Origin of the sequence: Bacillus sp. THAF10, from assembly GCF_009363695.1 — a bacterium.
GTDB lineage: Bacteria > Bacillota > Bacilli > Bacillales > Bacillaceae_I > Sutcliffiella_A.
This window is the reverse complement of sequence record NZ_CP045403.1, coordinates 2,855,085-2,912,755: the sequence shown is the minus strand read 5'-3', so window position 1 is coordinate 2,912,755 and position 57,671 is coordinate 2,855,085. Positions and strand designations below refer to the sequence as shown.

Sequence of the window (57,671 nt, the reverse complement as noted above, 5' to 3'; positions counted from 1 at the left end):
GAAAAAGCTTCAGAAGCAAGCTTTGATTCTATTCTTCAAGCACCAATACAGCTTCCTCAAACAGAATCAATGTAGCAAATAGGCAGGCCAAGTGAAGGTCTGCCTGTTGCATTTTCTGTCAAGCATTCCCTTTGCACTCTAGGGAGGAAAAAGGTAAAATTTTGACTACAAGTTTTTTTAATATCTTGATGAGACTAGTAAAAGCTAGTAAAACAGAAGTGCTGTTTAGTTTAATTAGACAGGGCAATCTAATTAAGATAGAATTGAACAAAGAAACATAATGGAAGAGCGTACGGGGGTGTTACGATGGCAACAAATAAGGAATATCATGTTCCATTATTGCCTTTACGAGGACTTATGGTATTTCCTACAATGGTGCTCCATTTAGACGTAGGAAGAGAAAAGTCCATAGAAGCATTAGAGCAAGCAATGCTTGGAGATAATATTGTCGTTCTTTCCACACAAAAGGAAGTCGGCACAGACAATCCAAAGAAAGATGACTTGTATGCATGGGGAACGCTGACAAAGGTTAAGCAAATGTTAAAGCTTCCAAATGGAACGGTCCGAGTTCTGGTAGAAGGACTAGAGCGTGCGAAAATAGAGGAGTTTGTAGAAAAAGAAACTCACTGGGAAGCGAAACTTCTTACATATCCAGATCCAGAGGAAAAGGATGCGGAAGACGAAGCACTAATGAGAACTTTGCTGGACTATTTCCATACATATACAAAGCTCTCGAAGAAAACGACGATTGAAACGTACCATACGGTTTCCGATATTACAGAGCCTGGCCGAATGGCTGACATCATCACGTCTCATTTGCCTATTAATATGAAGGAAAAACAGACAGTTCTAGAAACAAGAGATGTCAAAGACCGTCTTCATAAAGTAATACGACATGTAAACAATGAAAAAGAAGTGCTTCAGCTTGAAAAGAAAATCGGTCTTCGCGTTAAACGCTCTATGGAAAGAACGCAAAAGGAATATTACTTGCGTGAGCAGATGAAAGCGATACAAAAAGAACTAGGGGATAAAGAAGGAAAAGGCGGCGAAATTCAAGAGCTGAAAGAACGTGTGGAGAAAATCGGCATGCCCGAAAACGTCCAAAAAACAGCCTTAAAAGAAATCGATCGCTATGAGAAAATCCCTTCTAGCTCAGCAGAAAGCTCTGTTATCCGCAATTATATTGACTGGCTTTTAAATTTGCCATGGAAAGAAGCAACAGAAGATCAGCTTAATATCATCAGAGCGGAAGAAATTTTAAATGAAGACCATTTTGGCCTTGAAAAAGTCAAGGAGCGGGTGTTGGAGTATTTAGCTGTTCAACAGCTGACAAAGTCCTTAAAAGGTCCCATTCTGTGTCTAGCAGGACCTCCTGGAGTGGGGAAAACCTCCTTGGCGCGTTCCATCGCGAAATCCTTGGATCGAAAATTTGTCCGTGTTTCCTTAGGTGGAGTTCGGGATGAATCTGAAATCCGCGGTCATAGAAGAACGTATGTTGGTGCGATGCCAGGAAGAATCATTCAAGGAATGAAAAAAGCGGGCACGATTAACCCAGTCTTTCTTTTAGATGAAATCGATAAAATGTCCAATGATTTTCGAGGAGACCCATCCTCAGCTCTTTTAGAGGTGCTTGATCCGGAACAAAACCATAATTTTAGCGATCATTACATTGAAGAAAGCTATGACCTTTCCAACGTCATGTTCATCGCGACGGCTAACAATCTTGCTACCATCCCAGGACCTTTGCGTGATCGGATGGAAATTATTACAATAGCAGGTTATACAGAAATTGAAAAGCTGAATATAGGGAAAGATCATCTTCTTCCCCGCCAAGCAAAAGAGCATGGACTGGAGAAAAACCTGCTGCAAATTAGAGAAGACGCACTAATGGCAGTCATACGCTACCACACCAGAGAGGCTGGTGTCCGTAGCTTAGAAAGACAAATTGCTTCCATCTGCCGAAAAGCTGCGAAAATCATTGTTTCTGGTCAAAAGAAACGTGTGGTCATCACAGAAAAGAACTTGGCTGAATTTCTAGGAAAGCCTAAGTTTCGCTATGGACAAGCAGAGGTGGAAGACCAGGTTGGTGTGGCTACAGGGCTTGCATATACGACAGTAGGAGGAGACACCCTCTCCATTGAGGTTTCTGTTTCACCTGGTAAGGGCAAGCTGATGCTTACAGGAAAGCTTGGGGATGTCATGAAGGAATCTGCACATGCCGCATTCAGCTTTATTCGTTCCAGAGCGGATGAATTAAACATAGACCCTGACTTTAATGACAAGAACGATATTCATATTCACGTTCCAGAGGGAGCGGTACCTAAAGATGGGCCATCCGCTGGAATTACGATGGCAACAGCACTCATTTCCGCGCTAACAGGACGCCCTGTACGGAAAGATGTTGGAATGACTGGGGAGATTACTTTACGAGGACGAGTGTTACCAATTGGCGGCTTAAAGGAAAAATCGCTAAGTGCTCACCGTGCTGGCTTGAAAAAAGTAATATTACCTAAAGAAAATGAAAAAGACTTGGATGATATTCCAGAAAGTGTGCGAGAAGATTTAACGTTTGTATTAGTATCACATTTAGATCAAGTGTTAGAACACGCATTAGCAGGAGAGAAAAAATGAAAGTAACACAAGCAGACATTGTAATCAGTGCCGTAAAACCAGAACAATACCCAAGTGAGCTACTGCCAGAATTCGCTTTAGCAGGACGGTCAAACGTAGGGAAATCATCTTTTATCAATAAGATGATCAACAGAAAAAACCTAGCAAGAACCTCGTCAAAACCGGGTAAAACACAAACCCTAAACTTTTACTTAATCAATGAAATGATGCATTTTGTTGATGTTCCTGGCTACGGGTTTGCCAAAGTACCTAAATCCGAACGCGATGCTTGGGGAAGAATGATGGAGACCTACCTTACCTCAAGAAATCAGTTACGAGCGGTTCTGCAGATTGTAGACCTTCGTCATCCTCCATCCAAAGATGACGTGACAATGTATCACTACCTAAAGCATTACGATTTGCCAGTCATTGTCATTGCTACCAAAGCAGATAAAATTCCAAAAGGAAAATGGCAAAAGCACTTAAAGGTAGTAAGAGAAACGCTAGAGATGGAAAAAGAGGATGAAGTAATTCTCTTTTCTTCTGAAACAGGCCAAGGCAAAGATGAGGTCTGGGGTATTTTACAAAAAAGAATGAAATAAACATGGAAACTGTGCGCAGAAATGTGCGCAGTTTCTTTGAATTTGGAGGGAGAAACATGAAACTTTATTACGAAGATCCTTACATAAAAGATTTCACAGCAACCTTGGTGGAGCTTAAACAAGATGACGAAAACAGATGGTATGCAGTATTAGATAAAACTGCTTTTTATCCAGAAGGTGGGGGGCAGCCCTTTGATAAAGGGATGTTGAATGACGTTAAAGTAGTCGAGGTTCAAGAAAAAGAAGGGGAAATCCGTCAATGGCTGCGGTGGGACGCATCCTTCCTCTACTGGCGGTGTCGCCTCCTTGAAAATTTTAGACTGGGAGAAGCAAGGAAAGAAAACGAGAGTAACCTTTGTATGTGGCGGTAGAGTGCTGGAAAATCTACACGCCAAACAAATGGTAACCAAGGATTTATCGGTGCTATTGAATGCCCCTCAAGAAAAATTGTCTGAAGCTGTGGCAAGTTTACTGGAACAAAATAAAGCACAAGTAAAGTATTTGAAAGAAGCTCAACAAAAGCTGCTTTTACTGGAAGCATCTGAACTTGCTGGGCAAAAAGAGGTTATTCAAAACAAAGTGGTGATTCGGAAAATTTTCGCTAACCGCACGATGAGTGAGCTGCAAACAGTTGCTCGTGCTCTAGTTAGCATGGATGCTTCATTCAACATGGTATTAATCTCTGAAACGGACAACAAGCTTCAATTTGTTCTCGCGAGGGGAGCAGAGTCTCCATTGAATATGAAAGATATAGCTTCAGAAATTCTTCCAGCCATAAACGGCAAAGGAGGAGGAAATCCAAGCTTTGCACAAGGCGGGGGAGAAGGGTCTGCGAATGAGTTAATGGAGAAGATAGTGTCTCTATTATAATTCTCAACAATTTAAACTTGGAGACCAAGGGAAAAGTGATGTAGAGAAGGGCTCTCTCCATCAAAAAATCCAGTACCTCAAAAAAGTTAGCTAGAGTAGTACTGGTTACTTATCGAATTCTCCTGGTGATTAATCATATTTCCATCTTTATTAGAGGCTACCAGAATTTCTGGTAGCTTATTTTTTTACTGAAAATTCACAAATATTACGTTTCAAATACAAAAATGAAGGGAATAGGAACTATACAGAGGAATTCCGAGCATTTTTACGTTACATAGCAAGAGAGACAAACTAGAGTTAGAATTTACTGAATTATCATGAAAAATTCATTTTTAACTCATTTGTGGTAGTTTTCCGTAATTGTTAACATAAAAGGGAAACAAAAAAATTGGTCGACAAGGGGGATTTTGGAAAATTGAAAAAAAGGATATGGATTGTTACGTTATTAGTTATGTCTACCATTCTTGCTGCATGTGGCGGTGGAAAGGTCACCACAGATGAAGGATATGAACTGGTAGATGAAGGGAAATTCACGTTTGCTTCTTCAGGAGAATTTGCCCCGTTCAGTGTAACAGATGGAAACGGGAACATGACTGGGTTTGATATCGAGGTTGCTGAAGCTATTGCTGCCGAGCTCGGACTGGAGCCAGAACAGAATAAATACACATTTGCAAGTATTGTTGAAGGAGTAAAAAATGGCCGCTTTGATGCTGCGGTTGCCTCACACACGATTACAGAAGAACGATTAGAAGAAGTTGATTTTTCTACTCCCTACTACTATTCAGGAGCACAGATCTTTGTAAGACCAGACAGTGATATTGAAACATTAGAAGATTTAGAGGGCAAGGAGATTGCGGTATCGAGAGGGTCTACATATGCCGATTTAGTTGCAGATGTATCTGATAATATCAAGAACTATGACAGTGATGTTGTGGCATTAGAATCACTTAATAATGGCCGTCACGATGCAGTGGTGACTGACTTTGTTACTGGACGCGAAGCGATTGGTAAGGGAATGGAGCTTGAAGGACGCGAGTTGTTAGAGCGCAGTGAACAGGCGATCGCGGTTGCAAAAGGAAATGAGAAGTTATTGGAAGAAATCAACAAAGCCCTTGAAACCTTACGAGAAAATGGCAAACTAGCAGAAATAAGTGAAAAATACTTTGGAGAAGACATCACTTCAGACCCGGATGAGTAAGTAGTCAAAAGTCTAATAATGTCTATTCTCTGAAATGTGTGGTGCTCGTTCACCACACATTTTTTCATAATATTTATAAGGCTAATGCATATATATATAAATTTTCAGCTGTTGATTGGAGCGAAAGGCGGAGACTCCCGCGGGAATGAAGCGATAGACTAAAGACCCCGGAGGGCGAAGCCTGAGGAGGCTCCAGCATCGCCCCGCAGGACGCGGAGCCATTTGGCGGAAATCAACAGCGGTATTTAAACGGCTCAAAAAGTAGAAAAGGAGTGAGAGTATGCCCAGTTTAGCGCACTTTCTAGAAGTGTTTTTCGGCTCTTATGAAATGTTTTTAAAAGGCATGTGGAGTACCTTACAGGTTACAGCAGTATCCATTGCAATAGCACTTGTTATTGGGTTATTTTTCGCATTCTTAAAAATCTCCGACTTGAAAATTTTGAATTGGATTGCAAATTTTTATATTTACATAGTACGAGGAACACCACTGATTGCTCAAATTTTTATATTTTACTACGGATTAGTTGAACTTGGAATTTCAGCATTCTGGTCCGTGACTTTAGGTCTTGCTTTCCATAATGGTGCATATATAGCGGAAATATTCCGAGGCTCTATTCAATCCATTGATAAAGGGCAAATGGAGGCAGGACGATCCTTAGGGCTGACGAGCAGCTTAACGATGAGAAGAATTATTCTACCACAGGCATTCAGACGGGCATTACCTCCATTAGGAAATCAATTTATCATTTGTTTGAAAGACTCTTCCCTTGCAGCGTTTATAGGTTTCTACGAGCTATTCAATGTTGCTCAAACATTAGGCTCCACTACGTTTGATTACATGACGCATTTACTAGTTGTATCTGTTTATTATTTAGTTCTTGTCGGTGTGATTGGTTTAGTGGTCATTTTATTAGAACGAAAATTCTCTGCAAGTGACAGATAGGAGGGAAAACAATGAGCAACAAAATCGAAGTCAAGCAACTTAATAAATCGTTTGGAGATTTACATGTTTTAAAGGATATTTCCTTATCTCTAAAAAATAAAGAAGTGGTTTGTTTAATCGGAGCGAGCGGATCAGGAAAAAGTACCGTGCTACGCTGTCTGAATTTCCTTGAGATGAAAGACAGTGGGACGGTCATCATTGACGGAAAAGAAGTGGATGTAAAAAAAGATAATTTAAATAAAGTGCGCCAACGAGTGGGAATGGTGTTTCAGCACTTTCATCTTTTTCCACATATGACAGTGCTGCAAAATGTTATGGAGGCACCTGTTCAATTAAAGAAGGCAAAAAAGGAAGAGGCAAAACAAATTGCCTTGGACCTATTGGAAAAGGTAGGACTTTCGGATAAAGCCAATGTTTATCCTGAAAAGCTTTCAGGGGGGCAAAAGCAGCGCGTGGCCATTGCAAGGGCGCTGGCAATGAAACCCGAAGTAATGCTGTTTGATGAGCCAACCTCTGCTCTTGATCCGGAGCTTGTCGGGGAAGTACTTAAAACGATGAAAGAACTAGCTGAAGAGGGCATGACGATGATGGTCGTCACGCATGAAATGGGCTTTGCCCAAGAAGTAGCAGATAGGGTCATTTATATGCATGATGGGAAAATTGTAGAGGAAGGTCCTCCCCAAGAGCTCTTCAACAGCCCGCAAAATCAACGAACAAGAGATTTTCTAGAGGCAGTACTCTAGCAATAAGAAAGACCTGCAACGAAAAACTTGCAGGTCTTTGCTCTATTTCTTTTTAAATACTAAAAACGCACCAATAATAATTAACACAGCTGGCCAGTAGTTGTACAAGTTTTCTACACCAGTCTCCACCTTGCCAAGCATTCTCATAAAGCTGTCATAAAATAAAAAGAAGCTTGCTAGTATGCACAACAGCACACCTTCAAACATTCCGCCCTTTGTTTTTTGAGAACGGAGGATAAAACCTGCACCAAGAATTAAAATAATCACTGCAAAATGATCTGGCCAACCAGAAACAGAATCCTTTAATTGAAAATGAAGGCCAATACCTAGCAACACAAAGCCTGGTAGGATGTTTGGATAATCATTTTGTTTGTATGCTTGTAACAACAGTGCAACACCTGAAATAACAAGCAGAGTGGTCCAGGAAAACATGCCGTCCCAGAGTGAAATGTTTAATTGTTGTAACAGGAAATATAAGCCAAATAAAAGCAAAAGTAGTCCAGGTAAAAAGCTGTTCTTCTTCATATTTTCCTCCCTTAAATCGAGGCTGAAACCTTGATTCTACAATGAAAATCTGTTAATGTACAAGTTGGTGAATAAAAGAATTGTAATGATTGTAATATAGTAATAAGGTTTTTAAATGAAAACGGTGTATTTTTTAGTGAAATCCACCAATGGTATTTCGCTAGATGTTCACATTTTACCAAATGCATGAACATTTCGTCATGTTATAATTTTAGTAGATATTATTATTTTTTCTGGGGGTGTACGAACAAGTGCATATTATAGTAGTCGGTGTTAATTATAAAACGGCCCCTGTTGAAATTCGTGAAAAATTAACCTTTAACCCAGCTGATCTGGAAAAAGCAATGGTTAGCTTAAAGGATCAAAAGTCCGTGTTGGAGAATATCATTGTTTCCACTTGTAATCGAACGGAAGTATATGCAGTGGTGGATCAGTTGCATACTGGACGTTATTATATTAAAGCATTCCTTGCTGACTGGTTTGGGCTAGATAAGGAAGAATTTTCTCCTTACTTAAACATATACGAAAACGATGGTGCCATTGAGCATTTGTACCGTGTTTCCTGTGGACTAGATTCTATGGTGCTTGGGGAAACGCAAATCCTCGGTCAAATTCGCAACAGCTTTTTGACAGCACAAGAATTTCACACGGTTGGAACGATTTTCAATCAATTATTTAAACAAGCTATTACCCTTGCGAAGCGAGCGCATTCTGAAACAGATATCGGTTCTAACGCTGTTTCAGTCAGCTATGCAGCCGTAGAGCTTGCCAAGAAAATTTTCGGAGATCTAAAGAACAAGCATGTGTTAATTTTAGGTGCCGGGAAAATGGGAGAACTCGCTGTTCAAAACCTTCATGGCAATGGGGTAAAAAAGGTAACAGTTATTAACCGCTCAATGGAAAAAGCAGAGAGTTTGGCATATCGTTTTGATGGACAGGCTAAATCCATGCAAGAGCTTTCCTGTGCGTTGGTAGAAGCGGATATTCTTATCTCTTCTACCGGTGCCAAAGAGTTTGTTATCACAAAAGAAGATATGACCTATGTGGAGCGCATGAGAAAAGGACGTCCATTGTTTATGATTGATATTGCCGTTCCTCGTGATTTGGATCCCGAGCTTGAGAAGCTAGAAAGTGTATTCCTCTATGATATTGATGATCTTGAAGGAATTGTCAATGCCAATCTTGCAGAGCGAAAAAAGGCTGCCGAAGAAATTGAGCTTTTCATAGAACAGGAAATTGTGGACTTTAAGCATTGGTTGAATACTCTTGGTGTTGTGCCTGTTATTTCAGCGCTGCGCCAGAAGGCACTAGATATTCAGTCAGATACAATGCACAGCATTCAGCGTAAATTGCCACATTTAACAGAGCGTGAAATGAAAGTGTTGAATAAGCATACAAAGAGCATTATCAATCAAATGCTTCGTGACCCTATTCTGCGTGCGAAAGAGCTTTCAGCTGAACCTAATGCTCAGGAATCCTTAGAGCTATTCACCAAAATCTTTAACATCGAAGAAGCGGTTCAACAGGAAGTACAGACACAGTATTACTCGGTGAAAAAGGAAAAGAGTGCATCTGCTTCTGTAGGGATTCCGCTTCCTCATGCTGCGACATATCGGTCGTAAGAGAGGCTGTTTTATATGCTAGAGATGACTATCGCAAGGGTATATGAATTTACCGTTATTCTTTATGCCTTAAGTGTTCTCTTATATTTTATTGATTTTCTCCAACATAACCAGAAGGCTAATAAAACGGCCTTCTGGTTACTTGCAATTGTATGGGTTTTGCAGACAATCTTTATGATTTTAAGGATGATCGATACAGGCAGAATTCCGATTTTAACGCTTTATGAAGGGATGTACTTTTATACATGGGTGCTTATCACCTTCTCACTGGTGATCAATAGAGTTCTACGTGTGGATTTTATCGTATTTTTCACCAATGTTATCGGCTTCCTTGTGCTGGCGTTACACACCTTTACACCCTATCAGCATGATTCAACGGTGGTAGCACAGGCCTTAGTATCCGAATTGTTGATTATCCATATTACCATGGCCATTCTTTCGTACGGTGCATTTTCATTATCCTTTGTTTTTTCCCTTTTGTATGTGCTGCAATACCGGCTTTTAAAAGAGAAAAAATGGGGAAAACGATTGCTGCGAATCGAGGACTTGTCCAAACTTGACCACATGTCCTATGTATTAAATGTCATCGGTGTTCCAATGCTGTTACTATCGCTGATCCTTGGAAGCATTTGGGCTTCTGTAAAGCTCTCAGAGTTCCAATGGTACGATGCAAAGGTCATTGGGTCGTTCATTGTTATGGCTGCATATAGCTATTATTTTTATCAAAGGATTGGGAAAGGGATTAGCGGAAAGGCGATTGCCAACTGGAATATTGCTGCCTTTCTTGTTATATTAATCAACTTTTTCTTATTCGGTAGACTTTCCAATTTCCACTTTTGGATTTTATAGAATCCCAGTTGACTTGGGTAAGGAGGAAACATGAGAAAAATCATTGTAGGTTCTAGAAGAAGTAAGCTTGCTTTAACCCAGACCAACTGGGTCATAGATCAACTAAAGGCACTTGGTGCGCCATTTGACTTTGAAATAAAGGAAATTGTCACAAAGGGAGATCAAATCCTAGATGTCACCCTTTCTAAGGTCGGTGGGAAGGGCCTATTTGTAAAAGAAATAGAACAAGCAATGCTTGATAAAGAGATTGATATGGCGGTTCACAGCATGAAGGATATGCCTGCATTATTACCAGAAGGCTTAACTATTGGCTGCATTCCATTCCGTGAAGACCATCGTGATGCGTTTATCTCTAAAAACCATGTGAAATTTGCAGACCTACCTAGTGGTGCAATTGTCGGAACAAGCAGCCTGCGTCGCGGTGCACAGCTTCTTGCCAAGCGTCCTGATATTGAAATTAAATGGATTCGTGGCAATATTGATACGCGTCTTGCAAAGTTAGAAAATGAAGATTATGATGCGATTATTTTAGCAGCAGCAGGCTTAGCAAGAATGGGATGGTCACAAGATGTTGTGACAGAATTTCTTGATGAGGATATTTGCGTTCCTGCAGTGGGGCAAGGTGCACTTTCTATTGAATGCCGTGAAGAGGATAAGGAATTACTAGAAGTTCTTGCAATGTTCACAGACGCTGTAACACAAAGAGCTGTTACAGCTGAGCGTACGTTTCTTCATAAAATGGAAGGCGGGTGTCAGGTCCCAATTGCAGGTTATGCATTTGTTGGGCAGGATGAGCAGATTACGTTAACTGTGCTTGTAGGTGCACCAGACGGATCGGTATTATACACAGAAAGAATTACTGGAACTGATCCAGTGAAAATTGGTTTAGAAGCAGCAGAAAGCTTAACAAAACAAGGTGGAAAAACATTAATTGATAATGTGAAAAAGGAGCTTGATCAATAATGAATCGTCCGTTGCCGCTAGCGAATAAACGCATTCTTATCACAAGAAGCAAAGAGCAGGCATCGAACTTTTCTCGTTTTGTTCAAGATTTAGGAGGGACTGCAGTAGAAGTCCCTCTTATTCAATTTCAACCTCCACAGGATCAACAGAAACGCTCAAGAGAAATAAAAGAATCCCTTTCTGATTTTGAATGGCTCGTGTTTACGAGTGTGAATGGTGTGAAGTATTTCTTTGATTTATACAATGGCCCCATTTCTAACAAAATTGCCGCAGTTGGGAAAAGAACGAGGGCTGCGCTACTAGAGCTTGGGCTTGAGGTGAGCTTAATGCCAGAGAAGTTTTCAGCGGAAGATTTGCTAGACTCCTTTGCGCAACTTGAGGCAACCTCTGCGATTGTAGTTCAAGGTAATCTTGCACGCCCTCTATTACGTGATGAACTAAAAGATTTAGGGTACAATGTAAAGCAGATAGTTGTTTACGAAAACACCCCACATATCCTTACAGAACAGGAGCAAAGAGCTGTTAAGGAATTAAGAGTGGACCTTTATACGTTCACAAGTCCCTCTACCGTACATAATTTTTTGAAGCTTTTTGGAGCCCCGATAGGACCGGTTGCTGCCATTGGGCCAATTACGAAGCAAGCTCTAGAAGCAGAGGGAATCTCAGTAGATATATGTCCAGACGAATACACGATACCTGGATTGGTCCAGGAAATGGTGAAGTATTTTCATAGGGAGGAAAAGTAACATGAAAGACTTACAATTTAACCGCCACCGCAGATTGAGAAATTCTGGGAATATGCGCTCTTTAGTAAGAGAAACGCATCTTCATAAAGAGGATTTTATTTATCCGATTTTTGTGGTCGAAGGGGAAAATATTAAAAATGAAGTACCTTCCATGCCAGGTGTTTACCACCTTTCTCTCGATTTATTACAGGAAGAAATGGCAGAAGTAGTAGAGCTTGGCATCAAATCTGTTATCGTTTTTGGTGTGCCAAAGGAAAAAGACGAGGTTGGAACACAAGCTTATCACGATCATGGTATTGTCCAGCAAGCGATCACGCAAATAAAAGAAAGCTTTCCAGAGCTTGTCGTGATTGCTGATACGTGTCTTTGTCAATACACGAATCACGGTCACTGCGGTATCGTAGAAGAAGGAAAAATCTTAAATGACCCAACTCTTGACCTTTTAGCACGAACGGCCGTTAGCCAGGCTCGTGCTGGGGCAGATATCATTGCCCCATCTAACATGATGGACGGCTTTGTGGCAGCTATACGAGCAGGATTAGATGAGAACGGCTTTGAAGATGTGCCGATCATGTCCTATGCAGTGAAGTATTCCTCTGCTTTCTACGGACCGTTCCGTGATGCAGCACACAGTTCTCCACAATTTGGCGATCGCAAAACCTATCAAATGGATCCAGCAAACCGACTCGAAGCAATTCGAGAAGCAGAATCTGATGTCATGGAAGGTGCAGATTTCCTGATTGTTAAACCTGCCCTAGCTTATCTTGACATCATTCGTGACGTAAAAAACAACTTCAACGTTCCTGTTGTTGCTTATAACGTAAGTGGCGAATACTCGATGATAAAAGCAGCTGCTCTTAATGGTTGGATCAACGAAAAAGAAACGGTAATGGAAAAACTGATTGGAATGAAGCGTGCTGGTGTAGATTTGATTATTACCTATTACGCTAAAGACGCAGCTCGCTGGCTAGATGAAAAATAAGGAAAGGATGAGAAGGAATGAGAAGTTATGAAAAATCAAAACAAGCCTTTGCCGAAGCATCCAAATTAATGCCTGGTGGTGTGAATAGCCCCGTTCGTGCGTTTAAATCGGTCGACATGGATCCGATTTTTATTGAACGAGGAAAAGGCTCGAAAATCTATGATGTTGATGGTAATGAATACATCGACTACGTGCTTTCTTGGGGACCATTAATCCACGGTCACTCTAACGAAAGAGTGGTAGAAGCGATTAAAAAAGTGACAGAATCTGGGACAAGCTTTGGTGCACCGACATTGATTGAAAACGAGCTCGCTAAGCTTGTGATTGATCGCGTTCCATCTATAGAGGTCGTTCGTATGGTTAGCTCGGGAACAGAAGCTACGATGAGTGCTCTTCGTTTGGCTCGCGGTTACACTGGTCGTAATAAAATTGTAAAGTTCGAAGGCTGTTATCATGGACACGGTGATTCCTTATTAATCAAAGCAGGCTCTGGAGTAGCTACACTTGGTTTACCAGATAGCCCTGGTGTACCTGAGGGTATTGCCCAAAATACCATAACCGTCCCATACAATGATCTCGAAAGCATCCGTTATGCATTCCGAGAATTTGGCGACGATATTGCCGGTGTCATTGTGGAGCCAGTTGCCGGAAACATGGGTGTTGTTCCTCCACAGCCAGGCTTTTTAGAAGGTTTGCGTGAAATTACAACAGAATATGGCTCTGTGTTAATTTTTGATGAAGTAATGACAGGCTTCCGTGTAGATTACCATTGTGCACAAGGTTTTTACGGGGTGACTCCTGACTTAACTTGTTTAGGAAAAGTTATTGGCGGTGGATTACCTGTTGGAGCCTACGGTGGAAAAGCAGAAATCATGGCGCAAGTCGCACCTAGTGGACCAATATACCAAGCAGGCACCTTGTCTGGAAACCCTCTTGCCATGACAGCTGGCTTTGAAACGTTAGTACAGCTGACCCCAGAATCCTATCAAGAGTTTGGCAAAAAAGCTGATCGCTTAGAAGAAGGAATCATTGCATTAGGGCAGAAATATGATGTGCCAGTGAAAGTAAATCGTGCAGGTTCTATGATCGGCTTCTTCTTTCATTCTGAGGAAGTTGTTAACTATGATGTTGCGAAAAGCTCTGACCTGAAATTCTTCGGAAAGTTTTTCAAAGAGATGGCAGACAATGGTGTATTCCTGCCACCTTCTCAATTTGAAGGCTTATTCCTATCCACTGCTCATAGTGATGAGGATATCGAGAATACATTGGTCGCAATCGAAAAATCATTCGCTGCGATAAAAAAATAATTTGATGAGTATCCAGCTGTAGATTGGAGCAAAAGGGCGTAGACTCCTTGAAAATGCAAGCATTTTCTGCGAGCGATAGATCGCTGCCGAAGCCTTCCTTGTCCTGCGGGGATGAACGACGATTTTGAGATTCCGCAGGCAAAGCAAAGGAGCCTCAAGATCGCCCCGCGGAAAGCTTAGCCATTTGCGGAAATCTACAGCGTCTTTTAAAAGGTCAATTCTCATAACCGGCTATATCCCGTAACAGGATATAGCCGGTTTTTTTGTTGTTTTTCAATCATAATCCTCCCATTCTAAACATACATCTTTATTGATATAGTAAATTCTTTTAGGTTTGAAAGGAGGAACCCCTTTGTCTTCAGAACAACAATCGTGCTTACGGTTTTCAGTAGAAGAATCTATTTGGTTTCAAAAGGGACAGGAAGTAGCGGAACTGATTTCGATTGCACTAGATCCAGACATACAAATTTATGAGCAGGACCAATACGTTTCCATTCGGGGAGCTTTACAACTAACAGGGGAATACCAAGTACAATCAGAGGAGGACGGGGAGGACTACGAGCCTCAGTCACGAATCGTTCAAGAGGTGGAAGAAAGAGAAGGTGGAGTTTGTGCCATGCAGCACCGTTTTCCAGTGGACATAACCATCCCGATGAACAGAATTCAAAGCTTAGATGATATTTATGTTGCCATTGACTCCTTTGACTACAGTTTGGCGCAAAGGGGCTGCTTACAATTGGCTGCTGAGCTGTCCATTTCAGGAATCTATGGACATCAACAAAGTGCATCAATCGAGGAAGATTCACTTGAGGAACAGTACGAAGTGGAACCAAACAGAGACCATGAGGAGTATTATCAAAATCAACAAGAAGGATATGAGTATCAACAGGAAGAGCAGGAAGAACAAGAAGAACAGAATGAATTAGAAGAAGAAGAGCAAGAAGAAGCTGTTGAATACGAACCAATGTACAGAAACGCCAATTCTGGAAATGAATATGAAGAAGATGTATACCAATATTACACAGAAGATGATGAAGAGGAAGAAATTTTAAATCAACACGAAATTGATGCAAGTGTTCAATACAACTACAATGATGAGGGAGATTATACTCCTTTTCAGGTAGAGGCAAGAAAGCAGGCCACAGAAGAAGAGGCCCCTTATAATCCTGCTGATTATTTGTATCAAAACCAAGATGAAGAAGCCTATTCCTCTCTCTATTCTCTTCACAACCAAGGGAACCATAGCAGAGTGAATCAATATGCTGTAGAAGAAGTAGAAGAAGAGGTGTGTGAAAGCAAGTCCAATACACGAGACGAAAATTCCTTGTCATTAACGCAAATTTTCGCTGAAGATGAGGATCAGGAGTTTACGAAACTGAAAATATGCATTGTGCAGCAAGGAGAATCGATGGATCATATTGCAGATCGCTATGATGTATCCGTTCAACAGCTCATTCGCGTTAACAGATTGTCCACCGATGACAGCATTAATGAAGGACAGCTGCTATACATTCCAGTAAAAACTTCATCCAAAAGCTAGATCGCAGGCTTTCAATTTTGTAAAGAGCTTTCAAAATTGGTGAGGAAGGGGAACCTTTCTCACTTCTTTACTATCTAAAATAATGTAGAAAGCGAGTTTTCGATATGCAGGTGAATAATCAAAACGTCGAAGAGTTGATTTATCATTATGGCATGATACCTGAATTTATCGAGCAGCATGGCAGGGTTTGGCGAGTAGCTACCAAGAATGGAGCTTTTGCTTTAAAGCAAATAAAAAAAGAGCATGCCTATCCCTTGTTTCGGAATATCCACTCCCTTTTCCAGCGCGGACTTAAAACCGTAGTGCCAATTTATCAGACGAGGCAAGGACACTATTTTGTGGAAACGGTAACCGATGCCTATTATTTGATGCCTTGGGTGGAAGACCAAGAGGAAAGGGAAGTAGATTTTAAAGATAGCTTGATGTTTAAGGAGCTTGCCAAGCTGCACAGCATGACAGTGAAAGAAAAAGAGTATCAAGAAGAAGATATTACAAGCTTTTATAACAAGCTTTCTGAGGAATGGAAGAAAGAGCAGCAGGAGCTTGAACGGTTTGTTGATAATTGCGAGAAAAAGCTCTACATGTCTCCATTTGAGCTTCAGGTTTGTACGTATGCACATGAAATTTCTCTCGCTCAAAAGTTCTCGCTCGAAAAGTTAGAGAGTTGGCAAGAAGCAGTAACCGAAACCAAAAAACATAGAGTAGCGATGACACATGGTAGAGTGTCCTTTCATCATTTTGTGAAGGATACAGAGGGAAGAGGCTATTTTATTAGCTGGGAACGAGCAAAGCAGGCGCCACCCGCAAATGATATAATATCCTTCTATCAAAGATATTTACGAACCTACCCCCTTTTTTGTGATGACTGTGTGGATTGGTTCTATGACTACCAGAAAGGTTTTGGATTGCAGGACAGTGAGAAGTCGCTAACTCTAAGCTACCTATCTCATCCTGGCAATTTCATGCAATCAATCAGGAGATTCCAAACACAAAATGACCTACGCCAAAAGCTTTCCGAGCGGGAATTAGTGAAAAGCGTGCAGGGCAGCTACTGGCTTGCGAAAAACATTGAGTATGTTGCGGGTAGAATCAATCAATTGGAAGAACAAAGTAAAAATAAAGAAGCCCAGACCAGCTAAGTGGTTTGGGCTTTCGCATTGTTATTTAGTTTTTAACGGTTTTTTCTAACAGAGTTTCCGTAAGTGAAGTTAAGCTTTTGGTGGAAGAATTAATCTCCTTGAAAGAAGCAACGATGATATCCAAATCTGTTTTATTTTTATGGAAACGTTCTAAATAATTATCCATCTCCATCTTCACAGTAACAATGCCACCCTTTACTTGAACAATGTTTTGTTGGGAGTGTTCTGTGACCTTGTGCATGGAGCTCATCATGTTGGTTACATTGGAAATTTGCTGATCACTTTTATCAATTAACACCTTAATTTTGCTGCTGAGCTCTTTAGAGTTAACCGCAAGCTTGCGCACCTCACTCGCGACAACAGCAAAGCCACGGCCTTCCTCTCCTGCTCTTGCTGCCTCAATACTAGCATTTAAAGCGAGGAGGTTTGTTTGATCAGCAATATTATCGATCCCTTGTGTCATCGTGATGATATCTTCGGACACTGCTTTTAAAGCATGCATTTCCTCTAAGGATTTTCTTACCTCACTCATGACCTCTTCGAAATTACCAACCATTTTTTCCATCTGAAGGTCATTGTCATTGGTTAAATTTAATAGATTTTGACTGCTCTTTTGTGTTAAGTCTGTATCCTTTAACACTTCCTCTGCTTTTCTTGTCACGGTTTGCACTGTTTCTTCTGTGTCCGCTACTGTAACTGCCACCTCTTCACTAATTTTCGTGAGCTCAGCTTGTAGGGTGCGGTTTGCTTCGTTAGCCTGCTCCAATAAATCAATGCGCACATGGATATACTCATCCACTACAAGCTGAGAGTCCAGATTGATGATATGTGTGAGGGCAGTTAGTGTAGTCACCAGATCCTTAGGAGAGTCCTGCAAAAGCTCCACTACTTTAGGAAGCAATAGCGTTTGAATCGCAGAGTAGGTGGCCAAAAACCAAGTAACAGGAAGATGTACACCATTATGTGTTTGACCGATTCTTTTTCGTAATTTGAAAAAGTCATCATCAAGCTTGCCGCTTAACAAACTTTGAAAATATTGAACAAATACTGCTTTTAATCTTTCACGAGAGGAGTTGTTTGCTGCCACTCTTTTTAAAGGTGGCTGTTTATATAAATGCTCCAACACCTTTTCTAAAACATCATCTAACAATTCAAAAACCACAGGCTTCGCTTGTTGTAATGCCTGTAAGTGCTCATTGGTAAACCCCATATAATAAAGACGGCTTGCTAAATCTTCTTCAGGATGACGGACAATATGGTGCTTTTCAGGGAACGTTAAATCGGCTTGATAGCTTTCTTTTTTCTGTTTTTGCAAAAATGTAAGCATGGTAGGACCCCTTTTAAAATTGGTGGAAAATTCATATCAATATGTAGTATTATGGGCGAAATTAGGGATATAAGCTAGAATAAATGTGCAAATTGTCGAAATAAAAACTGGCTACCATAAACGAGTAGCCAGCAAGTTAAATGAGCTCAAGATGAAAGCAAATCGCAATAATAATGCATATAGCTAGAATCAAGACATCAAACGTTGTTGGCAAAAAGATGGTACGAATACCTTGAAATACACAGATAGGAATAATAAATTGAGCACAAAGTCCTCTCACCTGCCTCAACCAAGGGGGCAAGGTATAGGGATTGTATTTCCGCACGGAACGTACCTCCTTTACACGCATTTCCAATCTATCTATAATCAAGATATGAGCCCAAGTGGAAAATAGTGCCCAAACTTGCACATTTTTTTCTTTTTGTGCATATTCTAATAAAAATTTGGAGAAGCTTATTGACTATTAGCATATCCTTTATGTAACATAGTAAGGTAATAGCATGATCATACATACAAGGATAGGGAAGAGTACAATGTTGACGCCTTTAGAGAGAGAAGCCAACTGCTGAAAGGTTTCTTAGGAAGGTCAGATTGGAAGGTCGCCCTTGAGTAGTTTCAGTGAACATTTTCTAGTAGCTGAAGCCGGTGAAAAGCCGTTATCCGTTTTGAGTGTACAGGAGAGGTCTATTCTCTTTCTGTAAAAAAAGGTGGTACCGCGAAACTTAACTCCTTTCGTCCTTTTATTGGATGAAGGGAGTTTTTTATTTTTTTAAAAATAGGAGGAGAAAAGAATGGAAATGAATGAAGTGAATCTTCCCACAAAGTATGACCCGCAAGCCATTGAAAAAAATCGCTATCAATATTGGTTAGATGGCCGTTTCTTTGAAGCTACCAACGATCAAGAGAAAACACCTTACACAATCGTTATTCCGCCGCCAAACGTAACAGGAAGGCTGCACCTAGGTCACGCTTGGGATACAACCTTGCAAGACATCATCACACGAATGAAACGCATGCAGGGCTTTGATGTTCTTTGGTTACCAGGTATGGACCACGCAGGAATTGCCACTCAAGCAAAGGTAGATGAAAAGCTCCGCAATCAAGGCATCAACCGTTATGAGCTTGGTCGTGAAAAGTTTATGGAAGAAGCGTGGAAGTGGAAGGACGAATACGCGAAGCATATCCGCCAGCAATGGTCCAAGCTGGGACTTGGCCTTGACTACAGCCGTGAGCGCTTCACCCTTGATGAAGGGCTTTCCAAAGCAGTAAACGAAGTATTTGTTACGCTTTACAAAAAAGGCCTCATCTACCGCGGTGAGTATATCATCAACTGGGATCCAGCAACCAAAACAGCCCTATCTGATATTGAGGTTATCCACCAGGAAGTTCAAGGTGCTTTCTATCATATGAGATATCCGCTAACGGATGGAAGCGGCCATATCGAAATTGCCACTACCAGACCAGAAACAATGCTTGGAGATACTGCAGTTGCCGTTCACCCAGAGGATGAGCGTTATAAGGACCTTATTGGAAAAATGGTCACTCTTCCAATCACAGGACGTGAGATTCCCATTGTTGCCGATGACTATGTTGATATGGAATTTGGCTCTGGGGCGGTTAAAATTACACCAGCACATGACCCGAATGACTTTGAAATTGGAAACCGTCATCATCTTGAGCGCATCCTTGTCATGCACGAAGACGGCTCAATGAACGAAAAAGCTGGTAAATATGAAGGCATGGATCGTTTTGAGTGCCGTAAACAGCTTGTAAAAGACCTTCAGGAAGCTGGCGTTCTTTTCAAAATAGAAGAGCATATGCACTCCGTTGGTCACAGTGAGCGAAGCGGCGCAGTGGTCGAACCATACTTATCCACACAATGGTTCGTTAAAATGCAGCCGCTTGCGGACAAAGCGGTAGCCCTTCAATCCCAGGAAGACAAGGTGAATTTTGTTCCAAATCGCTTTGAGAATACCTATATGCGTTGGATGGAAAATATCCGTGACTGGTGTATCTCCCGTCAACTATGGTGGGGCCACCGAATTCCTGCTTGGTATCATAATGAAACAGGGGAGATTCATGTAGGTCACGAGCCACCAGCAGATCTAGAAAACTGGGAGCAAGACACAGATGTTCTTGATACATGGTTTAGTTCAGCACTATGGCCATTCTCGACAATGGGCTGGCCAGAAACAGAATCACCAGACTATCAACGCTTCTATCCAACAGACTGCTTAGTCACTGGTTACGACATTATTGCTTTCTGGGTTTCTCGTATGATTTTCCAAGGCTTGGAGTTCACTGGAGAGCGTCCATTTAAAGATGTTCTCATCCACGGACTCGTTCGTGATGAACAAGGCCGAAAAATGAGTAAATCCCTTGGTAATGGTGTTGACCCGATGGATGTTATTGAAAAATACGGAGCGGATTCCCTTCGTTACTTCTTATCAACAGGAAGCTCACCAGGTCAGGATTTGCGCTTCAGCTATGAAAAAGTGGAGTCCACTTGGAACTTTGCGAATAAGATTTGGAACGCCTCTCGTTTTGCACTCATGAATATGGGCGACATGAAATTTGAGGATATCGACTTAAGTGGAGAGAAATCCGTTGCGGACAAATGGATTCTAACACGATTGAATGAAACGATTGAAACGGTAACTAAGCTTGCAGAAAAATATGAGTTCGGTGAAGTAGGCCGTGCGCTTTATAACTTCATCTGGGATGACTTCTGTGACTGGTATATCGAAATGGCGAAGATTCCATTGTACGGGGAGGACGAAGCGGCGAAGGTGACAACTCGTTCTATTTTAGCCTACGTTCTGGACAACACCATGCGTCTCTTGCATCCATTCATGCCATTTATCACGGAAGAAATTTGGCAGCAACTTCCTCATGAAGGGGAGTCCATTACACAAGCGAGCTGGCCAGAGGTTCGTGCGGAACTTACAGACAAAGAAGCGGCTGCTGATATGAAGCTATTAGTGGAAATTATCCGTAGCGTGCGTAACGTTCGTGCAGAAGTAAACACACCGATGAGCAAGCAGGTAAAATTGCTTGTTAAAACAAAAGCATCTGAAATCACTGACAAGCTGGAAAGAAACCGTTCTTATCTAGAGCGCTTCTGTAACCCAAGTGAGCTGTTAATTGGAACAGATGTTGCGTTAAGTGATGGCGAAAAAGCGATGACTGCCGTGGTAACTGGAGCGGAGTTGATTCTCCCTCTACAAGGGCTCATTAACATCGATGAGGAAATTGCCCGCTTGAATAAAGAGCTTGCAAAGCTTGATAAAGAAGTAGAGCGTGTCCAGAAAAAGCTTTCTAACCAAGGCTTCATCGCCAAGGCTCCTGAAGCGGTTATTGAAGAAGAAAAGGCAAAAGAAAAAGACTATGTTGAAAAACGTGACGCTGTGATGGCGCGTATCGAAGAGTTAAAAGGATAATGTGAATGTAAGGCCCCCGATTACCGTACCACTTTGATGTGGGTTGGTGAGCGGGGGTTTTTTGTGGATTAAGTTCGGGGGTGGCTTCATGGAGAATGAAGTTGGTAAGATGAGTGAATACATGGCTGGGTTGCTTGCTGAAATCTCGAAAGGTTTTTGATTTTTCATCAAAGGTCACGCTGGTATCATCAAAGGTTGGTGATATATCTCGAAAGGTTCCTGGGAAATCATCAAAGGTCACCGGGAAATCATCAAAGCCGGTCATGCAACTAACAATAAAAACCACCGTCCTCATCTCACCACCAATTCAATTAGTCCGTCTTCATAAAAAAAAGCCAGCTACCACAAGCCAGCGAGTGTCCTGAACTTCTATCTATCTACTACTCTAAATCCTCCAACCTATCCCTCCAAATTTCTTTCGCGCTACCAATCATTGATTGCGTGCCCACCACAAAAATGCATGTTGCCTTCTCCGCCATGGCCATCTTAACGGCATTAGACAACAGATCCACCTCGATTGCTCCAGGATGGTACCTCCGAGCAACTTCTAAGGCATCTGCGGGAAAGCTTTTGTGTGAATTATCTGGTGTTGTAACCACGAGCAAGTCAGAAAACGTACTGCAAACCTCGATAACCCCTTCATAGTCCTTGTTTTCAGGAACCCCAATAATCGTTGCCACCTTCGTAGTATTAACAAGGGGGAGCACTTCCTTAAGATACACCGCAGATTCTCTGTTGATACTACCGTCCAAAATAATGAAGGGATCCTTTGAAATGACCTCTAACCTGCCAGGCCAACGGAGGCGACTAAAGGTTTCCTTCAACAGCCTTTCATCAAGTCCACTTCCAATAATCGTTTCACACGTCCTAATCGCAAGACTAGCATTTTCAACTTGAAAAGTACCCATCAAGGAAAGGGGGAGGTTGCGATAGTTTTTGAGAGGAGTGACAAGATCAAAATGTGTGCAGCCTAATTCGGCGTTTCTCAATGTTGGCCAAAAGTGATATCCGTAATAGGACGGACGCTCGCCCAGCTGTTTTTTTAAGGCAAAGCTTGCATCCTCAGACTGTTTGCCAACAATGGTATGCTCTGTCATGTTTTTCACAATGCCACTTTTATGGAAGGCGATGTCTGTCATCGTATGACCAAGAAAACCAAGATGTTCTAGCATCACCTTTGAGATAACGGCCCATTTATTATCGAGCACATTGGTGTCATCGTACAGTCCACCTCTGCCGATTTCGATGACATTAATATCCGTTTCTGTTTCTTCAAAATGTGCAAGAGCAAGGGAAAGGAGAATGCCAGTCGGGCCGAGATAGTGCTGTGGATTTTTGATTGTTTTTGCAATCTCATTTATGTGTGGAGCATGACGATTTAAGTGAGCTAAAAACCTTTCATCAGAAATCGATTTACCGTTTACCCTTATTCGCTCATTGAAATCAACCAGATGGGGGGAGGTGAATAACCCAACCCTCCAGCCCATTCCTTGTAAAATAGCGGCAATCATTCTTGAGGTAGATCCCTTTCCTTTGCTGCCGGTCACAAGAATGGTTTTTTCTGCAGAGGGTAATAAGGAAAGCTCTTCAAGCAACATTCGAGTTAAATGTGGCGCCCTAGTATGTGCATCATTTTCTTCCCTTTGATAGGGCTTTGCTTTCAATAAGCTACTATAAAGAAAGGGGATAGCGTCCTTCATTGTGTGAAAGGTCATGTTCATTTCTCTCCTAGTGTTAGTAAAATAAACTCCAGATAAAGTTTGACGATGTTCACATCAGAGGTTTGACATAGTGTCCTACATCCAACCACATCCTCAATTTCATTGAAAAGCAGCGAGCCGTGGTCATCAAATAAAAAGTCCATACCAACAAGTCCAAAGTCAAACAATGCAACAACGCTATTAACTAGTGCCACTTCCTCTGCATTTAAGGTGTAGGCTTCCGCAGTGCCACCAAGCGAGTAATTTGCTTTAAAGCTATGGTCATTTTTTCTGAGGACAGCACCGACAATTTCCTGACCAAGCACATACACTCTAAGATCCTTTCCAGGTGAGGAAGCAAGCGCTTGAAAAATAAAGCCTTCTTGAGAGGTGGATTGTAATTTTTGCAGGTCCTCGTCATTTTCTAGCAAGTAAACCTGTTCTCCGCCTCTTCCTGTTCGCGATTTTGCTACCATTGGAAAGGAGAGGGGGAATTTCTCTATGTCTAGGTCTGCAGGCTTTAGAAAATAGGTTTCTAGCATCGGAATTCCATGGCGTGCTAACATCTGATAGGTTCTTGCTTTATCATTACAAATAGAGGACACATCATAGGAGTTAAAGCAAGGGATCCCCATTTGCTCAAGCTGCAGATTGAATAACGGGTCAATGTTTCGCATGATCACAAAGCTTGGACGCGGGATCTCCTTGTTATCCACATAAAGAAACAATTCGCCATTCCCTGCGCCGTAAGTTATCTGGGATTGCAACAAAAAGGTCAGTTCGATGTCAAGGGCTACTGCCTCTTCTAAAAACCAGTCGATAAATGCTTGATTTTTCTTGGCATGCTCCGTCTCGTATACAAGCCAGCCTGATACGCTCATGGTGCTATCTGTCCTTTAAACTTTTCTAGAATATGCGGCACTATGTACTCGGCAACATTAATACCTGTACAGTCAAATATATTTTTAATATGGGCGTTAGAGTTTATTTCACAAACAAGCGGCGAGCCGTCTGACGCAAAAAGGATATCCACCCCGGAAAAATCTGCCCCTACGAGCTGACTACACCGCACGGCAAGATTCATTTCGGCTTGAGTGGGCTCGTATGTCATCATTTTGCCACCATTGCTGACATTTGCGCGGAAATCTGTGTCAGATACACGAAGCATCGAAGCAACGACCTTGTCACCAACCACATTTAAGCGCACATCTCTGCCTTTGCTACTAGCGATAAATTCCTGCAATAAAAATGGCCGATTACCGATTTCCCTTACGAGGGCAAAAAGCTCTTCCGTTGTATGTACCAAATAAACCTGCATGCCAAAAGAACCGTAAGCTTCCTTGACAACTAGCGGAAAGCCGAGAGAATCTGCTGCTCTTTCAAATGGAGTCATATCTTGATGTTCGAAAAAGACAAAAGGTGCTAGAATCGTTTTTGGCATCGGAATACCGTGAGCAGCTAATCTTTGAAAGGTGAGCGATTTGTTATCGCAAATTTCAATGGCACTTGCGCTATTGTAAACAGGAATACCCATCATTTCTAAGTGTTTTGCTAGCAGGATGTCCTTGTCTAAAAAAATCACAAAATCAGGCAGCATGTCCTGTCCTTCTAGGGCTAGCCTGCCATTGACCACCGTTGGAAGCAGGCTGTTATTTTTCATCAGCTGAGTGGTCACTTGATGTTGATGAGCAACTTTTTCCATCCAGCTTGCCAATTCGATAAATTTTTCTTGTGGGAGATTGCCGTTATAAATAATCCAAGAATGGTAAGAAATCATATGTTCCTCCGTACGTATGTGAGATAATGAAAGGGTTGCGTTTTTGCAAATAAATCATCGATAATGATAACACCATTATTTTAACGTAAATAATAGAAATAACCTATACCAAGGAGAGCGATTATGTTTAAAAGCTGGCAGGAAGTGCAACAACGAAAATCGTTTATGATAAAAAATGAAATAAACCTTGGTCTAGAGCGACTGCAGAACTTTCTTAAGAGGCTTGGGAATCCTCAAGACAAGCTGAAAATCATACATATCGGTGGCACGAATGGGAAAGGTTCCACTCTGCGCTTTTTAGAAAGCATTTTTCTTGAGCATGGGTATCAGGTTGGCGTATTTCATTCGCCAGCATATCAGACCTTAAATGATCAGATTTCCATTAATAGAGAAGATATATCGGATGAAGAGATGTTGAAAATCATCGAGGAATTTAATCAAAAAGGCCTTGAGGATGCGCATCTAACCGAATTTGAACTGCAAACAGCGATGGCATTTTATTATTTTGCAGAAATGAAACGAGTTGATTTTGCCATAATGGAGGTTGGTCTTGGTGGAAGAGAGGATTCTACGAATGTGCTTACTCCCATTCTCTCCATTATTACAAATGTTGGCCTGGACCATGTTGGTTTCTTAGGAGACTCCGTACAAAAAATTGCATATCAAAAGGCAGGAATTATTAAACAAGGTATTCCTGTAGTGACAGGGGTAACTCAACAAGAGGCAAAGGATGTCATAAGGGAAGAAGCAGAGGTAAAGCAAGCACCCTGTTTCTTTTTCCATGAGCGTTCCTTCGACATAACAGAAGAGGAGCTATCCATTCAAGGTTCCCACCAGCGAATGAATGCAGGTCTTGCAGTGAAAGGATTTGACCTTTTAGTAGAAAATGGGTTTGTTCAAAGGGATGAGAAAAAGGTGAAGAGAGGGTTGCTAAATGCGACCCATCCAGGAAGGTTCGAAATCCTACAGAAACAAGGCCCGATTGTGTTGGACGGGGCCCATAATGAGGAAGCTGTGGCTGCACTTGTCTCTTCCATACAGAATACATTTGCTGATAAGGAAGTGCATATCATTTTTGGTGCTTTAAAGGATAAGCCTTTAGAGAAAATGATTGAAAGGTTGGACAGGGTAGCTACACAAATTACTTTTACTTCTTTTGCATTTCCGCGGGCAGCAAAAGCGGAAGAGCTTTTCATGCTGAGTGAGCACCCTAAAAAGGCTTATGAAGAAAATTGGAAATTGGCATTGGAGGAGGGAATCTCCAAGCTCAAAAAGGACGCTGTTTTAGTGATTACAGGCTCTTTGTATTTCCTTCAAGAAACTAGGACTTATCTCTTATTCGACAAAAAAACAAAATAAGGGATAATTATCCTATTTTTCTTGTGACAAATGTTAGAAAATTTGATAATATTTAATTATTATGAAAGAACGTGAAAAAAGGATAGAGAAGGGAGGGGTTAGTTTGGTAGTTCAAGAAGTAAGTCGCCAGAAGGAAATGGTTATATGGACATGCTTTTTCATACTAGTTCCCGCTTTTTTATGGCTAGGTTATCAGCTTTCTCCTGTTAACGTAAATGAACTGCCAATCTGGCACCTAGTAGGCTTTACTGCACTAGCTATCATTTTATCTTTTATCCCTATTGTTGTTGGAGAGGTACATCTCTTTTTAACACAAGGGGTTTCTTTGGCAGTGCTTTTGTCATTCGGCCTCTTTGCAGAGATGGTTATAACGCTCATTTCTGTTGTTGCCCTTATGCTCTATATTCGAATCAACAAAGACACAAGATTAAAAATCCCGATTAATATGCTGATGTTTTCGGGTATCTCCCTAGTTGCAGGATTTACTTTTTACGCACTAGGTGGGGAAGTTGGGGATACAAGGCTCTGGAATATCGTCGTTTTAATCCCGATTCTAGCACATGAAATTATATATCTTACGCTCAATCAGGTAGGCTTATATTTTATTCAAGTTTCGATTTATCGAAGAAAAAGTAAATTTATTACAGCAGACACAAAATGGGACTTAACAACAAGCATTATGGTTCTGCCTGTAGGGTTAATTCTCTATACTCTTTACGAACAAGTTGGAGTGGTTGCGCTCTTATATGTTGGTCTGCCATTTGTCATTTTGACATTAATTCTCCAGCTTTACCATACAAGCCAAAAAGTGAATGGACGACTCCAGCAAGCAGCAGATGTTGGCCATCAGTTAACAGAACGCCTAGACACTATAGGCGTATTAGATGTTTTTATTGAAAAAGTGTCCACATTATTTAATGTGGATTATGCGGCTATCATAGATGTGAATGAGAACAACACGATGAAAATCCTGCGAGTAATGGACAATGAAAACCTTATTAAAGTGGATACCATTCTTCAAACGGATAAGGAAGAATTACTCTCTTATGTGTTGAAGCGCGGAAAAAGTGTTTGCTATGAGAAGAAGAAAGAGTGGCTGCATATTGGAAAGAATCATCTCCCATCCAGCATCCAAAGTGTGATGTGTGTGCCAGTGATTCGAAATCATAAAGTGGAAGGACTTGTGTTGTTGGCAAGCTCTTCCAAGCGAATCTACGAAAAATCACAGCTAATGATTTTAGATATTCTTTGCTCCTATTTTGGAGTAGCGATGGAAAAAGCCCGTAATTACCAGGAAACGAAAAACAAAAGCGAGCGCTGTGCACTTACAAAGCTTTATAATTATCGCTTTTTCGAGGGCTTGCTTGATCAGGAATTTGAAAAATTGACAAAAGGAAATTCAAGTTCATTATCCTTAATTATGCTTGATTTAGATCATTTCAAAAAAATAAATGATGTATATGGGCACCAAAGCGGAAATGAAATTTTGATGCAAGTAGCAGAACGCCTGACTACACTTGTTGGGAACAAAGGAACCGTCGCAAGGTATGGCGGAGAGGAGTTTGTCATTCTTCTACCAAATATCGATCGAGGAGCTTGCTTTGATCTTGCGGAAAAAATAAGAGTGCATCTTGCTACCAGATCCTTCCCGTTAAAGCAGCATATACGGGAAACCCAAGGAGTACAGCTCGTCAAGGTAACAGCAAGTATTGGTTTTGCTACCGCGCCTAATGATGCAGAAGACACGCTAGACCTTATCCGTCACGCCGATCGAGCGATGTATGTTGGAGCGAAACAAGCGGGCAGAAATAAAGTCGCAGAATACAAAAAAACCTCATAAAAAAACTCCCGTCCACGATTGGCGGGAGTTTTTCTTATTCGTTGTGCCAGTTCCACAGTGCTACTTCGTCGATGATAATCGAGCTTACAAACGCTTCTTCTTTAAGAGCGAGAACTTTTTTGGTTGGCCCGGTAAGGACGACTCCGTGGTGCGTGATGTTGTTTTCATTCAAATAACTAGCAATTTCCTCGAGTTGTTGGAAGCCATGTATTACTTGAAGTTCATTAAATTCCTTTTGGTAATCTTTTAGGAAATCTATTGTTTTGATGAAGTGCTCATGTAGCATTTCGGTGTCGCCCTCTACATAGTTTGGGGCAGACCTTGTTTCAGACACACTAGATCCGAACAAAGAACGCTCTTCTGTTCTTGATTCTAGACTCCAATCATCATGATGGAACAAAGGGTAATTCGGAAATCCAATATTGAAAACGGCAAAATCCATGTTCTCTGCCTGTGGAGTATGCACCGGAAACCAGAGTAAATCCATATCTTTTTCGGTAAATGCTTCAAAAACATCGTCTGTGCTCATCAACTGTTTGAAGCTAACAAACGCAGTCGTTACCGTTCCTTCAGGAAGCTTATCCAACCGTTCCCATTCGTTATCTGAGTTTGTTTCGTTCTCACTTAGCCATGAGGGATGTCGAAATTCTGGAAGGTTATCTTCTTTCCCAAAATAACTTTTGTTAGCAATTCCCATTTTTGAAAATAGAAAGTTTACATTCATCTGTCCGGTGACAAAGGATTCCTTTCCGACTATCTTTTTTAAGTCCCTCTTTACATCCATATTAAAAAACATGCCGACCTTTGTATCAGAAGGGTACTTTTCCGCATAGGGATCAGTAATTAAAGCCGAATAAACAACCACATCACTTAAACGCTGCGACCGATTATATTTTTCTGATAGCCCTGTGGAGAATCCGTAGTAATAGAAGTTTGTCAAAAAGGAGCTAATCATCAACACTAATAGAAGGAGGGGGATAGCGGTTAACGCGGTACTGATCCGAGCTTTCCATTTCCCAGCACGTAAAATTTTCTTCTGTCGTTTTTTTGTAAGGCTTGGCTCAAACCAGGACGCTTCCTGCTTTTCTAATTCCTTTTCAAACTCCTGCTTCTCTTCTTCTGACATATCCCCTCGATCAAATTTTTCAAGTTTCTCTTTAAAATCATTCTTCATCTTCTTCTGTCTCCTTTCCTTTTGCTTCCCTTACTTTTTTTCGGGCACGAAAGAGCAGTACTTTAAAATAGGTTTCTGAAACACCAAGTGCCTCTGCGGCTTCTTTGTAGCTAAGAGAATGGTAATCATATAAAAGCAAGGCTTGTGATTGCTGCTCGCTGAGGGTATGTATGAATTCCATGATTTCTGCAACTTCTGATTGAATGATCACGCTATGTTCAGTGCTAGGCCCTTTACCGAAAAGACGGTGGAAGAAGCCTTGTTCTTTTACAATGGTACGTTTATGTTTTCGATAATGATCAATAAACGCGTTGTGCGCTATTCGGAATAACCAAGGTTTCACATCATCACCACGATAGTTCTCAAGGTATAAATAGGCTCGCAAGAATGTTTCTTGGACAAGGTCTTCAGCAAGATGGTGCTCACGGCACAAAGAAAGAAGGTAACGAAAAATATCCTGCATATGTGCTTCATAAATATCATCAATAGATTGTTTCATCTGCCCCTCCTTTCACAACACTAACGTCCGAGATGGAGAAATGTTACAAAGAAAATAAAAAAATTGAAAATCTAGTAAAATCTATAACAATTGTTGTATCTTGTAGAAACGATTCTGCTATAATTGTAGATATATAGGAAAATGTTACTAGGGGGATGTGGAGTTTTGAAATATATTATACATGTTACCGTCTGCTTACTGATAGTGCAGTTGCTTTCTTCAGCAATCTCTCCAAATTCAGTTGCAGCGACCACTCCAACCAACAACGACCAACTCTCATTGAATTTAAATAAAGTGGAACCTGCAAGAAAAGAATTAATCCTTCAAAAAGAGGGAAGTCAGAACGTTGCAAGAACTTCCTTGAACTTTGAACTTTTTCGTGAAGGGATGTTGCTTGAAAATCCAAGGAAACCATTAGATGTTGTGTTTGTTTTTGATAAGTCGGCTTCCATGAATGTTTCATTGCAAAAGAATATTTCACGATTACAAAAAGCTAAGGAAGCAATGCAAACTGCCGCCACTGTATTCACTGCTGCTAACTCAGACAGAATCAATAAAGATAGATTTGGCTTAGTCGAATTCAATAGTAAAGAAACAGTCAGGAAGTTCAATGGAAAAGATCTCACTTCAGATATCAACCAAATTAGTGAGGTTGTAAAAACCATTACGGCTCCAGAGGGTACAACGCTAAGTGGTACTAATTATAGCTCCTCTCTCCAAGCAGCAGAGCAACTTCTTAAAAAGCATAAAGATAGCTCTAGGGAACAGGTGATTATCTTTCTAACTGACGGTGAACCGACAGTTTTGTACACGAAGGAAAAACCACTGGGAAACTATGAAAAAGTTAATTGGTGCTTTTGGGGATACTGTGATACCGATCCCTATAATTATGAATTAATAAAAAATTATAAAGACACAACGGATACAGAATTTATCATCTATTCAAATGGATCGTACCGTATTAACCCTAACACCTTTTATCATGATGGAAATAAAATTAGGTTTGCAAGCGACGCAAAGGTTTATGTAGAAAATCATGCACAAGCGGTTGCAGCAAACATTACAAAAAAGGAAAGTGGAATCATTCTCTATCCTGTTGGATTCGGGGAAGCAAGCATTAATTACTTGGATAAGTTGGCTAGCAAAACAAGTAATGGTGAATCCATGGCTATTGAAGCAGGAGGCACGGATCTAAATCAAGTTTTTGAAGCATTAGTGAATGAAATTGATACACCTTCTTTAAATAATGTTGGGATAGAAATCAAAATACCAAACAATGTTTCAGTTGAAGAAGCTCCAGGAGTAAAAGTGGAAACTCGGGGTGGACAAACATATGCCATTGTTACTCCATCTAACGGTCGTGTTCAGTATAGTGTAGGAGAGGGGCCGGGCTTGGTATCTGTTCCAAATCTTCCTTTAAAATTCAGTGCCAAGGGTGATTACTTTTTTAAAGTGAAGTGGAAATATACTGATATAAAAGGCAATCCTGTTACAAAAGATTATTCTCAGGAAGTAAAAGTTTCTGTACAAGATCAAGTTGCTCCTTCCTTTGAATTAAATATGAGTTTATCAAGTGAAGCTCCAAGAAGTAATGACATTATTAGATTGCAAAAATCAAATGTGAAGAATGAAAACTTTGATAGCTTTATAGTAGATTACACCATCAAGCCTTATGGGAAGCTTGCAAACGGGAGCAAAGGTTCCTTGAAAAATATCAAACTTAAGCAGAAATTACCTGCTGGTTTAAAAGCAGACCTAAAAACAGGAATGGTTGAAAATCAATTGGATGACGGCTCAACAGAAATAATCTACAATATTGACGCAATTCAATACAATGTTGTTAATGGAAAAATGGAGTTTTCAAAAGAAACGGAAAGACTGTCTTTTACCGTTAAAGGAATTCACAGTATTCATGCACAACCTTTACCAGATCCAATTATCACCTTTGTAGATAATAATAGTAATGATAAAACGGCTGCGGTTACTAACAGACCAATAGAAAAAGTAGAAATGGTGATTAAGCTAGTAGATTCGGATATGAACCCGGTGGTAGAGTACCGAGGTAACCATGCTGGGAATATTAGTAAATATAATAAAGGTACCGGTCAATTACTGGCTTCCATTACGCTTCGTGATGATAATAATGAGACCTTTATTAACCCTATTTTTTCCATGGAGTTTGGAGATGGGAAAAAGCATATTACGATAACATATGCTAATGGTACGACAAGAGAGTTCCCGTTAACCCCTAAATTAGGTGTGAGATTGAAAGACTCTGGTAATAAACTATCTATTGGAGATAACGGAGAGTATACATTTAACCAAAAAGCAGAAGTGTTTTTTGACAAAGTAGTGCCAGGGTATGATACTCAAAGCCAATATGAAGTTCGCTTTAAAAAACCAGGGACATTACTTTATTCTCAATGGCAAACGATAAACCCTACGGAGTATCAATATCTTGTAGAAGAATATGGTAAAACACTCGTTCAGGTTCGAGCAGATGGAGGATTTATCAGAGCCTCATTTGATGAAGTGGTCACCCTTAATTACAATGGAGTGAGCGGTTTTTCTCTTCTTTATCAAGATGAAATGTATGTAGGAGAAACACAACAAATAGAAAGTATCTTTGATGGTCTTTCGGGATTGATTGATTTACGTATGATTTGGAGCTCTTTAGATTCTCAAATAGCGTCAGTAGACTCATCTGGAGTCGTTACGGCAAAAAAACCAGGTGTGGTGACCATTTCTGCTGCACTAGCTGGTCAGGGATTAACGAAGCTAGCTACCATCAAAGTGGTAGACATTCCAGACTATACGCTTGAATTTAAAAAGCCACTTTATACTACCAAGGTAGATCAACCTTTGAACCTTCAAGGTCAAGTACGGATTAATCCTCCACATCTTAACGGAAGATTTCAAGTGGAGGTTGTATGGCAATCGAGTGACCCTTCCATCTTTGCAATTGAACAAAATGGACATGGTAGGGGTGTTTCTAAAGGTGTTGTCATGGTGACTGTCACATCCACAGAAGACAGCTCCATAAGTGCCTCCACCATCGTTATGGTGGAAGAGAAAGATGCTGGCGGAAACAATCCTTCAAAAGACTTTAGATGGTAAATAAACAAGGAGCTCCTGAATTTCAGGAGCTCCTTGTTTATTTTACTGTGGTATCATCTACTATTACCCTTAATCTGTCCGCTACAGGTAATCTTGAAACCTGACTGACAAGTACATCGGGGTCATGGACTACTTGAAAGCGTGTTTTCTTTCCTTCTTGAACTGGGGTAGGAGTTACAAGTGTATTACTTTCCGTATCGCCACGAAGGGCATTTACGGTTAGCTCTTTCTTTGCGAATAGTCCTCCATGAATATGAAACATCGATCCCACACCATATAAGGTTGCTTTATCTTCCGTATAAAAGAAAGCTTTAAGCGGTGTGCTTTCATTAGACAAGTCATAGATGTTATCATTTTCGATTTCTTTGGAAAACTTGTTAAATTCGTTGATTCTTGTGATGGTAATGGGTCCGTTTGAGAAAAGAACAAGCTGTTTAGTCTCGTCAATTCCTTCAATGTTTGTATTAGATATAAAGCTTTCCCCAAAAGCATACATCACACTATCAAACTTTATTGCATCATTTTCTGTTTCTGTACCTACGACTTCTTCATTTCCATTAATCTTTAAATTTCCGTGAACAATCACAGTGCCGCTAATATCCATCGGTGTATTTGCAAGATCGATGGTCAAGTCTCCTAATACCACAAGCGGTTTTCTGATAGAAATCGTGTTATTTAATGCAGAGGTGATGGTTAAATCTCCATTAATCACCATTTCCTTATCCACTACAATTGGTCCAACTGCGCTGTTAATGGCTACGGGTTGATGGTAGACAATTGGTTCACTAATGCTATTTATTGTATCCATGTCAAGTAATAGCATATCTCCTTGCAAGTTTAAAGGCAGCGTACTTTCATTCAAGAGACCGACCTTTTCACGAATAACTTGCAAAGAATCAATCCCATCAAGGTCACTGGTCAGAATTGGTTCAGGTAATGACAATTGCTCATTTAGCACTCGTAAATAGGTTTGCTTAAAATCAACATGAACAAAGTCTTCGTTACCGGAAAAAACTTCCGGCTTATCAAGTTGATAAAAAAATGATGCCAATAGCTTGTCAGTAGGCAGCCATTCTGCTGGAATATCAAGTACTTCCATAGCCGAAACGGAATCCCAAATGGTAATGTTTTTTTGCACATCAACTTTACCGTTAATAGCAGCAAAAGGAGTGTTAGTCGTTCCAGGTCCGTTCAAATCTGTAAATGCTGCTTCATTTTTTATTAGAAGGTGGTTAGCAATAACATCTCCATCGACATTTGGTGAACCTTGGATATTCAGTCGTCCTTCTTCCTCCGATGGACTATAAGAACCGAGTGCATAGTCTAAAAAGCTTGGTGCAGGAGATAATACAACTCTTTTTTTCACTGTTCTTATATTTGGTGCTTCTCCATGAACGATGCTAAACTCATAGATTCTTGTGAAAAGCTCATGTTTTTGATCTGTATAGAGATGTGTGATATCATTCGCGGTAAAGTTGGGGTGATCTTCCAAATCAGCCAAAATGGTATCTAAAGTTGTTTGATATTTAAAAGGTAAATCCTCCGCCTTAAGAGGGATCTCCACCACTTGTTCTTTAAATTTTGCAATAAGGAAATCAAGCTCCCCTTTGCCTTCATAAATATTCTCGTATTTATCAAGTTGAATTTGCGTTCGTAAGGTACCACCAAGAGCCATCGTCAAGAGCGAAATACCCAATATCATAAACACAGTGACTGTGATTAAAACTACTAATAAGCTAGATCCCTTTTCATTCATCAGAACACCTCATACAGTTAATATCCAAACTTGCTATAAAATTCGATAGGTTCTACATACAACCTATTTGTCTCTTGACTATAAATTTCATGGGAAAGGCTGAACTGAAAGGTGATAATGCCGCCTTTACACATCGATTTTTCCATCGTAGTACACTGGAAATCAAAAATAGGCAAATCTTCACCAGCTTGATCCTTAACCGCTTTGATATGGTATTTATCATTATTTACTTGGGTAGTCGTTTCTTCCCTTTCCTCTCCTATTAAAGAGGTAGTGGTAAGAAACAAATCCTTTCCCGTCTGATTGTCTACTAATTGAAGCATAACCTTTTCAATTTCAGCACTTTCTTTTTCTGAAGAAGCAATAAAATCCTTATTGTTTAATTGAAGTTCCGTTTTTTTGAAAAGGGAAAGTTCGTCTTGATTATCATCAAACACTACATCATCTGGGGAAAAAGCATAAAATTCATTCAGTACATTGGCAACAATATAATCTGCTTCTTCTTTCAGTTGACTTTCAATGCCGATTTTTTTATATAGATTAATTCCGGTAATAAAAACTCCGTAAATAGTGCTAAGAATAATACCGCTAATAACGATAACGGCAAGAAGTTCTAATAACGTTACGCCATCTTCATTTCTCCACTCACCTAATCGTCTCATGGCTTAGCACTCCTTGGATTACGACATCTTCCCTATTATCTTTCCAATCTAGTACTACATATACTTTTAATAGATTGGCACGGATGTATTCATTCGGCTGTAACAAACTGCTGAAGTTCTCATGGTCATTCATCATCAATTCCTTAATACTTGAAGGAAGATTACTAACGGAAGGATCATCTTTTGAAATTAACTCAGACAAAGATGACAATGTTTCAAAATCATTGTATTTTACTAGAAAGATGGAAATGGCAGTCTTGGATGAATAAACTTCATTGTTTATGACAGGATCTAAGATGGATAGGCAGCGGTCTATGCTGTCAAAAAGGACAATACCGTCTAAGGTGGAATCACTCGAAGAAGAATTCTTTTTGATGGTTACTTTTTTATCACAATACGTTTTGTCCAAGGATAGGATATGTACATTTTCATTGGAATCAACCTCATGAGACAGGTACCCCTCAAACTTATTAAAACTTTGTTTCTCCACGTAATTCATAACATTACGGGCAATTTGCGTGGCAATGGTTTTATCCTCATTTTCATTCACATAATGGAAACTGTTTTGAAAAAAACTCATCATTCCGATAATAACAACAGAAAGAATAGTAAGGGATAGCAATACCTCTAATAAAGTGAAACCTTTTTGTTCCTTAAAAAGTTTTTTCATCTATGATTCTCCTATTTCAAATTACCTATCTTTATTATACAATAACAATAGTTTACTTTGTTCTACAAATTTTGTAAAAATAGATAGAAAGTGGTGAGATTTTGGAATTGCTTAATTATGGATTTGCACTGTTATTATCTATTCTGTTATTACTTATTTTCTTCTTTGTTCCAATGAAAGTAACTAGGACAGGGAAGTGGTTGTTGCCTGGCATCTCATTACTTATCAGCTTAATCGGCATTTACATATTTAATCTGCTTACTTTATGGCACAGTATTATCTTAATGGTGTTTCTTCTACTTCTAACTGCTATACTACTTCAACGATTGCCATTATTCATTAACACTTCTTCATACGATGAAAAAAAATTCAACTAATTATGAATTCTTTCAAGCGAATAAAACGGGGGTAACAGAATGCGGAGCTTAAAATTATTGGTTGTCCTAATAGGGTGTACCGGATTTATTTTCGGGTTCTCACAATTAGGGGGGAAATTGGCAGGAAAGTGGCTTCCAGAGAATATGACGTTCGCAGAGGAAACGATGATTGCCACCGAAGAAGTAAGTAATCACTCAAAAGAGGAAGCAGAAGCTAAACTGGACAAAGCAAAAAACAATTGGGTGTCTAATGATACCATCTTTCTCGAATGGACTGGTGAACTCCTTCCCTTTCCTAAGGATGCATTTATCTACCAAATACCTGAAACAATTGATTACGCAGAAAACGGAACGGTGAATGGCTTAAAAGTAGAACTTCCGATCGGCAAATTGCTTGAACAAATAGAAGCAATTACACAAAGCAATGAAATCTTTACATCTCTTGATTCAGAGCTGCTGAAAAGAGATATGGAAAAAGTAGCTTCCGAGCTAAAAGAAGGGGATCATACTTTTTCTCTAGCAAACTATTTGACAGAGAATGCAACTGCTTTAGAAACCACTGTTGTGGCAGAAATATCTTTATCGGGAACATCAGATTTAAAGGAAATGACAGATGTATTTAACAATTTTGAATTAGTTATTCCTGGTAAAGCAAGTTTTTCTATAAATGAATGGATGCAAAAGGAACAGATTAATCTGTCAGATGAAGCAGCAAGTATCTTTGCATCGTTATTGTTTGAACTTATTGGCCCTACCAACTTTCATGTTTCAGAAAGACATATTTCCAATGTGATGCCTTTATGGGCTTCGGAAGGATATGAAGTCCTGATACAAAAGGATAGAATGGATTTTGTATTCAATAACCCAAATTCCAGTGACTACAAATTTACAATCAATGCAAGCAATTCCTTCATTTCAGGGGAATTGAACGGGGGTCCACTTCCATATGAGTATGAGATAACGGAGGTAGAAAGAAAGACTCTCGCACCGAAAACGATTGTGCAGTATTCCGCTACACTGCCAAGCAACAGAAAAAATGTGAAGGAACAAGGAAGAGATGGGACATACATACACCTTGTTAGGGCAGCAAAGGACGTAGAAGGAAATGTTGTAGAAACCACCCTTTATAGTGAGGATTTCTATTCACCGATTCAGCGAGTGGAGCAACATAGTCTCTCGCGTCCAGCAGTAGTAAACAATCCCGTTGTGACCGCTCCTAATAATGGTACGAGTGGAAATGCAGGTACTCCTGGTTCAGGAAATAATACTTCATCCAATTCAGGATCAAACACAAACAATAACAACACAAACAATAACAACAACACGAACAATAATACGAATAATAACAATAACTCTAACACTCCGGGAAGTAATCCTACGAACAATTCCGGTTCGGGAAATAATCCTCCTAATTCAGGTTCCAATAACGGAGGGTCTAACTCAGGCAATACGCCGCCTACTGATCCCGGAGAAGGCTCTTCAACTGGGGAAACAGGAAAATAAAAATCAAAGGATGATCAGTTAAAATGGTTCAATTAAGAAAACGCCTTGGAGATCTTCTTGTGGATGCCGGTATCATTACAGAAAAACAGCTGAAAGACACATTAAAAGAAAAAACGAAGGATCAAAAATTAGGAGATTTGCTTCTTCATAAAGGATATATAACCGAGCAGCAGCTTATTGAAGTGCTTGAATTTCAATTGGGCATCCCGCACGTCAGCCTGTTCCGTTATCCCTTCGATGAAAAGTTAATGCATGTAGTATCCAAGGAGTTTGCAAAAAGAAACTTACTTATTCCCTTAAAAAAAGAGAATGATAAGCTGTTTGTGGCAATGGCGGACCCTATGGACTTTTTTGCGATTGATGACTTGCGATTATCGACAGGATTTGAAGTGCAACCAGTCATTGCAACAAAGGATGATATTCTTCGCTCGATCACAAAATATTATGATTCCACAGACTCCATGGACAACCTTTTTGTTGGTCTCGATCCGACTATGGATGTAAAAGTGGAAGAGGAACGCGTTACAGAGGACGATTCCCCAATTGTCCGTATTGTGAATCAATTATTACAAAATGCCATTCAACAACGTGCTAGTGATATTCATATCGACCCCCATGAAACGAAGGTGGTTGTTAGGTATCGTATTGATGGTGTTTTACAAGTTGAAAGAACGTTGCCAAAGCATACACAAAATGTTCTCGTTGCCAGAATAAAAATAATGGGGAAAATGGATATCACCGAACACAGGGTACCACAGGATGGCCGCATTAAAACCAATGTCGAATTTCATCCGGTTGATGTTCGTGTTTCCACCCTTCCAACCGTTTTTGGTGAAAAGGTTGTTATGCGTATCCTCGATATGAGCAGTGCATTAAATGATATTTCTCAGCTTGGGTTCAATGGAAAGAATCACAAGCGATTTATGGAACTAATAAACCGCCCAACAGGCATCATTTTGATCACTGGTCCTACCGGGTCAGGTAAATCATCCACTCTTTATGCTGCACTCAATAACCTAAATAATGAAAAGGTTAACATTATTACAGTAGAGGATCCGGTAGAGTATCAATTGGAAGGAATCAATCAAATCCAAGTGAACACAAATGTCGGAATGACCTTTGCGAAGGGACTTCGTGCCATTCTCCGTCAGGATCCTAACGTAATCATGGTGGGGGAGATTCGTGACAGGGAAACAGCTGAGGTTGCCATTCGAGCTTCTCTAACGGGTCACCTTGTTCTTAGCACATTGCATACCAATGATTCTATTAGTACCATTACGAGGCTAATAGATATGAAGGTAGAACCGTTTCTTGTTGCTTCTTCAATAAATGGTGTGCTCGCGCAGCGTCTTGTGCGGAAGGTGTGCCGTGATTGTGCGCAAATGGAGGAGCCTACACAAAGGGAACGTGAGATTTTTGCCAAGCGTGGGATGACAATTGAAGGAATACAACGAGGCCGAGGCTGTGGAACGTGTAACATGACAGGCTATAAAGGTCGACTTGCTATTCATGAGCTTCTTGTCATTAATGACCGCATGAAAAAATTAATCATGAACAATGAACCGGTTTCTGCGATTCGTGAAATGGCGTATGACATAGATACCGTCTTTTTGATTGATGATGGTTTAGAAAAAGTAAAACAAGGCTTAACGACCACCGAGGAAATCTTGCGTGTCGCGTTAGCAGAGTAGGTGAGAAGATGATTGAGAAAATGAAAAGCTGGCTGCATACTGCCTATGATTCCAAGGCGTCAGACATTCACCTGTCCGTAGGTGTTCCCCCAGTTTTTCGGATCAATGGGGAGCTTACTCGTCACGGAGAGGATAGTCTAACACCAGAGGACATGGAAATACTAGCAAAGGAAATGATTCCAGATTTTATGTGGGAGCGCTTTGAGGAAAAAGGGGAATTGGACTTCTCTTACAGTGTTCCTGGAATTTCCCGTTTTCGGGTAAATGCGTACCGCCAACGAACGTCTGTGGCCATTGCCATCCGAATTATTCCAACAAGAATTCCATCTCTTGAGGAGCTTCAGCTGCCATATATTCTGCAAAGCTTGGTAGCCAAACCACAAGGACTTTTTCTCGTAACTGGTCCTACTGGTAGTGGAAAATCAACCACACTCGCTTCAATGATTGATTACCTAAACAGAATGGAAAAAAAACATATCATCACACTTGAGGATCCAATTGAATACCTCCACAAGCATAATAAGTGTATTATTGACCAGCGTGAGGTTGGATTTGATACGAAAAATTTTGCATCAGGTCTACGTGCCTCCCTACGGCAAGACCCTGATATCATTCTTGTCGGAGAGCTTCGAGATCTTGAAACGATTCAAACTGCCATTACTGCTGCAGAAACCGGTCATCTCGTACTAGGAACACTGCATACTACAAGTGCGCCTGCTACTATTGACAGAATAATTGACGTGTTTCCTGGAGGACAGCAGGCTCAAATTAGAGTGCAGCTAGCCTCGGTACTAGTATCAATTGTCTCCCAGAGGCTGTTTCCAACCGCAGATAGAAGCGGGAGAAAGGTAGCAACCGAGATTCTTGTAAATACACCTGCAGTAGCAAACTTGATTCGAAACGAAAAAATCCATCAAATACAAAGCGTGATGCAAACAAGTCGGGCACTCGGCATGCACACCTTAGAAATGAGCATCAGGCAGCTAATTCAAAACGGAGTTATTTCAAAAGCTTCTGCCGAAAGCTTCTTACAGGAGGCTGTGAACTATGCCTAAATTCACCTATACCGGCAGAAATACAGCCGGCAAACAAAGTGGAAGTATCATCAGCAGCTCGCGCCGCGAAGCCATTGTGATGCTAAAGGAAAAAGGCATCCGTGTGATGAATCTGGAGGAAGTGCCAGAATCGTTATTCACAAAGGAAATCACACTTGGAAACCCTGTGAAGCTTCGTGACCTTGTGATCTTTTTGCGTCAGTTTTCTACCCTAATCCGTGCAGGAATCTCCGTGGTAGAAGCGACCAACGTCCTTGCCCAGCAAACATCCAGTAAAACGTTAAAGCGTGTGCTCTTTGATGTGGAAGAAGAAATGAAACAAGGAAATCCGCTGTCAGAAGCGGCAGGAAAGCACCCGAAAGTCTTTTCCACAATGTTCATTAACATGATTAAAGCTGGAGAAGCAAGTGGAGCCCTTGATGATACGCTAGATCGCTTAGCGATTCAATACGAAAAACAGCACGAAACGAAGCAGAAAATTGTCTCTGCCCTAACCTATCCACTTGTACTCGGTGTCATTGCCATCGCAGTGGTCATCTTTTTATTAGTTGGCGTAGTTCCAACCTTTGTGGCGATGTTCAGTGATTTTGGTGCCCAGCTGCCACTAATCACGAGATTTGTCCTCGGAACAAGTGAGTGGATGCAATCCTTTTGGTGGCTGTTGCTTCTTTTAATCGGGGGATTCGTGGTTACGTTAATGGGAATGAGAACACAAAAGCAAACAAAGTATTATATGGACTATTTTCTCTTGCGACTCCCAATATTTGGCCCATTGCTACAAAAAGCAGTCATCGCCCGTATGACAAGAACCTTAAGCTCGTTATTTGCAAGCTCTGTGCCAATCCTACAAGCGATGGGGATGGTAGAGAAGATTGTGGAAAACGAGGTCATCGCTCAGGTTATCGCAAAAAGCAGACAGGAGCTAGAAAAAGGAGAATCACTTACAGGTCCGATGAAAGACCACTGGGCCTTCCCACCGCTTGTCACACAAATGATTGCCATTGGTGAAAATACGGGCTCACTGGACGCGATGCTCGAAAAAATCGCCGAGTTTTATGAAAAAGAAGTCGATCACGCCACCGACCGTCTGAAAAGTTTAATCGAGCCATTAATGATCGTTTTGCTCGCAGGAATAGTTGGGACTATAGTCACATCAATACTAGTTCCAATGTTCGATATTTTTAATCATATTCAGATGTAGAATGCTGTAAAATCTTATTGTATTTTGTAAGTTAGTATAATAGAATGATAGATAGATTCATTACTACATATTTCCATAGAGGGGGAAATTATCATGCTACAAAAATGTAGACAAATGTTAAAAAACGAAAAAGGATTAACGCTTATTGAATTACTTGCGGTTGTTGTTATTTTAGGGATTATTGCTGCGATTGCTATACCTAGTATTGGTGGATTATTAGACAATAGTAAGAAGGATGCTCATGTTGCGAATGCACAGCAGATGGCAAATGCTGCTAAATTGGCAGTGACTTCTGATCCTTCTTTATCACAAGGCAAAGTATACATCACGCTTAACTATCTTGAAGATAAGAAATATCTTGAAAAAGTTAAAGATCCTGATGGAACAGTGGATACTTATGTTAAAGGATTATTACCAATTACGACAGGTGATACAGCTCCAGAAACTGGTTCATATGTTTATATTTTAAATGGTAACGTAGAATCAGTTAAACTTGTTAATAGTACACGTGGAGTTAAAACTGCTGCTGGTGGACCAGTATTAATAAAAGATTTAAAAAGAGATTCTGTAAACTAATTATCCTATGTTAACTTTTACCTTTATCATCGCCCTTCTCCTAGGCTCCTTCTACAACGTAGTCGGCCTACGGATTCCGAAGGGTGAGTCAATTGTTACACCAAGATCACATTGTACAAATTGCAAGACGACATTGACGGGGCTAGATTTAGTCCCCGTCCTATCATATGTTTTTTTAAATGGGAGATGTCGGCACTGTCAAAAGTCGGTGTCTCCTATTTATCCATTATTCGAGCTTTTAACGGCGGTCCTTTTTGTCACAGCGCCTTATTTGATGGGGTGGACATATGAATTAATTGTTGCTTGGACACTCATTTCCATGCTCATCATTATCGTCATCTCAGACCTTCACTATATGCTCATTCCGAATAAGATATTGCTATTTTTTCTCATTCTTTTTATGGTAGAACGATTCTTTATTCCATATCAAACCATTCCAAATCATATAATCGGGTTTGCCGTAGGCTTTCTAATCCCATTAATTGTGGCACTCGTGTCAAGAGGTGGCATGGGTGGAGGAGATGTGAAGTTGTTTGCAGTTCTCGGATTTGTATTAGGCTGGGAGCTTGTCATACTTACTTTTTTCCTTTCATCCTTGATTGGAATGGTTGCAGCATTAGTTGGGATGCTTGCTGGTAAGGTAAAACGGGGGGTGCCTTTTCCGTTTGGACCATCTATTGCGGTAGCTGCCATAATTGTTTATTTCAAAGGGGAAGCGCTGTTGCGATGGTATTTTTCCTTACTGTATTAGCAAATATTTTTACATAAGGAGTTTCTAGATGGAATTTTCATTTTTGCAACCAAAGCAAAACAATTTCATAAACTTGATTATTCGGGACCATGTTATCCGAATGATCGAATTAAAAAGCATGAATCCACTTGTTATTAAACGCACAAATGAACGATTTTTGCCGCCAAATCTAGTCAAAGATGGAAAAATTGTCGATGAAGAGGTTTTTCGTCTCATTTTAGAGGAATGTGTAGAAGACTGGGGCTTGAAACGCAAGCATGTGCGATTTGTTGTTCCAGACCAATACGTGGTTACTAGAAAGCTAACTATTCCATCTAATATCATGGATGACGAAATTATCGGTTACCTCTATCTTGAACTAGGCTCCACTATTCATCTTCCCTTTGAGGATCCGGTGTTTGATGTTCATGTTCTCAATCGCTCTGAAAAAACAGAGCTGGTTTTGTTTGCCTCCCCAGAAGAAGTGGTAACCACCTATTCCATGATGCTCGAAGAATTTAAAATGAAGCCTGCAGCAGCAGATGTTTCTCCACTTTGTCTTTATAGACTTTACTATGAATTTGGACAGCGTAATGAGCATGACCACTTGCTGATCATTCATTTTGATGTGAGCTGTATTACGTTAAGCATTTTTATGGACCATGTCCCAGTATTTATGAGAACCGTTGCGTTTCCACAAGATATGAAGGTGTGGGAGGTATCTCTTGGAAATACCCAAATGGAATGGGCAGGAGATATCGTGCAGTTTAATGTTTATTTAGAGGATTTCGCGTCAGAAGTGGAGAAAATTATGAACTTCTTCCGCTATTCTCTCAACCAAGGAAATGAGGAAATACAACGCATCTTGCTTCATGGAGATCATCCGAATCTACCATTAATCTTAGCAAAATTGAAAGAAAGAATGACCGTGCAGGTCGACTCCTTTGAGCAGGACGTGTATACACAGGACCAAGAAGCTATCGATTCTAGATACTATTACCCACTTGGCCTTGCGTTAAAAGAGGTGCGCTAATGTTAGTAGAAATAGATTTATTACCTAAAAAGAAATCTCGTAATATAACGACACCTCTTGTCTATGGCATCTGTGCTTTCTTTTGTTTGTTTGTCATCATCATGCTTTTTACATTTTCTAATCTAGTAAATAAAGATGTTCAAACAGCCCAACAGGAGCTTGAAACGGCACAGGAGCTCAGAATTGCTAAAGAAGAAGCTATGAACAGGCCGCAAAGTTCATCATCTGAAGGAAAGCTTGCGCAGACAGTAGTTTGGGCGGAAGAATATCCTCTAGAAATGGTCCCTGTCATGCAAGACCTAATTTCCTTGCTCCCAGAGAGAGGGTTTATCCAAAGCTTTTCTTATGATGAAACAGGAAATTTAAACTTAACGGTGCAATTTGATGAATCAAAGGATGCGGCTTATTTCCTTCATCACTTAAATCAATCACCGCAATATCATTCTGTTGACTTGTCTTCTATCTCAACAGCAGCTATTGATGCAGAAGACGCAATGCCACGATATATTGGACAGTTTAGTGTCGGTTTTGATCGCACTAAGTTTCAAGAAGAAACGGTAACAGAAGGGGACGGAGGGGAAGAAGAAGGATGATGATTGAAATGGAACGTAAGCATTATCTCCTCTTTGGTATCTCTGTATTGGGCATTGTTTTAGGGATTGCTGCTTTTTATTATCTTGGTTACTTGCCTCAAGAAAGAAAAGCGGAGCAGCTACAAAACGACCTGAAAATTGAGCAACAGCTTATTCAAGTATTAGATCAACAACAGGCAACGTCCGCCGCATTAAATGGCAATACGGTAGAGCTGCAGCGGAAAATTCCTGTTACTCCTTTTGTGGAACAGCTGGTGCTAGAGCTAGACAAGGCAGAGCTGCTTTCTGAAAGCACTATTGTGAATATGACCTTTGGTGATAGCGCCTTTACACCTGCTTCTACCACACTTGATGAATACGTAGAGTCGCAAACACCAGAGACCACGGAAACAGAGGTAGCTACTGAATTTATGCCAGAAGGCCTTAACAAGGTAACAGTTAATCTTGCGGTAGAGTCGGAAACCTATGAGGCGTTAAAGACATTTTTATCTTCATTAGAGAACCTCACTCGAATCACCCAAATAGAATCTGTTACGTTTACGGGACAACCAGAAGTCACGTCCACTGAACAAGTAATGGACACTTTATCTTACTCTGTAACCCTGTCAGCCTTCTACTATCCGGAGCTGCATGACCTTGTAGAAGACTTGCCGCCATTATCGGTACCAGAGCCTGCAAATAAAACCAATCCATTTCTCGACACAAACTAATTATTTCCTTGGAAATGGTCGAATCCTTGAAAGTGATAAGGAAAGTGTCGGAAAAGAATTAGGACAAGACGACAAAAGTCTTGTTCTTTTTTTTATTGCCTATGATAGGATAAAACAAAATCTGTGGAAGACATATTTTGTCAAAGGAATCCGGAGGTGGTAAAAATGAATAATCACCAGGTGAAAATCAAGATAAATGGGAAGGAAAAGCATTATCAGCACGGAAAAAAGAAAAAGAAACACTATCAGCCAAAGGAAGAGAGCCCACCTGTAGCTCCAAATGAGGAGGTGTCCTCTTACTCTGATGAGGAATTGCCTATCATTATTGTAGATGAGTCAGCAGCTGCAGCTGAAAAAAAGGAAGAGGATGAGTTTGAATGGGTGCTTCCGAAAGAACCAAAAAAACAAGAAGAGCAAGAAAAGCATGAAAACAAAGCAACCTCCCCTAAAGCTTCATATATTGAAGATCTCAGGAAAGTGAATCAATCTAAAGGACAGGCATCTCCCTTTGGAAAGAAGAAAAAATTACAATCTCCCTCCTTCTACAAGCAATTACTTCTATCCATTGGAATGGCAATAGGCATCGGTACATGTCTAGGTTTTCTCATTTTAGCAGTGATGAAAATACCGGATTCGCCACTAAACCCCGATGTGCCTGCAGCAGCACCAGTAACATCTGATAATGCAACAAATGAAAAAGGAACCACCGCAGAAGGAAGTAATAGTTTTACCATTCCAGCCCAAACCATTTCAGTATTACAAGCTGGTGCTTTTACAACAAGTGATGGAGCCACTACCGAAGTTAATCGCCTGCAAAGTGCGGGCTTTCCTGCAACTTCTGTTGGATCAGAACCGACTTATGTACTTATGGCAGTTGGCAAAAGTGTCGAGGGCATGAAAATTGTTGGTGCAGATGCTGCTGATAAAGGCTTTGAGCCGTATGCAAAAGATCTCACGTTTCCTGGAAAAACATTAGAATCGCTCTCGGCAAAAGATGTTTCCTTACTTGAGGAAGGGCAAAGCTTGTACGTCCAGCTAGTTACGGCAACTTCAATGCTGCTTGAAGGCTTAACAATAGACTCGGCGACAAATGAAGGGTTACAAAGCTCTTTGCAAAAGGTGGAAGCTATTAATAGTAGTGACTTAACAGAGGTAACTTCAGGGTATAAGAATGCGCTAATGTCTGCTTATGAAAACTTACAAATGTACCAAAGCTCCAATAATAAACAAGCATTATGGGAAGCTCAGCAAAAACTGCTCGATGCTACTTCTTTCCTATATTAATTTCATCTCAATGGCTCAAAAGTTGATTTTGGGTCATTTTTTTGTGCGGAAAATCCTTTTTGAGATTCAGACAAAGAAATTTGTTGCCTAATGATTTTTTGTGATAGGATGAAGATGTATCTCTCAAGTACGAATTACTAGCGGAAGGTGATAGCAAATGAAACCTCTTATTTTAGCCTCAGGATCCCCCAGAAGAAAGGAACTCCTCAAACAAGTACATCTCCAATTTGAAGTGAAAGTGAGTAACATCGAAGAAACATATGACCCTTCACTATCACCAGAAGAGATAGCCACAAGTCTTGCCTACCAAAAAGCAGAAAGCGTTTTTCAGGAGCATCCAGAAGCGATTGTCATTGGCTCTGACACCATTGTCGTGTTAGAGGACATGGTTCTTGGTAAACCAGTGGATGAAGCGGAAGCAAGAGAAACCCTTCGCAAGCTCAGTGGCAGTAAACATCATGTGATAAGTGGAGTGGCGATACTCAGCAAAGAAAAACAAGTGACCTTTTACGAAAAAACCGCGGTGACATTTTGGGACCTAACAGAGGATGAGATTGAATTTTACATCCAATCTGGGGAGCCGATGGATAAAGCAGGTTCTTACGGCATTCAGGAAGTTGGCGCCATTTTTGTAAAGGAAATTCAAGGAGATTATTTTTCTATTGTAGGCTTGCCACTATCCCGGACAGTTCGAGAGCTAAAGCATTTTTAATAATTCGGATGATGCCTGTCTTCTACCAAAGGGAGGAACAGGACATTGGTAACAACCACCACTTCCAAGGCGTTAATGATTAAGGATTATCCTGAGGACCAGCGACCGCGTGAGCGTTTGGTTCAGGATGGACCAAAAAGCTTATCCAATCATGAGCTTCTTGCCATATTACTCAGGACAGGGTCAAAGGAAGAATCTGTTCTGCAGCTTGCCAATAAGCTACTCACTCATTTTGAAGGATTACGTCTCTTAAAAGATGCATCAATTGAGGAGATTACGGGAGTGAAAGGAATTGGAAATGTAAAAGCTGTGCAAATTATGGCTGCGATAGAGCTTGGCAGAAGAATTCATCGTTTGCAATATGAAGATCGTTATGTCATCCGATCACCAGAAGATGCAGCAAACTATGTGATGGAGGACATGCGCTTTCTATCCCAAGAGCATTTCGTTTGCCTTTACCTCAACACCAAAAATCAAGTTCTTCATCAGCAGACCATTTTTATCGGCAGCTTAAATGCGAGCATCGTTCACCCGCGCGAGATAGTGCGCCCATAAGGACATTTAGAAAATCTGCTCTGGCAAGGTAGTAGGGAATTATCACAATTCTTACCCTATCATCAGTCAACTTATCCGAGAGGGAAACCAAACGGGGAGTGTAGCATGTTGGCAAAGCCATAAGTTGTCTAGTTACCAAGGCACGACTGAATGGCGAGGTGAAATTCATAGACAAGGATGAAAGCTGAATTGCTTGAATGATAGCTCAAGGAGGACTACGGGGACCTTCAGCGGGAGGTAACGATATACGCTGTGCGAAATATGCATGTTTCTTAAAAATTTCGAGAAACATGAAGTGATACTATTTCGACCATCTTCTATATAGAATGAAACGAGCGAAAGTCACATCCGAAACTATTGATTTGCTATGTTTCTAAATGTCTAAATGGGGATTGCCTAAGTTGGAAAGCCATACAAAGGCTATGACAGATGTGTCTGAATATCCAATATGGCAACGGAACTCTCGTAGTAGTCCGAGATAGGGAAAGCCTATTACATGGCGAAGGAGAGTAGTTTATCGAGTTTAATACAAAATTGGGAAGGAGCGCGAGGCTCTATGAGAAATCCAAAAGTAGTATTAAGCAATCTGACTTCCAAAGCAAAAGAGGAAAATTATTCTTTTGAGAGACTGTATCGAAACCTTTATAATATTGAATTTTACTTAGAAGCCTATGCTAAGATTTACCCAAATAAAGGAAGTAGCACAAAAGGTATTAATAACGATACAATCGACGGAATGAGTATAATCAGAATGGAGAGTCTAATTGAGAAACTAAAAGACCAAACATATCAGCCAAAACCAGCACGAAGAACGTATATTCCAAAGAAGAACGGAAAACTAAGAGCTTTAGGTCTTCCAACTTTTGAGGATAAGTTAATCCAAGAAGTCGTAAGGCGCATTCTGGAAAGTATCTATGAACCACAGTTCTCAAATCACTCACATGGTTTCAGAACAAATCGAAGTTGTCACACTGCACTTAAAGAAATACGTAACACATTCACTGGAACTAGATGGTTTGTTGAAGGGGATATTAAAAGTTTCTTTGATAATATTGACCATCACGTTTTGATTCAACTGCTACGAAAAAGGATTAAAGATGAAAAATTCATTAATCTAATTTGGAAGTTTCTACGAGCAGGATATGTAGAAGACTGGGTTCTTCACAAAACTTATAGTGGCACACCTCAGGGGGGAATCATAAGTCCATTATTGTCCAATATTTATTTACATGACTTAGATAAATATGTGGAGCAATATTCTGAGCGTTATAACAAAAGTGAAAAACGCGCGCATAACTTGGTATATCATACTATCGCTTCCAAAATCGCGAAACGTAAAAGTAACAATAAACGTGATTGGGAAACACTATCTGAAAAAGAAAAATCTGAGAAACTAAAAGAATTAAAGGCTCTTTACAAAGAACTTCAAAGTCACGACAGTAAAGACCTTTTTGACCCAAACTATCGTCGAATCAAATATGTTCGTTACGCAGACGACTTCATCATTGGTGTAATAGGAAGCAAGAATGAGGCAGAGCAAATCAAACAAGATTTAACAGACTTCTTGGTAATGGAATTAAAATTAGAACTTAGTGCTGAAAAAACGTTGATTACACATAGTGAAAAAAATGCTCGTTTCCTAAGTTATGATATTCGTGTAGCAAGAGATTGGCACAGAATGAAGATGCCAAATGGTACAAAGAAACGGAAGTTTAATTATCAAACAAAGCTATTTGTACCCCACGAAAAATATATCAAGAAACTCGTCGATTTAGGCGCTTTAAAAATTGGAAATAGCAATGGGTGGAAACCTGTCCATCGACCGTATTTAGTGCATAACGATGATTTAGAAATCCTTCGTACTTACAATGCTGAGATTGAGGGCTTATACAACTACTATTGTTTAGCTAGTAATGTTCACGTTCTTCAATCATTTCGACAAACAATGAAGTACAGTATGATTAAAACTTATGCCAACAAATATAAAACTACCGTTAGTAAAACAATCGCTAAATATAATATTTACGGGAGTTTCGGTGTACGTTACGAAACGAAGGAAGGCAAAAAAACTGCCTATTTTACGGAGAAACGGATGGAGAAAAGTAGGGAAGTAAAACATCGGAAAATAGATACGGTTGAACTTACATTCGCTTATGGTGGCAGGACAAGCTTAATTGACCGCCTTTTAGCAGAAAAATGTGAGTGGTGCGGTACTAGTGGTGTACCTCTAGAAATGCATCACATACATAAGCTAAAGGATTTGGATGGTAAGAAGCGATGGGAACAACATATGATTGCACGACGTAGAAAAACTATTGCAATGTGTGTTCCTTGTCACCATAACCTTCACAATGGAAAGTTAGACTGATAAATGGAAAGCCGTATACTCTGAGAGGAGTACGTACGGTTTGGAGGGGAGTTCTCGGAAACCTATTTAGGTAACTAAGAAAGGCGCTGGGTTCTCACCCTACTTTAAAGAAGCTTTCCGTCGTTCTGCAGCCTCTTTCATCTGTTTACATAATCATCCTTCCGGAGATCCTGCACCAAGCAGGGAGGATATTGATGTGACAAAAAGATTGAGTGAATGTGGAAAGATAATTGGAATAGAACTTTTGGACCACCTAATAATTGGAGACCAAAAATTTATTAGTTTAAAAGAAAAAGGGTATGTGTAATACTATGCTTTTTCCTTTTCCTACGATATAATATTACTCATGAGTTTGGAAGGACACCCTTCTTAATCCATCAACTTCTACACTTAACCAAATCCACATTGTAATGAAAATATCAGGACAGGCTTCGTCCGTTTTATTATTTTTCATTTACCACTTATTACGCTATAGTATCAGAAAGGGAGATACATTTATATGTTTGGAACGAGAGATCTTGGTATTGACTTAGGAACAGCCAATACATTAGTTTTTATTAAAGGAAAAGGAATCGTTGTGCGCGAGCCGTCAGTAGTGGCACTCCAAACAGATTCAAGACAAATTGTAGCAGTTGGAAATGATGCGAAGAACATGATTGGTCGTACGCCAGGAAATGTCGTAGCGCTTCGTCCAATGAAGGATGGCGTCATTGCTGATTACGAAACAACAGCGACAATGATGAAGTATTATATTAAACAAGCATTGAAAAACAAAAGCTCCTTCTCACGAAAGCCATATGTAATGGTGTGTGTGCCATCTGGTATTACTGCCGTGGAAGAGAGAGCAGTTATTGATGCGACCCGCCAAGCCGGAGCACGTGATGCGTATCCTATAGAGGAGCCATTTGCAGCAGCAATTGGGGCAAATCTTCCAGTATGGGAACCAACAGGTAGCATGGTGGTGGATATTGGTGGCGGAACAACAGAGGTAGCCATCATTTCCTTAGGTGGAATCGTAACAAGTCAGTCCATTCGGGTTGCTGGGGATGAAATGGACGATGCGATTATTGCCTACATTCGTAAAAACTACAATCTTATGATTGGAGAGCGTACGGCAGAAGCACTTAAGGTAGAGGTTGGGTCTGCTGGAGATGCAGAAGGAATTGAGCCAATGGATATTCGTGGTCGCGACTTGTTAACAGGATTACCTAAAACAGTTGAAATTTCCGCGAAAGAAGTGGCAGACGCATTAAGCGATACGGTAACGACGATTGTTGATTCTGTCAAAGCGACGTTAGAACGCACGCCTCCAGAGCTTGCTTCTGATATCATGGACCGCGGGATTGTCCTTACTGGTGGAGGTGCATTGCTCCGAAACCTTGACAAAGTGATTAGCGAAGAAACAAAAATGCCGGTGATTATTGCTGAAAATCCACTGGACTGTGTTGCTATTGGTACAGGTAAAGCATTAGATTATATTGATGAGTTTAAAAAGAAATCAAGAGATTATCGCTAAGAAGGTGTTAAGTCATGCCACAATTTTTCCTCAATAAAAGATTAATCATTTTGTTGGTGAGCTTAATTATTCTAGTGGCATTGATTGGTTTTTCTTTGAGAGAACGGGACGATTTGACATGGCCTGAGCAGTTTGTAAAAGACTCCACAGGCTTTGTTCAATCTATCTTTTATAGACCCGCACATTTTGTCGCGGGTTTCTTTGATAATGTAGGTTATTTAAAAGATACGTATGAAGAGAATAAACTACTGCGCGCCAGACTAGAAGAATATGCTCTTTTAGAAACAAAAGTTCAAAAGCTAGAAAAGGAAAACGAAGAGTTCCGAGAGCTTGTCGGAGAACTTGATTCGCTTCGTGACTATGAAGCAAAACCAGCTACCGTTATTGCTAGAAACCCTGATCAATGGGTAGAACAGGTGACTGTCAACAAAGGAAAGCAAAACGGCGTGGAAAAAGACATGGCCGTTGTAACGTCAGCAGGACTTATTGGGAAAGTAAAACAAGCCAATGCCTTTACTTCTACTGTTCAGTTATTAAGCTCACTCGATCCTAAAAATCGTATATCTGCATACATACAAGGAGATGAAGAGATTTTTGGATTAATAGAGGGCTACGACCAAGAAAAAGGGGCCCTCCTATTAAAACGTATTCCTCACCAGGCGGAAGTGAAAGAAGGAGAAAAGGTTCTCTCCTCTGGACTTGGTGGTGTGTTTCCACAAGGTTTAATGATTGGAGAAGTAATCGAAGTTGTTGCAGATGAATATGGCCTAACCCAAACGGCATATGTGAAGCCAGCAGCTGACTTTTATAATATCAGCCATGTGATCATCGTAGAAAGAGCATTAATACAACAGGAGGAAGCACCTGAAGACACAACAGAAGAGGGGGGCTCGGAGTGAGGAAATACGTCTTACCGGCCCTGCTTCTCTTCTGTTTTATTATGGAAAGCATGACAGTGGATTTTTTTGGCATCCGTACGTTGCATGAGGATTGGATTATTGTACCGAGATTTATGCTCATCATCATTGTACTCTGTTCAATCTACACAAGTCCTTATGTTGGGTTTATCTGTGCCATTTTGTTTGGCTTTTTATATGACGTGGTCTATACAGAAATCCTCGGTGTTTACTTATTTGCATTTGGAATCTCCGTTTATGTTGTTGCGGTAATCCTGCGCTTAGTGAATACTAACTTTTTTCTATCGTTTCTAATGGTACTAGTAGGGATAATAGTTACAGAGCATATTGTCTATGGAATTCATTCCTTAATTGGTACTACCTTATTAACCCATACCGAATTTTTGACAACTAGGCTGTTGCCAACACTAGGCTTTAATGCCATTATTGCACTTGTCCTATTATTTCCTATTAAACTTTTCATGGAACGCTTGGCAATTGAACAAAAAGACGAACTCTAAAAGAAGCCCAATGCCTTACACAAGGTGGGCTTTTCCATTTTTACGATAAAAGACAAAATTTTATTTTTATCTGATATAGGAAAAAGGAAATAGAAGGATGATGTCGAATTATATACTTGTTGAGGTGAACGTCGTGAATAGACAAAAACAACAGTATGTAACCATAAAAGGAACAAAAGAGGGGTTAACCCTGCATCTCGATGATACATGCTCATTTCAAGAGCTTTTAGCTGAAATAGATGCAAAACTAACATCGAATAAAGATCCTGAAGAAACACCTCTAATAGGGGTGCGACTAAAGGTTGGTAATCGTTTTTTAACGAAAAAACAAGAAGAAAAACTACGAGATGTTATTCGCAGTAAAAAGAATTTCCTTGTCGAAAACATCGAAAGCAATGTTGTTACAAAGGAACAAGCCTTTCAGTGGAATAAACAAACAGAAATTGTCCCTGTCGCGAAAATGATTCGCTCAGGTCAAGTGCTAGAGGTAGAAGGAGATCTTCTGCTAATAGGTGATATTAACCCTGGAGGTACGGTGAAAGCCGGCGGGAACATTTTCGTTCTTGGAGCACTGCGTGGAAATGCCTATGCAGGCCTTCAAGGAAAACAGGATGCGGTAATTGCCGCAAGCCTAATGAAACCAACCTTACTTTCCATCAACGAAACCATTAATCGTGCTCCTGACATTACCGAACAGCTAGAAAGTTCGCATGAAATGGAATGTGCCTATATTGATGAGGAAGAACAGATTGTTATAGACCGCTTACAAGTACTTTCACATCTTAGACCGATGTTAACACGGCTTGAAAGGAGAATGTAACAAGTGGGAGAGGCTATTGTAATCACTTCTGGTAAAGGTGGAGTCGGAAAGACCACCACTTCTGCAAATATTGGAACGGCTCTTGCCTTACAAGGGAAAAGAGTATGTTTAGTAGATACAGATATTGGACTTAGAAATTTAGATGTTGTCATGGGACTTGAAAACCGTATCATCTATGACCTTGTCGACGTTGTGGACGGACGTTGCAAAACACATCAAGCTCTAATAAATGATAAACGTTTTGAATGTCTAAAGCTCTTACCAGCTGCCCAAACAAGTGATAAATCTGCGGTAAAGCCAGAGCAAATGAAAAAACTGATCATGGAATTAAAGCAAGACTATGATTATATTATTATCGATTGCCCAGCTGGAATTGAGCAGGGCTTTCAAAATGCGATAGCTGGTGCCGACCAAGCAATTGTGGTCACTACACCGGAAGTATCCTCTGTCCGTGATGCAGACCGAATTATCGGTTTGCTTGAAAAAGAGGAGCATATCAAAGCTCCACGACTCATCGTAAACCGAATTCGAAATCATATGATGAAAAACGGCGAAATGCTAGACGTGGACGAAATTGTCTCCATTTTAGCCATCGACATCATCGGAATTGTCGCTGATGACGATAGTGTCATCCGTGCATCTAACAGCGGCGAACCAATTGTTATGGACCCAAACAGCAAAGCGTCCCTCGCCTACCGCAACATCGCAAGACGTATTCTAGGCGAATCCGTGCCTTTGCAATCACTTGAAGATGAGCCAAAAGGCTTTATGTATCAGGTGAAAAAGTTTTTTGGGGTTAGGTAATAGAATAAGAAAAGCTAGCTCGAATTTTTTGAGCTAGCTTTTTTATGTTCATGGCTTTTGGGGTGCGTGGTTTAGATTGATAGCTCAAGATTTAACTATATGATCTACTTTTTAATTTAATAAGCCACTTTAAAAATATATAAGCCACTTTTTAAAATTATCTTCTAATTCAGGGCAGATAAAGGCCATTCGACAAAGATTGATAATTTTCGCCACTCCACCCACTGCCAACTTCCCACCCTTCGCTTCCTAAACCAACTCTTCCTAAAAACCGCCGAACCCATCATCCCATCCTGAAGCTACTCCACAAAACTTTTTATCTTCCCTCACCACCTCTCCGTCATATCCCTCCCGGACAAGTCATAAACTGGTACAAACCTACTTATGGGAAGGGTGTTTGTATGAATGAGCGGTTAGCGGAAATGAGGAGACGGGCGGCTAAGCGTAAGAGGGAGCGAGGGCATCAGCTTCCAAAACGCAATAAGACGATATCCTCTATCGTGAAGGATGAAGAGCGGTATGGTGGGTCAAGCTTTACTTCCTTTGAAGGTGGTCCGGATGAAAATAAGCATCATCCACTATTTAGTAAGGGGCATTTTCTCTTTAAAATTTTGGCCTCCGCCATTCTCGTGTTAGTGGTTGCAATCTTGTTTCAAAAGCCTGCCGGGGGAGTGCTAGTGAAGCCTCAACAATTTGTGACGAATACGATGGAAGAAAGCTTTCAATTTGCGGCCTTTACCGAGTGGTATGAGGAGAAGTTCGGCGGTTCCTTGGCACTCCTTCCATTACCAGAATCAAAGGACGATCCAAGTAATAACCCTGATTTTGTCATGCCTGCGTCAGGCAGAGTATTTGAGAGCTTTGAAGCGAACGGGCAGGGTGTAATGGTAGAAACCCTCGCGCATTCAAACGTAGAAGCAATGAGGAAAGGAAATGTAACGTTTGTTGGGAACAAGCCTGATACAGGAAAAACAGTCATCATTCAGCATGCTGATAAAAGCTATAGCTGGTACGGTCATCTAGGGGAAGTTCAAGTGAAACTTTATGATTTTGTGGAAACGGGGAATGTTATTGGCAAAACTACCATTTTAGAGGATGGTTCGAAAGGGATGTTTTACTTTGCGATTCAAAAGGATAATGAGTTTATTGACCCAATGCAGGTGATTTCCTTTGAAGAATAAATGGCTGCAGCTACTTCAAAAAATCCATATTCATCCCCTTATGTGGTTTTTGGCAGGACTAGCTATTCTGACAGCCAATTTCCGAGAGCTTATATTGTTATTTGCTATCGTCCTTATTCACGAATTAGGACACGGATTCGCAGCGACGTACTATAACTGGCGAATAAAGCAGGTGCTTTTGCTTCCTTTTGGCGGGGTGGCAGAAACAGAGGAGCATGGAAACCGGCCATTAAAAGAAGAGCTAATTGTCACACTGGCTGGTCCGCTTCAGCATGTGTGGATGGCTGCAGGTGGCTATCTGCTCTTTAAGCTTGGCTTTATATCGGCGGGAAGCTGGGAGCTTTTTGCTACTTTTAATATGATGATCCTACTTGTTAATCTTTTGCCAATTTGGCCGCTTGATGGGGGAAAGGTGATGGGACTACTCTTTAGCAGGTTTTCGGCCTACCGGGAGGCACAAGAACATACGCTAAAGGCTTCGTTCCTTTTTTTGGCCCTTTTTCTTGCGGTGTATCTGATCATTGATCCACTGCATATCAATTTTTGGATTATTACTGTGTTTTTGTTTCTGACATTATATAAGGAATGGAAGCAGCGGCATTTTGTTTTTATGCGTTTTTTAATGGAAAGATACTACGGGAAAAGTGCTTCCTTCCACTCCATCACCCCTATAATTGTCGATGAAAAAGAAAAAATCCACACCGTCCTGCAAAAATTTAAGCGAAATTGTAAGCATAACATCATCGTCATGAAAGGAACGGAAAAGCAGCCCCCGCTTGATGAAAATGAACTATTGCACGCGTATTTTAAGGAGAAGTTGACGACCATTGACATTGGCGATATGCTTTATTCATACTAAACGTGAAAGCTGGGGCATGGAAAGTTGATTGAATTAATCATGAATTTAAAAGCTACAGAAAAACGGATTGCCGTTAAAGAGGATGATAAGCTTGTAGAACTTCTTCTCGATCGGCCCGATTCTCATGCAATAGAAGGTAATATTTATATCGGTCGCGTTGTGAATGTGCTTAGTGGCATGCAAGCTGCATTTGTCGATATTGGACAAAGTAAGCATGGCTTCATTCACCGCGACCATTTGTGTTCCTTTCAAACCTCCACCCTCCCAAAATCAGAAAAAGAACAAAAGGGAATTGGTCATTTTGTTCATCAAGGGGAGGCCATTCTTGTTCAGGTAATGAAAGAAGGAGAAGGGACAAAGGGGCCAAAGCTAACAAGTTTACTTGAATTTCCTGGTACTAACCTCGTCTACCAGCCTTATGGAAAATATAAAGCCATATCGAAAAAGATGTCCGACACCAATAGAAAAGCGTGGCGTAAGCACTTAGGAGAATGGCTGACAGCAGATGAAGGAGTGGTACTGCGAACATCAAGTGAGGGAATAGAACCAGAAGTGGTAGCAGCGGAATTGTTGGATTTGCAGCAGCAATTTCTACAAGTACAGCAGCTAGCAGACGCAGTGAAAAAAATTCCTTCCTTATTATTAGAAGAAGACCAGTTTGTCTCAAAATTAGTTCGTGAAATTCCTCCGCATGAAGTTAAACTTGTAGAAGTAGATGATGCACCA

General features: G+C 40.5%; 52 protein-coding genes, 2 pseudogenes and 1 other annotated feature (2 of these 55 cut by a window edge). Of the genes and pseudogenes, 43 read left to right on the top strand and 11 right to left on the bottom strand.

The window, feature by feature from the left end:
• The 8 genes from lonB to FIU87_RS15185 all read left to right on the top strand — a co-directional run.
• Positions 1-75, top strand: the 3' end of a protein-coding gene (gene lonB, locus FIU87_RS15215) for an ATP-dependent protease LonB (protein WP_152445374.1). It extends 1,608 nt beyond the left edge of the window; only the last 75 of its 1,683 coding nucleotides appear in the window; its start codon lies beyond the left edge, outside the window; it ends in the stop codon at positions 73-75.
• 231 nt (positions 76-306) lie between these two features.
• Positions 307-2,631 (top strand): endopeptidase La, encoded by a 2,325-nt coding sequence (gene lon / locus FIU87_RS15210; RefSeq protein WP_152445373.1) that lies wholly within the window; start codon positions 307-309, stop codon positions 2,629-2,631.
• Positions 2,628-3,212: a ribosome biogenesis GTP-binding protein YihA/YsxC gene (yihA, locus tag FIU87_RS15205; RefSeq protein ID WP_152445372.1), complete on the top strand. Its 585-nt coding sequence runs from the start codon at positions 2,628-2,630 to the stop codon at positions 3,210-3,212. Before lon ends, yihA begins: the two co-directional genes overlap by 4 nt.
• 56 nt (positions 3,213-3,268) lie before the next feature.
• Entirely contained in the window at positions 3,269-3,583 is a 315-nt protein-coding gene (locus tag FIU87_RS21460; protein ID WP_253905436.1) for an alanine--tRNA ligase-related protein, read from the top strand.
• 1 nt (position 3,584) lies between these two features.
• Positions 3,585-4,082: a DHHA1 domain-containing protein gene (locus tag FIU87_RS21455; protein WP_253905435.1), complete on the top strand. Its 498-nt coding sequence runs from the start codon at positions 3,585-3,587 to the stop codon at positions 4,080-4,082.
• Positions 4,083-4,497: 415 nt separating this feature from the next.
• On the top strand, positions 4,498-5,280 hold the full coding sequence (locus tag FIU87_RS15195; protein WP_172971076.1) for a transporter substrate-binding domain-containing protein: 783 nt from the start codon (positions 4,498-4,500) through the stop codon (positions 5,278-5,280).
• A gap of 280 nt (positions 5,281-5,560) precedes the next feature.
• Positions 5,561-6,223 (top strand): amino acid ABC transporter permease, encoded by a 663-nt coding sequence (locus tag FIU87_RS15190; protein ID WP_152445371.1) that lies wholly within the window; start codon positions 5,561-5,563, stop codon positions 6,221-6,223.
• A gap of 11 nt (positions 6,224-6,234) precedes the next feature.
• Complete coding sequence (locus FIU87_RS15185; protein WP_152445370.1) at positions 6,235-6,966, top strand: amino acid ABC transporter ATP-binding protein; 732 nt, start codon at positions 6,235-6,237, stop codon at positions 6,964-6,966.
• Positions 6,967-7,008: 42 nt separating this feature from the next.
• On the opposite strand, the gene FIU87_RS15180 is transcribed toward FIU87_RS15185, so the two are convergent.
• Entirely contained in the window at positions 7,009-7,491 is a 483-nt protein-coding gene (locus FIU87_RS15180) for a LiaF transmembrane domain-containing protein (RefSeq protein WP_152445369.1), read from the bottom strand.
• A 251-nt stretch (positions 7,492-7,742) separates the two neighbouring features.
• Between FIU87_RS15180 and hemA the strand changes: the two genes are divergently transcribed.
• The 8 genes from hemA to ysxE all read left to right on the top strand — a co-directional run bounded on the left by hemA (position 7,743) and on the right by ysxE (position 16,639).
• Entirely contained in the window at positions 7,743-9,113 is a 1,371-nt protein-coding gene (gene hemA, locus FIU87_RS15175) for a glutamyl-tRNA reductase (RefSeq protein WP_152446598.1), read from the top strand.
• Between the two features lie 15 nt (positions 9,114-9,128).
• Positions 9,129-9,962 (top strand): cytochrome C assembly family protein, encoded by an 834-nt coding sequence (locus FIU87_RS15170; protein WP_152445368.1) that lies wholly within the window; start codon positions 9,129-9,131, stop codon positions 9,960-9,962.
• A gap of 30 nt (positions 9,963-9,992) precedes the next feature.
• Positions 9,993-10,925: a hydroxymethylbilane synthase gene (gene hemC / locus FIU87_RS15165; protein ID WP_152445367.1), complete on the top strand. Its 933-nt coding sequence runs from the start codon at positions 9,993-9,995 to the stop codon at positions 10,923-10,925.
• A complete protein-coding gene (locus FIU87_RS15160; protein WP_152445366.1) occupies positions 10,925-11,671 on the top strand; it encodes a uroporphyrinogen-III synthase in 747 nt (248 codons plus the stop codon). The genes hemC and FIU87_RS15160 overlap by 1 nt, the downstream gene beginning before the upstream one ends.
• 1 nt (position 11,672) lies before the next feature.
• On the top strand, positions 11,673-12,653 hold the full coding sequence (gene hemB / locus FIU87_RS15155) for a porphobilinogen synthase (protein WP_152445365.1): 981 nt from the start codon (positions 11,673-11,675) through the stop codon (positions 12,651-12,653).
• A gap of 17 nt (positions 12,654-12,670) precedes the next feature.
• Entirely contained in the window at positions 12,671-13,960 is a 1,290-nt protein-coding gene (hemL, locus tag FIU87_RS15150; protein ID WP_152445364.1) for a glutamate-1-semialdehyde 2,1-aminomutase, read from the top strand.
• Positions 13,961-14,312: 352 nt separating this feature from the next.
• Positions 14,313-15,500: a stage VI sporulation protein D gene (gene spoVID / locus FIU87_RS15145; protein WP_172971075.1), complete on the top strand. Its 1,188-nt coding sequence runs from the start codon at positions 14,313-14,315 to the stop codon at positions 15,498-15,500.
• A gap of 110 nt (positions 15,501-15,610) precedes the next feature.
• Positions 15,611-16,639, top strand: a complete 1,029-nt coding sequence (ysxE, locus tag FIU87_RS15140) for a spore coat protein YsxE (protein WP_216647487.1) — start codon at positions 15,611-15,613, stop codon at positions 16,637-16,639.
• 25 nt (positions 16,640-16,664) lie between these two features.
• On the opposite strand, the gene FIU87_RS15135 is transcribed toward ysxE, so the two are convergent.
• Both FIU87_RS15135 and FIU87_RS21450 read right to left on the bottom strand, forming a co-directional pair.
• Positions 16,665-17,966, bottom strand: coding sequence for a globin-coupled sensor protein (locus FIU87_RS15135; protein WP_152445361.1), 1,302 nt, complete (start codon positions 17,964-17,966; stop codon positions 16,665-16,667).
• Between the two features lie 136 nt (positions 17,967-18,102).
• Positions 18,103-18,291 (bottom strand): hypothetical protein, encoded by a 189-nt coding sequence (locus tag FIU87_RS21450; RefSeq protein ID WP_152445360.1) that lies wholly within the window; start codon positions 18,289-18,291, stop codon positions 18,103-18,105.
• 181 nt (positions 18,292-18,472) lie between these two features.
• Positions 18,473-18,709, top strand: a binding site (T-box leader).
• Between the two features lie 48 nt (positions 18,710-18,757).
• Between FIU87_RS21450 and FIU87_RS15125 the strand changes: the two genes are divergently transcribed.
• A complete protein-coding gene (locus tag FIU87_RS15125; protein WP_152445359.1) occupies positions 18,758-21,406 on the top strand; it encodes a valine--tRNA ligase in 2,649 nt (882 codons plus the stop codon).
• Positions 21,407-21,786: 380 nt separating this feature from the next.
• On the opposite strand, the gene FIU87_RS15120 is transcribed toward FIU87_RS15125, so the two are convergent.
• From FIU87_RS15120 to FIU87_RS15110, 3 genes are read right to left on the bottom strand one after another with little or no spacing between them, the layout of a single operon-like run.
• Positions 21,787-23,121, bottom strand: coding sequence for a bifunctional folylpolyglutamate synthase/dihydrofolate synthase (locus tag FIU87_RS15120; protein ID WP_172971074.1), 1,335 nt, complete (start codon positions 23,119-23,121; stop codon positions 21,787-21,789).
• Between the two features lie 2 nt (positions 23,122-23,123).
• Positions 23,124-23,987, bottom strand: a complete 864-nt coding sequence (locus FIU87_RS15115; RefSeq protein ID WP_152445357.1) for an ATP-grasp domain-containing protein — start codon at positions 23,985-23,987, stop codon at positions 23,124-23,126.
• Positions 23,984-24,883, bottom strand: a complete 900-nt coding sequence (locus FIU87_RS15110) for an ATP-grasp domain-containing protein (protein WP_253905434.1) — start codon at positions 24,881-24,883, stop codon at positions 23,984-23,986. The genes FIU87_RS15115 and FIU87_RS15110 overlap by 4 nt, the downstream gene beginning before the upstream one ends.
• A gap of 123 nt (positions 24,884-25,006) precedes the next feature.
• Between FIU87_RS15110 and FIU87_RS15105 the strand changes: the two genes are divergently transcribed.
• Together FIU87_RS15105 and FIU87_RS15100 are read left to right on the top strand one after the other, a co-directional pair.
• Entirely contained in the window at positions 25,007-26,242 is a 1,236-nt protein-coding gene (locus tag FIU87_RS15105) for a bifunctional folylpolyglutamate synthase/dihydrofolate synthase (protein ID WP_152445356.1), read from the top strand.
• A gap of 103 nt (positions 26,243-26,345) precedes the next feature.
• Positions 26,346-28,082 carry a sensor domain-containing diguanylate cyclase gene (locus tag FIU87_RS15100; protein ID WP_172971073.1) on the top strand — a complete coding sequence of 579 codons (1,737 nt, stop codon included), beginning with the start codon at positions 26,346-26,348 and terminating at the stop codon, positions 28,080-28,082.
• Positions 28,083-28,116: 34 nt separating this feature from the next.
• On the opposite strand, the gene FIU87_RS15095 is transcribed toward FIU87_RS15100, so the two are convergent.
• Together FIU87_RS15095 and FIU87_RS15090 are read right to left on the bottom strand one after the other, a co-directional pair.
• Positions 28,117-29,256, bottom strand: coding sequence for an anti-sigma factor (locus FIU87_RS15095; protein ID WP_152445354.1), 1,140 nt, complete (start codon positions 29,254-29,256; stop codon positions 28,117-28,119).
• Positions 29,246-29,755, bottom strand: coding sequence for a sigma-70 family RNA polymerase sigma factor (locus tag FIU87_RS15090; protein ID WP_152445353.1), 510 nt, complete (start codon positions 29,753-29,755; stop codon positions 29,246-29,248). The genes FIU87_RS15095 and FIU87_RS15090 overlap by 11 nt, the downstream gene beginning before the upstream one ends.
• A 165-nt stretch (positions 29,756-29,920) precedes the next feature.
• Here FIU87_RS15090 and FIU87_RS15085 point away from each other — a divergent pair, with 165 nt between their 5' ends.
• Positions 29,921-32,872 (top strand): VWA domain-containing protein, encoded by a 2,952-nt coding sequence (locus FIU87_RS15085; RefSeq protein WP_172971072.1) that lies wholly within the window; start codon positions 29,921-29,923, stop codon positions 32,870-32,872.
• 37 nt (positions 32,873-32,909) lie between these two features.
• On the opposite strand, the gene FIU87_RS15080 is transcribed toward FIU87_RS15085, so the two are convergent.
• The 3 genes from FIU87_RS15080 to FIU87_RS15070 are packed head-to-tail and all read right to left on the bottom strand — an operon-like array spanning position 32,910 to position 35,960.
• Positions 32,910-34,628: a hypothetical protein gene (locus FIU87_RS15080; RefSeq protein ID WP_152445351.1), complete on the bottom strand. Its 1,719-nt coding sequence runs from the start codon at positions 34,626-34,628 to the stop codon at positions 32,910-32,912.
• 17 nt (positions 34,629-34,645) lie between these two features.
• On the bottom strand, positions 34,646-35,290 hold the full coding sequence (locus tag FIU87_RS15075) for a type II secretion system protein (RefSeq protein ID WP_152445350.1): 645 nt from the start codon (positions 35,288-35,290) through the stop codon (positions 34,646-34,648).
• On the bottom strand, positions 35,274-35,960 hold the full coding sequence (locus tag FIU87_RS15070) for a type IV pilus modification PilV family protein (protein ID WP_152445349.1): 687 nt from the start codon (positions 35,958-35,960) through the stop codon (positions 35,274-35,276). Before FIU87_RS15070 ends, FIU87_RS15075 begins: the two co-directional genes overlap by 17 nt.
• A gap of 101 nt (positions 35,961-36,061) precedes the next feature.
• On the opposite strand from FIU87_RS15070, the gene FIU87_RS15065 reads away from it, so the two are divergent.
• The 23 genes and pseudogenes from FIU87_RS15065 to FIU87_RS14955 all read left to right on the top strand — a co-directional run.
• A complete protein-coding gene (locus FIU87_RS15065) occupies positions 36,062-36,337 on the top strand; it encodes a hypothetical protein (protein ID WP_152445348.1) in 276 nt (91 codons plus the stop codon).
• A 117-nt stretch (positions 36,338-36,454) separates the two neighbouring features.
• Complete coding sequence (locus tag FIU87_RS15060; protein ID WP_216647485.1) at positions 36,455-37,840, top strand: hypothetical protein; 1,386 nt, start codon at positions 36,455-36,457, stop codon at positions 37,838-37,840.
• A gap of 23 nt (positions 37,841-37,863) precedes the next feature.
• The gene (locus FIU87_RS15055) at positions 37,864-39,531 is read left to right on the top strand and encodes a GspE/PulE family protein (protein ID WP_152445346.1); all 1,668 of its coding nucleotides are present in this window, start codon (positions 37,864-37,866) and stop codon (positions 39,529-39,531) included.
• A gap of 8 nt (positions 39,532-39,539) precedes the next feature.
• A complete protein-coding gene (locus FIU87_RS15050) occupies positions 39,540-40,586 on the top strand; it encodes a type IV pilus twitching motility protein PilT (RefSeq protein WP_152445345.1) in 1,047 nt (348 codons plus the stop codon).
• On the top strand, positions 40,579-41,787 hold the full coding sequence (locus FIU87_RS15045; protein ID WP_152445344.1) for a type II secretion system F family protein: 1,209 nt from the start codon (positions 40,579-40,581) through the stop codon (positions 41,785-41,787). Before FIU87_RS15050 ends, FIU87_RS15045 begins: the two co-directional genes overlap by 8 nt.
• A gap of 93 nt (positions 41,788-41,880) precedes the next feature.
• Positions 41,881-42,363, top strand: a complete 483-nt coding sequence (locus tag FIU87_RS15040) for a prepilin-type N-terminal cleavage/methylation domain-containing protein (protein WP_152445343.1) — start codon at positions 41,881-41,883, stop codon at positions 42,361-42,363.
• A gap of 7 nt (positions 42,364-42,370) precedes the next feature.
• A complete protein-coding gene (locus FIU87_RS15035; RefSeq protein WP_152445342.1) occupies positions 42,371-43,114 on the top strand; it encodes a prepilin peptidase in 744 nt (247 codons plus the stop codon).
• A 28-nt stretch (positions 43,115-43,142) separates the two neighbouring features.
• The gene (gene pilM, locus FIU87_RS15030; RefSeq protein ID WP_152445341.1) at positions 43,143-44,126 is read left to right on the top strand and encodes a type IV pilus biogenesis protein PilM; all 984 of its coding nucleotides are present in this window, start codon (positions 43,143-43,145) and stop codon (positions 44,124-44,126) included.
• Entirely contained in the window at positions 44,126-44,719 is a 594-nt protein-coding gene (locus tag FIU87_RS15025; RefSeq protein WP_152445340.1) for a PilN domain-containing protein, read from the top strand. The genes pilM and FIU87_RS15025 overlap by 1 nt, the downstream gene beginning before the upstream one ends.
• On the top strand, positions 44,716-45,429 hold the full coding sequence (locus tag FIU87_RS15020; RefSeq protein ID WP_152445339.1) for a type II secretion system protein M: 714 nt from the start codon (positions 44,716-44,718) through the stop codon (positions 45,427-45,429). Before FIU87_RS15025 ends, FIU87_RS15020 begins: the two co-directional genes overlap by 4 nt.
• A 165-nt stretch (positions 45,430-45,594) precedes the next feature.
• Positions 45,595-46,713, top strand: coding sequence for a hypothetical protein (locus tag FIU87_RS15015; RefSeq protein ID WP_152445338.1), 1,119 nt, complete (start codon positions 45,595-45,597; stop codon positions 46,711-46,713).
• A 157-nt stretch (positions 46,714-46,870) separates the two neighbouring features.
• Entirely contained in the window at positions 46,871-47,425 is a 555-nt protein-coding gene (locus FIU87_RS15010; protein WP_152445337.1) for a Maf family protein, read from the top strand.
• 75 nt (positions 47,426-47,500) lie between these two features.
• A pseudogene (locus FIU87_RS15005) lies at positions 47,501-47,968 on the top strand (JAB domain-containing protein); the annotation flags it as partial.
• A 568-nt stretch (positions 47,969-48,536) separates the two neighbouring features.
• Positions 48,537-50,348 (top strand): reverse transcriptase/maturase family protein, encoded by a 1,812-nt coding sequence (locus FIU87_RS15000; RefSeq protein ID WP_152446596.1) that lies wholly within the window; start codon positions 48,537-48,539, stop codon positions 50,346-50,348.
• 103 nt (positions 50,349-50,451) lie between these two features.
• Positions 50,452-50,655, top strand: a pseudogene (locus FIU87_RS14995) (JAB domain-containing protein); the annotation flags it as partial.
• 186 nt (positions 50,656-50,841) lie between these two features.
• The gene (locus FIU87_RS14990) at positions 50,842-51,864 is read left to right on the top strand and encodes a rod shape-determining protein (RefSeq protein ID WP_152445336.1); all 1,023 of its coding nucleotides are present in this window, start codon (positions 50,842-50,844) and stop codon (positions 51,862-51,864) included.
• Positions 51,865-51,878: 14 nt separating this feature from the next.
• A complete protein-coding gene (gene mreC / locus FIU87_RS14985; RefSeq protein WP_152445335.1) occupies positions 51,879-52,763 on the top strand; it encodes a rod shape-determining protein MreC in 885 nt (294 codons plus the stop codon).
• On the top strand, positions 52,760-53,281 hold the full coding sequence (mreD, locus tag FIU87_RS14980) for a rod shape-determining protein MreD (protein WP_152445334.1): 522 nt from the start codon (positions 52,760-52,762) through the stop codon (positions 53,279-53,281). The genes mreC and mreD overlap by 4 nt, the downstream gene beginning before the upstream one ends.
• A gap of 100 nt (positions 53,282-53,381) precedes the next feature.
• Positions 53,382-54,101 (top strand): septum site-determining protein MinC, encoded by a 720-nt coding sequence (minC, locus tag FIU87_RS14975; protein ID WP_152446595.1) that lies wholly within the window; start codon positions 53,382-53,384, stop codon positions 54,099-54,101.
• Between the two features lie 3 nt (positions 54,102-54,104).
• Positions 54,105-54,905 (top strand): septum site-determining protein MinD, encoded by an 801-nt coding sequence (gene minD, locus FIU87_RS14970; protein WP_152445333.1) that lies wholly within the window; start codon positions 54,105-54,107, stop codon positions 54,903-54,905.
• Positions 54,906-55,306: 401 nt separating this feature from the next.
• The gene (locus FIU87_RS14965) at positions 55,307-56,086 is read left to right on the top strand and encodes a M23 family metallopeptidase (RefSeq protein WP_152445332.1); all 780 of its coding nucleotides are present in this window, start codon (positions 55,307-55,309) and stop codon (positions 56,084-56,086) included.
• The gene (locus FIU87_RS14960; RefSeq protein WP_301538632.1) at positions 56,076-56,945 is read left to right on the top strand and encodes a M50 family metallopeptidase; all 870 of its coding nucleotides are present in this window, start codon (positions 56,076-56,078) and stop codon (positions 56,943-56,945) included. The genes FIU87_RS14965 and FIU87_RS14960 overlap by 11 nt, the downstream gene beginning before the upstream one ends.
• Before the next feature lie 24 nt (positions 56,946-56,969).
• A protein-coding gene (locus tag FIU87_RS14955) for an Rne/Rng family ribonuclease (protein ID WP_152445331.1) crosses the window boundary here: on the top strand, positions 56,970-57,671 show its beginning. 750 nt of this gene lie beyond the right edge of the window; 702 of the gene's 1,452 nt are visible here — the first part of the coding sequence; its start codon is at positions 56,970-56,972; its stop codon lies off the right edge, out of view.

Excerpts from the sequence above, each read along its gene's own strand:
- FIU87_RS15025 (WP_152445340.1), top strand. The coding sequence starts at position 44,126 with ATGTTAGTAGAAATAGATTTATTACCTAAAAAGAAATCTCGTAATATA.
- FIU87_RS15010 (WP_152445337.1), top strand. The coding sequence starts at position 46,871 with ATGAAACCTCTTATTTTAGCCTCAGGATCCCCCAGAAGAAAGGAACTC.
- FIU87_RS15080 (WP_152445351.1), bottom strand. The coding sequence starts at position 34,628 with ATGAATGAAAAGGGATCTAGCTTATTAGTAGTTTTAATCACAGTCACT.
- FIU87_RS15170 (WP_152445368.1), top strand. The coding sequence starts at position 9,129 with ATGCTAGAGATGACTATCGCAAGGGTATATGAATTTACCGTTATTCTT.
- FIU87_RS14965 (WP_152445332.1), top strand. The coding sequence starts at position 55,307 with ATGAATGAGCGGTTAGCGGAAATGAGGAGACGGGCGGCTAAGCGTAAG.
- FIU87_RS15045 (WP_152445344.1), top strand. The coding sequence starts at position 40,579 with ATGCCTAAATTCACCTATACCGGCAGAAATACAGCCGGCAAACAAAGT.
- FIU87_RS15185 (WP_152445370.1), top strand. The coding sequence starts at position 6,235 with ATGAGCAACAAAATCGAAGTCAAGCAACTTAATAAATCGTTTGGAGAT.
- lon (WP_152445373.1), top strand. The coding sequence starts at position 307 with ATGGCAACAAATAAGGAATATCATGTTCCATTATTGCCTTTACGAGGA.
- FIU87_RS15015 (WP_152445338.1), top strand. The coding sequence starts at position 45,595 with ATGAATAATCACCAGGTGAAAATCAAGATAAATGGGAAGGAAAAGCAT.
- FIU87_RS15020 (WP_152445339.1), top strand. The coding sequence starts at position 44,716 with ATGATGATTGAAATGGAACGTAAGCATTATCTCCTCTTTGGTATCTCT.
- FIU87_RS15110 (WP_253905434.1), bottom strand. The coding sequence starts at position 24,883 with ATGATTTCTTACCATTCTTGGATTATTTATAACGGCAATCTCCCACAA.
- FIU87_RS15180 (WP_152445369.1), bottom strand. The coding sequence starts at position 7,491 with ATGAAGAAGAACAGCTTTTTACCTGGACTACTTTTGCTTTTATTTGGC.
- minC (WP_152446595.1), top strand. The coding sequence starts at position 53,382 with ATGTCGAATTATATACTTGTTGAGGTGAACGTCGTGAATAGACAAAAA.
- FIU87_RS15135 (WP_152445361.1), bottom strand. The coding sequence starts at position 17,966 with ATGCTTACATTTTTGCAAAAACAGAAAAAAGAAAGCTATCAAGCCGAT.
- hemC (WP_152445367.1), top strand. The coding sequence starts at position 9,993 with ATGAGAAAAATCATTGTAGGTTCTAGAAGAAGTAAGCTTGCTTTAACC.
- FIU87_RS15125 (WP_152445359.1), top strand. The coding sequence starts at position 18,758 with ATGGAAATGAATGAAGTGAATCTTCCCACAAAGTATGACCCGCAAGCC.
- FIU87_RS15040 (WP_152445343.1), top strand. The coding sequence starts at position 41,881 with ATGCTACAAAAATGTAGACAAATGTTAAAAAACGAAAAAGGATTAACG.
- FIU87_RS15055 (WP_152445346.1), top strand. The coding sequence starts at position 37,864 with ATGGTTCAATTAAGAAAACGCCTTGGAGATCTTCTTGTGGATGCCGGT.
- FIU87_RS15070 (WP_152445349.1), bottom strand. The coding sequence starts at position 35,960 with ATGAAAAAACTTTTTAAGGAACAAAAAGGTTTCACTTTATTAGAGGTA.
- FIU87_RS15095 (WP_152445354.1), bottom strand. The coding sequence starts at position 29,256 with ATGAAGAATGATTTTAAAGAGAAACTTGAAAAATTTGATCGAGGGGAT.
- FIU87_RS15120 (WP_172971074.1), bottom strand. The coding sequence starts at position 23,121 with ATGACCTTTCACACAATGAAGGACGCTATCCCCTTTCTTTATAGTAGC.
- FIU87_RS15000 (WP_152446596.1), top strand. The coding sequence starts at position 48,537 with ATGAGAAATCCAAAAGTAGTATTAAGCAATCTGACTTCCAAAGCAAAA.
- FIU87_RS15050 (WP_152445345.1), top strand. The coding sequence starts at position 39,540 with ATGATTGAGAAAATGAAAAGCTGGCTGCATACTGCCTATGATTCCAAG.
- FIU87_RS15035 (WP_152445342.1), top strand. The coding sequence starts at position 42,371 with ATGTTAACTTTTACCTTTATCATCGCCCTTCTCCTAGGCTCCTTCTAC.
- hemL (WP_152445364.1), top strand. The coding sequence starts at position 12,671 with ATGAGAAGTTATGAAAAATCAAAACAAGCCTTTGCCGAAGCATCCAAA.
- pilM (WP_152445341.1), top strand. The coding sequence starts at position 43,143 with ATGGAATTTTCATTTTTGCAACCAAAGCAAAACAATTTCATAAACTTG.
- mreC (WP_152445335.1), top strand. The coding sequence starts at position 51,879 with ATGCCACAATTTTTCCTCAATAAAAGATTAATCATTTTGTTGGTGAGC.
- FIU87_RS15105 (WP_152445356.1), top strand. The coding sequence starts at position 25,007 with ATGTTTAAAAGCTGGCAGGAAGTGCAACAACGAAAATCGTTTATGATA.
- FIU87_RS15190 (WP_152445371.1), top strand. The coding sequence starts at position 5,561 with ATGCCCAGTTTAGCGCACTTTCTAGAAGTGTTTTTCGGCTCTTATGAA.
- FIU87_RS21460 (WP_253905436.1), top strand. The coding sequence starts at position 3,269 with ATGAAACTTTATTACGAAGATCCTTACATAAAAGATTTCACAGCAACC.
- FIU87_RS15090 (WP_152445353.1), bottom strand. The coding sequence starts at position 29,755 with ATGAAACAATCTATTGATGATATTTATGAAGCACATATGCAGGATATT.
- yihA (WP_152445372.1), top strand. The coding sequence starts at position 2,628 with ATGAAAGTAACACAAGCAGACATTGTAATCAGTGCCGTAAAACCAGAA.
- FIU87_RS15075 (WP_152445350.1), bottom strand. The coding sequence starts at position 35,290 with ATGAGACGATTAGGTGAGTGGAGAAATGAAGATGGCGTAACGTTATTA.
- hemB (WP_152445365.1), top strand. The coding sequence starts at position 11,673 with ATGAAAGACTTACAATTTAACCGCCACCGCAGATTGAGAAATTCTGGG.
- FIU87_RS15160 (WP_152445366.1), top strand. The coding sequence starts at position 10,925 with ATGAATCGTCCGTTGCCGCTAGCGAATAAACGCATTCTTATCACAAGA.
- FIU87_RS15115 (WP_152445357.1), bottom strand. The coding sequence starts at position 23,987 with ATGAGCGTATCAGGCTGGCTTGTATACGAGACGGAGCATGCCAAGAAA.